The organism is Nitrosomonas sp., from assembly GCF_019635155.1.
Lineage (GTDB): Bacteria > Pseudomonadota > Gammaproteobacteria > Burkholderiales > Nitrosomonadaceae > Nitrosomonas.
The window spans coordinates 1-57671 of record NZ_JAHBZY010000016.1; the positions used below are offsets into that span (position 1 = coordinate 1).

General features: G+C 46.9%; 47 protein-coding genes, 1 tRNA gene and 1 pseudogene (1 of these 49 running past the window's edge). 25 read left to right on the plus strand and 24 right to left on the minus strand.

The genetic code is table 11. The annotated features are described in order from the left end of the window. Positions 1 to 455: pseudogene (locus tag KF839_RS11105) on the plus strand (methyltransferase); the annotation flags it as partial. 50 nt (positions 456 to 505) lie between these two features. Here KF839_RS11105 and pyrF read toward each other — a convergent pair. The 6 genes from pyrF to aroA form a co-directional block, all read right to left on the minus strand. Further along, positions 506 to 1204, minus strand: coding sequence for an orotidine-5'-phosphate decarboxylase (gene pyrF / locus KF839_RS11110; protein ID WP_292917912.1), 699 nt, complete (start codon positions 1202 to 1204; stop codon positions 506 to 508). Between the two features lie 22 nt (positions 1205 to 1226). Then, complete coding sequence (locus KF839_RS11115; RefSeq protein ID WP_323802066.1) at positions 1227 to 1433, minus strand: LapA family protein; 207 nt, start codon at positions 1431 to 1433, stop codon at positions 1227 to 1229. Positions 1434 to 1555: 122 nt separating this feature from the next. Beyond that, positions 1556 to 1846, minus strand: a complete 291-nt coding sequence (locus tag KF839_RS11120) for an integration host factor subunit beta (protein WP_292917914.1) — start codon at positions 1844 to 1846, stop codon at positions 1556 to 1558. Between the two features lie 9 nt (positions 1847 to 1855). Then, the gene (rpsA, locus tag KF839_RS11125; RefSeq protein ID WP_292917915.1) at positions 1856 to 3568 is read right to left on the minus strand and encodes a 30S ribosomal protein S1; all 1713 of its coding nucleotides are present in this window, start codon (positions 3566 to 3568) and stop codon (positions 1856 to 1858) included. A gap of 116 nt (positions 3569 to 3684) precedes the next feature. Further along, on the minus strand, positions 3685 to 4365 hold the full coding sequence (cmk, locus tag KF839_RS11130) for a (d)CMP kinase (protein ID WP_292917916.1): 681 nt from the start codon (positions 4363 to 4365) through the stop codon (positions 3685 to 3687). 37 nt (positions 4366 to 4402) lie between these two features. Beyond that, on the minus strand, positions 4403 to 5734 hold the full coding sequence (gene aroA, locus KF839_RS11135; protein WP_292917917.1) for a 3-phosphoshikimate 1-carboxyvinyltransferase: 1332 nt from the start codon (positions 5732 to 5734) through the stop codon (positions 4403 to 4405). A gap of 282 nt (positions 5735 to 6016) precedes the next feature. Here aroA and KF839_RS11140 point away from each other — a divergent pair, with 282 nt between their 5' ends. Next, the gene (locus KF839_RS11140) at positions 6017 to 6262 is read left to right on the plus strand and encodes a hypothetical protein (protein WP_292917918.1); all 246 of its coding nucleotides are present in this window, start codon (positions 6017 to 6019) and stop codon (positions 6260 to 6262) included. A gap of 149 nt (positions 6263 to 6411) precedes the next feature. On the opposite strand, the gene KF839_RS11145 is transcribed toward KF839_RS11140, so the two are convergent. From KF839_RS11145 to KF839_RS11160, 4 genes are all read right to left on the minus strand, one after another. After that, positions 6412 to 8931, minus strand: a complete 2520-nt coding sequence (locus KF839_RS11145; RefSeq protein ID WP_292917919.1) for a DNA topoisomerase III — start codon at positions 8929 to 8931, stop codon at positions 6412 to 6414. 153 nt (positions 8932 to 9084) lie between these two features. After that, the gene (locus tag KF839_RS11150; RefSeq protein ID WP_292917920.1) at positions 9085 to 9543 is read right to left on the minus strand and encodes a Smg family protein; all 459 of its coding nucleotides are present in this window, start codon (positions 9541 to 9543) and stop codon (positions 9085 to 9087) included. A 61-nt stretch (positions 9544 to 9604) separates the two neighbouring features. Continuing rightward, entirely contained in the window at positions 9605 to 10705 is a 1101-nt protein-coding gene (gene dprA, locus KF839_RS11155; RefSeq protein ID WP_292917921.1) for a DNA-processing protein DprA, read from the minus strand. An 11-nt stretch (positions 10706 to 10716) separates the two neighbouring features. Continuing rightward, a complete protein-coding gene (locus KF839_RS11160) occupies positions 10717 to 11751 on the minus strand; it encodes a LysM peptidoglycan-binding domain-containing protein (protein WP_292917922.1) in 1035 nt (344 codons plus the stop codon). Between the two features lie 95 nt (positions 11752 to 11846). On the opposite strand from KF839_RS11160, the gene def reads away from it, so the two are divergent. The 11 genes from def (at position 11847) to fba (ending at position 26085) form a co-directional block, all read left to right on the plus strand. Further along, on the plus strand, positions 11847 to 12350 hold the full coding sequence (gene def, locus KF839_RS11165) for a peptide deformylase (RefSeq protein WP_292917923.1): 504 nt from the start codon (positions 11847 to 11849) through the stop codon (positions 12348 to 12350). A 118-nt stretch (positions 12351 to 12468) separates the two neighbouring features. After that, entirely contained in the window at positions 12469 to 13425 is a 957-nt protein-coding gene (fmt, locus tag KF839_RS11170; RefSeq protein ID WP_292917924.1) for a methionyl-tRNA formyltransferase, read from the plus strand. After that, positions 13418 to 14695 carry a 16S rRNA (cytosine(967)-C(5))-methyltransferase RsmB gene (gene rsmB / locus KF839_RS11175; RefSeq protein WP_292917925.1) on the plus strand — a complete coding sequence of 426 codons (1278 nt, stop codon included), beginning with the start codon at positions 13418 to 13420 and terminating at the stop codon, positions 14693 to 14695. Before fmt ends, rsmB begins: the two co-directional genes overlap by 8 nt. 19 nt (positions 14696 to 14714) lie before the next feature. After that, the gene (locus KF839_RS11180) at positions 14715 to 15299 is read left to right on the plus strand and encodes a DUF4390 domain-containing protein (RefSeq protein WP_292917926.1); all 585 of its coding nucleotides are present in this window, start codon (positions 14715 to 14717) and stop codon (positions 15297 to 15299) included. Further along, the gene (locus tag KF839_RS11185) at positions 15299 to 17479 is read left to right on the plus strand and encodes a sensor histidine kinase (protein WP_292917927.1); all 2181 of its coding nucleotides are present in this window, start codon (positions 15299 to 15301) and stop codon (positions 17477 to 17479) included. The genes KF839_RS11180 and KF839_RS11185 overlap by 1 nt, the downstream gene beginning before the upstream one ends. A 148-nt stretch (positions 17480 to 17627) precedes the next feature. Further along, complete coding sequence (locus tag KF839_RS11190) at positions 17628 to 18890, plus strand: sigma-54-dependent transcriptional regulator (protein ID WP_292917928.1); 1263 nt, start codon at positions 17628 to 17630, stop codon at positions 18888 to 18890. 137 nt (positions 18891 to 19027) lie between these two features. Continuing rightward, positions 19028 to 21043: a transketolase gene (gene tkt / locus KF839_RS11195; RefSeq protein WP_292917929.1), complete on the plus strand. Its 2016-nt coding sequence runs from the start codon at positions 19028 to 19030 to the stop codon at positions 21041 to 21043. A 75-nt stretch (positions 21044 to 21118) separates the two neighbouring features. Then, complete coding sequence (gene gap / locus KF839_RS11200; RefSeq protein ID WP_292917930.1) at positions 21119 to 22117, plus strand: type I glyceraldehyde-3-phosphate dehydrogenase; 999 nt, start codon at positions 21119 to 21121, stop codon at positions 22115 to 22117. A 132-nt stretch (positions 22118 to 22249) separates the two neighbouring features. Continuing rightward, positions 22250 to 23428, plus strand: coding sequence for a phosphoglycerate kinase (locus KF839_RS11205; RefSeq protein WP_292917931.1), 1179 nt, complete (start codon positions 22250 to 22252; stop codon positions 23426 to 23428). A gap of 14 nt (positions 23429 to 23442) precedes the next feature. Then, positions 23443 to 24894 (plus strand): pyruvate kinase, encoded by a 1452-nt coding sequence (gene pyk / locus KF839_RS11210; protein ID WP_292917932.1) that lies wholly within the window; start codon positions 23443 to 23445, stop codon positions 24892 to 24894. A 126-nt stretch (positions 24895 to 25020) separates the two neighbouring features. Next, positions 25021 to 26085, plus strand: coding sequence for a class II fructose-bisphosphate aldolase (gene fba / locus KF839_RS11215; protein ID WP_292917933.1), 1065 nt, complete (start codon positions 25021 to 25023; stop codon positions 26083 to 26085). 150 nt (positions 26086 to 26235) lie between these two features. On the opposite strand, the gene KF839_RS11220 is transcribed toward fba, so the two are convergent. The 3 genes from KF839_RS11220 to KF839_RS11230 all read right to left on the minus strand — a co-directional run bounded on the left by KF839_RS11220 (position 26236) and on the right by KF839_RS11230 (position 28703). After that, positions 26236 to 26514 carry an oxidative damage protection protein gene (locus tag KF839_RS11220; RefSeq protein WP_292917934.1) on the minus strand — a complete coding sequence of 93 codons (279 nt, stop codon included), beginning with the start codon at positions 26512 to 26514 and terminating at the stop codon, positions 26236 to 26238. Between the two features lie 75 nt (positions 26515 to 26589). Continuing rightward, a complete protein-coding gene (argA, locus tag KF839_RS11225) occupies positions 26590 to 27957 on the minus strand; it encodes an amino-acid N-acetyltransferase (protein WP_292917935.1) in 1368 nt (455 codons plus the stop codon). Next, positions 27957 to 28703 carry a 16S rRNA (uracil(1498)-N(3))-methyltransferase gene (locus KF839_RS11230; RefSeq protein ID WP_292917936.1) on the minus strand — a complete coding sequence of 249 codons (747 nt, stop codon included), beginning with the start codon at positions 28701 to 28703 and terminating at the stop codon, positions 27957 to 27959. The genes argA and KF839_RS11230 overlap by 1 nt, the downstream gene beginning before the upstream one ends. A 157-nt stretch (positions 28704 to 28860) precedes the next feature. On the opposite strand from KF839_RS11230, the gene KF839_RS11235 reads away from it, so the two are divergent. The 10 genes from KF839_RS11235 (at position 28861) to KF839_RS11280 (ending at position 38447) form a co-directional block, all read left to right on the plus strand. Beyond that, complete coding sequence (locus tag KF839_RS11235) at positions 28861 to 29418, plus strand: thioredoxin family protein (protein WP_292917937.1); 558 nt, start codon at positions 28861 to 28863, stop codon at positions 29416 to 29418. Positions 29419 to 29420: 2 nt separating this feature from the next. Continuing rightward, positions 29421 to 30209, plus strand: coding sequence for an inositol monophosphatase family protein (locus KF839_RS11240; protein WP_292917981.1), 789 nt, complete (start codon positions 29421 to 29423; stop codon positions 30207 to 30209). A gap of 9 nt (positions 30210 to 30218) precedes the next feature. Then, positions 30219 to 31652 carry a Trk system potassium transporter TrkA gene (gene trkA, locus KF839_RS11245; protein ID WP_292917938.1) on the plus strand — a complete coding sequence of 478 codons (1434 nt, stop codon included), beginning with the start codon at positions 30219 to 30221 and terminating at the stop codon, positions 31650 to 31652. A gap of 11 nt (positions 31653 to 31663) precedes the next feature. Next, the gene (locus tag KF839_RS11250; protein WP_292917939.1) at positions 31664 to 33121 is read left to right on the plus strand and encodes a TrkH family potassium uptake protein; all 1458 of its coding nucleotides are present in this window, start codon (positions 31664 to 31666) and stop codon (positions 33119 to 33121) included. Between the two features lie 185 nt (positions 33122 to 33306). Then, on the plus strand, positions 33307 to 33666 hold the full coding sequence (locus KF839_RS11255) for a response regulator (RefSeq protein ID WP_416362365.1): 360 nt from the start codon (positions 33307 to 33309) through the stop codon (positions 33664 to 33666). 301 nt (positions 33667 to 33967) lie between these two features. Further along, positions 33968 to 34777: a methane monooxygenase/ammonia monooxygenase subunit C gene (locus KF839_RS11260; RefSeq protein ID WP_292916423.1), complete on the plus strand. Its 810-nt coding sequence runs from the start codon at positions 33968 to 33970 to the stop codon at positions 34775 to 34777. A gap of 167 nt (positions 34778 to 34944) precedes the next feature. Further along, positions 34945 to 35769: a methane monooxygenase/ammonia monooxygenase subunit A gene (locus KF839_RS11265; protein WP_292916424.1), complete on the plus strand. Its 825-nt coding sequence runs from the start codon at positions 34945 to 34947 to the stop codon at positions 35767 to 35769. Then, positions 35769 to 37031 (plus strand): methane monooxygenase/ammonia monooxygenase subunit B, encoded by a 1263-nt coding sequence (locus KF839_RS11270; protein ID WP_292916425.1) that lies wholly within the window; start codon positions 35769 to 35771, stop codon positions 37029 to 37031. Before KF839_RS11265 ends, KF839_RS11270 begins: the two co-directional genes overlap by 1 nt. A gap of 208 nt (positions 37032 to 37239) precedes the next feature. Further along, complete coding sequence (locus KF839_RS11275) at positions 37240 to 37860, plus strand: hypothetical protein (RefSeq protein ID WP_292917941.1); 621 nt, start codon at positions 37240 to 37242, stop codon at positions 37858 to 37860. A gap of 2 nt (positions 37861 to 37862) precedes the next feature. Continuing rightward, entirely contained in the window at positions 37863 to 38447 is a 585-nt protein-coding gene (locus KF839_RS11280) for a hypothetical protein (RefSeq protein WP_292917942.1), read from the plus strand. 227 nt (positions 38448 to 38674) lie between these two features. Here KF839_RS11280 and KF839_RS11285 read toward each other — a convergent pair whose 3' ends face one another. From KF839_RS11285 to queA, 6 genes are all read right to left on the minus strand, one after another. Then, a complete protein-coding gene (locus KF839_RS11285) occupies positions 38675 to 39208 on the minus strand; it encodes a DedA family protein (RefSeq protein ID WP_292917943.1) in 534 nt (177 codons plus the stop codon). A 160-nt stretch (positions 39209 to 39368) separates the two neighbouring features. Further along, positions 39369 to 40307: a protein translocase subunit SecF gene (gene secF, locus KF839_RS11290; RefSeq protein ID WP_292917944.1), complete on the minus strand. Its 939-nt coding sequence runs from the start codon at positions 40305 to 40307 to the stop codon at positions 39369 to 39371. 25 nt (positions 40308 to 40332) lie between these two features. Further along, complete coding sequence (gene secD / locus KF839_RS11295; protein WP_292917945.1) at positions 40333 to 42387, minus strand: protein translocase subunit SecD; 2055 nt, start codon at positions 42385 to 42387, stop codon at positions 40333 to 40335. A 79-nt stretch (positions 42388 to 42466) separates the two neighbouring features. After that, complete coding sequence (gene yajC / locus KF839_RS11300) at positions 42467 to 42898, minus strand: preprotein translocase subunit YajC (protein ID WP_292917946.1); 432 nt, start codon at positions 42896 to 42898, stop codon at positions 42467 to 42469. A gap of 46 nt (positions 42899 to 42944) precedes the next feature. Continuing rightward, entirely contained in the window at positions 42945 to 44030 is a 1086-nt protein-coding gene (gene tgt, locus KF839_RS11305) for a tRNA guanosine(34) transglycosylase Tgt (protein WP_292917947.1), read from the minus strand. Continuing rightward, positions 44027 to 45061, minus strand: coding sequence for a tRNA preQ1(34) S-adenosylmethionine ribosyltransferase-isomerase QueA (gene queA / locus KF839_RS11310; protein ID WP_292917948.1), 1035 nt, complete (start codon positions 45059 to 45061; stop codon positions 44027 to 44029). The genes tgt and queA overlap by 4 nt, the downstream gene beginning before the upstream one ends. A gap of 112 nt (positions 45062 to 45173) precedes the next feature. Here queA and KF839_RS11315 point away from each other — a divergent pair. Next, a tRNA-Leu gene (locus KF839_RS11315) sits at positions 45174 to 45260 on the plus strand. A gap of 1059 nt (positions 45261 to 46319) precedes the next feature. Here the strand turns inward: KF839_RS11315 and KF839_RS11320 are convergent. From KF839_RS11320 to sbcB, 5 genes are all read right to left on the minus strand, one after another. After that, positions 46320 to 46826, minus strand: a complete 507-nt coding sequence (locus KF839_RS11320) for a hypothetical protein (RefSeq protein WP_292917949.1) — start codon at positions 46824 to 46826, stop codon at positions 46320 to 46322. A gap of 218 nt (positions 46827 to 47044) precedes the next feature. Continuing rightward, positions 47045 to 51613 (minus strand): hybrid sensor histidine kinase/response regulator, encoded by a 4569-nt coding sequence (locus tag KF839_RS11325; protein ID WP_292917950.1) that lies wholly within the window; start codon positions 51611 to 51613, stop codon positions 47045 to 47047. 39 nt (positions 51614 to 51652) lie between these two features. Further along, positions 51653 to 53761 (minus strand): methyl-accepting chemotaxis protein, encoded by a 2109-nt coding sequence (locus tag KF839_RS11330; RefSeq protein WP_292917951.1) that lies wholly within the window; start codon positions 53759 to 53761, stop codon positions 51653 to 51655. Positions 53762 to 54084: 323 nt separating this feature from the next. Continuing rightward, positions 54085 to 55596 (minus strand): threonine ammonia-lyase, biosynthetic, encoded by a 1512-nt coding sequence (ilvA, locus tag KF839_RS11335; RefSeq protein WP_292917952.1) that lies wholly within the window; start codon positions 55594 to 55596, stop codon positions 54085 to 54087. Between the two features lie 145 nt (positions 55597 to 55741). Next, on the minus strand, positions 55742 to 57175 hold the full coding sequence (sbcB, locus tag KF839_RS11340; protein ID WP_292917953.1) for an exodeoxyribonuclease I: 1434 nt from the start codon (positions 57173 to 57175) through the stop codon (positions 55742 to 55744). 113 nt (positions 57176 to 57288) lie between these two features. On the opposite strand from sbcB, the gene KF839_RS11345 reads away from it, so the two are divergent. Then, positions 57289 to 57671, plus strand: partial view of a RidA family protein gene (locus KF839_RS11345; protein ID WP_292917954.1) — the 5' portion only. 10 nt of this gene lie beyond the right edge of the window; the window shows 383 of its 393 coding nt (coding positions 1-383); its start codon is at positions 57289 to 57291; its stop codon lies off the right edge, out of view.

Genomic DNA, 57671 nt, shown 5'->3' on the forward strand with positions numbered 1-57671 from the left:
GACAATTAGAACAAGCTTTACAGAGCCAAGGAATCACTCTGGCACAGATCATTCAGGCCGTCATGGTATTAACCGGATCCGGACAACTGTCACTAGTGCAGGAAGAAAATGAAATTAGTCGAGCTAAAAAGTATACCGATAAGTTGAATCAATTTCTTTTAAGAAAATCGGCAAGTTCTGGAGATGTTGCGTGTTTGGCGAGCCCAGTGACGGGTGGCGGCATCGCGGTAGGACGCTTTCAGCAGCTATTGTTGCTCGCAATGAGTAAGGGAAAGAAGAATATCGATGAGTGTGTGCAATTTGCTTGGCAGATACTGGCGGGGCAAGGCCAAAGAATAATTAAGCAAGGAAAAACGCTAGAGACGGATCAAGAGAATATTCAAGAATTAAAAGAACAAGCAGAAAAATTGTTTGCAAAACAACTATCCATACTTAAAGCATTACAGATAATCTGATCGGGTCGATTGCAGTGCGATTCATTACTAAAATTTGATGAGTGTCTTATTCACGAACACACTAAAGCGATTTCGGTATTTAATTGCTGGCATACAAGTAATGGATCTTGGGCTTGCGTGATCGGGCGGCCGATTACTAAGTAGCTTGCTCCATTCATAATGGCTTGTGTAGGAGTGGTAATGCGTTTCTGATCGTCGCCGCACGCATCAATTGGTCTGATTCCCGGAGTAACCAAACAAAAATTATTGCCTACTATTTGTCGAAGCTGTGCTACTTCGAGTGCGGAACACACAACGCCATCGAGTCCGCAATCACTTGCGAGTCGCGCCAGGCGTTCGACATTCTGTTGCGGAGTTCCTTGCAAGCCAATGTCATTTAAATCACTCTGATCCATGCTGGTTAGCAAAGTGACTGCAATCAACCGGGTATGCGAGTCTGGAATGGCTTCCCGTGCCGCCATCATCATTTTCCGCCCGCCTAATGCATGAATATTAACCATCCACACACCGAGGTTGGTTGCGGCTTTACATGCTTGTGCAACGGTATTGGGAATATCGTGAAATTTTAAATCAAGAAAAACGTCGTATTTTTTTGAAACGAGTTTTTCAATAAATCGAGGACCTGCTGTAGTGAAAAGTTCTTTTCCAACTTTCAAACGGCATAGCTGCGGTTCTAGTTTGTTAACCAACTGCCATGCAACAGATTCGCTCGAAAAATCCAGCGCAACAATGATGCGAGGCTCAGGCATTTACTCAGAAGGGATTGTGAGTTCAGTCAGAATGACAACGGCATCGAACAACGATCGCAGCGATTATTGAGCCTAATGCGAAGAAAATCAACAAAGCGACACTCAAAGGAAGTTCTATTGATTTGTCGAAATAATATTGCAACATGATAGGTTGCGAGTTATTGGAAGCAAAGATCGCAAGTACCACAAAGACAAAAATACGGGAAAGCCAGGTAATCAGTTTCATCATGATGAGAATAGTCCGTACAAATTATTAATGATGATACAAACAAGCGCTATAAATTATTGATCCAAAAAATTATCACGAGAAATTGCTTAATTCTATCTGCAATATCCCGTGATGAATAAAAATTATTTTTGGTTTTTAAAATCAACGCGTTCACGCATTTCTTTACCTGCCTTAAAATGCGGAACATATTTTTCAGGCACTTTGACTTTCTCGCCAGATTTAGGATTACGACCGATGCGCGGCGGCCGATAATTGAGATCAAAGCTTCCAAAACCACGAATTTCAATACGTTCGCCCTTAGCTAAGCTTTTGGCCATTGCATCAATAATCGTTTTAACGGAAAGTTCGGCATCCTTAGTTACTAGCTGCGGAAAACGTGCTGCAAGTCGAGAAATCAATTCAGATTTTGTCATGAAAATTCCTTATTGCTCAGTACTTTTACTGTCCATTTTAGCTTTTAAGAGTGCGCCCAAACTGGTTGTCCCAGCATTTGTCGGTGTTTTAATTTTTTGCATGGCGCTGGTTTCGTCTGACTTATCTTTTGCTTTGATTGATAAATTAATCGTTCGATTTTTGCGATCAACGTTAATAATCATGGTTTCGACTTTATCGCCTTCCTTCAAATGAGTCCGGATGTCTTCGACTCGATCTCGCGAAACCTCAGAAGCGCGTAAGTATCCTTCCACATCATCGGTTAATGCGATAACAGCTCCTTTGGCATCAATGGACTTAACCGTGCCTTCAATAATGCTGTTTTTATCGTGTTCCGCAACAAAGCTGGTAAATGGATCGCCTTCCATTTGCTTAATACCTAACGAAATGCGCTCTCTCTCAACGTCGATCGATAAAATCATTGCTTCAACTTCATCGCCTTTTTTGTAATTCAGAACCGCTTCTTCCCCAGGCTGATTCCAGGATAGATCGGATAAGTGCACCAGGCCATCAATATTTCCTGGAAGCCCTATGAATACACCGAAGTCGGTAATCGATTTGATCTGTCCGCGAACTTTGTCGCCTTTTTCATGTGCTGCGGCAAATTCTTCCCAAGGGTTCGGTTGACACTGTTTCATACCTAAGGAGATGCGGCGGCGTTCCTCGTCAATTTCCAGAATCATGACTTCAACTTCGTCTCCGAGCTGCACAATCTTGGACGGATAAACATTCTTGTTGGTCCAATCCATTTCGGATACGTGCACCAGACCTTCGATACCTTGTTCAATTTCGATGAATGCACCGTAGTCGGTTAAGTTGGTAACTTTTCCAAATAAGCGAGTACGCGCTGGGTAACGGCGTGATAATCCAACCCACGGATCCTCGGTGAGTTGTTTCATGCCCAATGATACGCGATTTTTTTCTTGATCAAATTTGAGGACTTTGGCAGTGACTTCGTCACCGATGGTGACAACTTCGGAAGGATGTTTTACGCGGCGCCATGCCAAATCGGTAATGTGTAATAGGCCATCGATACCGCCCAGATCCACAAACGCGCCATAATCAGTGATATTCTTAACGATTCCATGAACGACAGCGCCTTCTTGCAGATTGGATAGTAAGGTTTCTCGATCTGCACCCTGTGTCGCTTCCAAGACTGCCCGACGCGAAACGACCACGTTGTTACGCTTCCGGTCCAATTTAATAACTTTGAACTCCATTTCCTTATTTTCATAAGGAGTGGTATCTTTCACGGGCCGTATATCGACAAGCGAGCCTGGCAAAAACGCGCGGATACCATTGATCATGGCGGTTAAGCCGCCCTTCACCTTGCCATTGACCATTCCGGTTACAATTTTTCCGCTTTCCATGGCTTCTTCCAAATCATGCCACGCAGTGAGGCGTTTTGCTTTATCGCGGGACAGGCGCGTTTCTCCAAAGCCGTCTTCGAGCGACTCGATGGCGACACTGATAAAATCGCCGGGTTTTACTTCAATTTCGCCGCGATCATTTTTGAATTCTTCAACCGGAATAAAGCTTTCTGATTTAAGACCTGCATTGACCACAACGATATTGTAATCAACACGAACCACCTCGGCTGTAATGACTTCGCCGATGCGCATTTCTTGGCGTGATAGGCTTTCTTCAAAGAGTTCAGCAAAACTTTCGGGGGATTTCTGGGTAGCAAGGGAAGCATTAGTCATTCTTAAGATACCTAATAAAACAATCCTACTGGAAAAAATATCCAGCGGGCTGGGTTAGTTAATAAATGCTTAACACAAAAAATACTCATCTTTAGAAAGAATGAAGCATTTTGTATTCAAGCGCTGGTTTTTGCACAGATTTCATTATACCAGGTGAGAACGCTGTCTTGTGCCTGAGATATAGTTAGTGATGAAGTATCAAGCAATCGTGCATCAGTACATTGCTGTAAAGGCGCAATACTGCGATTGCTATCGCGTTCATCCCGTTCTATGATATCTTGCAAGAGGTCGGCAATATTAGCACTTATTCCTTTCTCTATCAACTGGTTATGACGCCTTTGTGCGCGAATTTCAGCGCTTGCGGTTAGAAAGATCTTAAGATTGGCATCGGGGAAGATAACCGATCCCATGTCCCGGCCATCCGTTACAAGCCCGGGAAGCTGCCGAAATGCTCTCTGGCGCTCAATCAATGCAGCCCGAACCTGTGAGTGAGCTGCCAATTTTGATGCCAAGTTCCCGCATTGTTCCGAGCGAATGTCATCGGTAACAATTTTTCCATCCAGATAAATTTGATTATCCTTAAAAACGGTATTCAATTTTCTGGCAATATCAGTAAGCTGAGCAATATTGTCAATATCGATGCAGGATTGTAGCGTTCTTAATGCGACTAAGCGATAAAGTGCGCCACTATCCAGATAGTGAAATCCCAGCTTCCGGGCTACCAACTGAGCGATGGTTCCTTTGCCGGATGCGGATGGGCCATCAATGGTAATGACGGGGATAGTATGAATGTTCATTCAGTAGTTTCGAGTATCAAACGGGTTGTCAGGGAAGTTAGTTTTCTATGTCACTTGGTGAGTGATGAACAAGTTGCGAGAATATCTCAAAATAGTCCGGGAAAGTTTTTGCAACACAATCGGGATCGTTGATGCGTACAGGCACTCCTAAGGAAGCAAGCGAGAAACACATCGCCATGCGATGATCGTCATAGGTATCGATGGAGGCATTCGGTGTTAATCCCTGAGCGGGCGGCGATATGCGTAGATAATCCGCTCCTTCTTCAACTTCGGCACCCAATTTACGGAGTTCGGTAGCCATAGCTGCCAGTCGATCCGTTTCTTTGAGGCGCCAGCTAGCGATATTGTATAATACCGTTGTGCCTTCGGCGAATAAAGCAGTAACTGCCAGCGTCATGGCAGCATCCGGTATGTGGTTACAATCGAGCTCGATGGCGTGTAGAGACTTTCCGCCACTCGTTTCGCCTCCACTTGCTTCAATCCAATGTTCGCCCATTGAAATTTTTGCTCCCATCATTTCAAGCGCTGCTGCAAATCGGATATCGCCTTGCACGCTATCGCGTCCCACTCCATGAACGCGAATCGGTCCGCGCCCAATTGCACCTGCTGCGAGGAAATAAGAGGCGGAAGAAGCATCTCCTTCGACGTTGATCTGGCCAGGACTACGATAAGTTTGATGCGGTGGAATGATGAATTGCTGCCAATCATGTTGCTTAACTTCAACACCGAACCGCCGCATCTGGGCCAGTGTTAATTCAATATAGGGTTTTGAAATTAAATTGCCCGATACATCAATGATGGATTGTTTTCCAGTTAGCGGTAAGGCCATCAGTAGGCCCGTTAGAAATTGACTGGAAACATTACCATTGACACTGACAGTGAGAATTTCATCCCGGTTTTGCGTGTTGGCCGGTTTGATTTCCAAGGGAGGATAACCGGGATTACCCAGGTAGGTGATATTTGCACCGATTTGCCGTAGCGCGTCGACCAGGTCTGCAATGGGCCGTTCATGCATACGTGATACACCGGATAACTGGTAGTGGCCTTGCATCAGGGATAGCACCGCGACCAATGGACGAAAAGCAGTGCCGGCGTTTCCAAGAAATAGATCAGCTTTGGTAACGGGAAATATGCCGCTTCTTCCAACCACACAATAGTCATTGTCGGGTGTTTGTGTAATGATGATTCCTAATTTGGAAAGCGCATCGAGCATGCGTGCAGTGTCATCAGAAGCCAATAAATCATGGATATGCGTGGTGCCTTTCGCTAATGCAGCAAGCAGTAGAATTCGATTGGAGATGCTTTTAGAGCCTGGCAGCTTGACGATGCCGCGTGCTTCTTTTGAAAATGGAAGATCTAGCCATTTCATAGTTTTTCGAGTATCAAAATTAGCAAATGATATCCCATAAAAAATATTTCTAGCGTAATTTTGTATTGATGTATCAGAAACGTAATTTTGTAGCGATCCCAGAGATGGGGAAAAAATCTTTATTAGACTATACAGTTTAGGGTAATCTATCTCTATCATGTTGCTATTTGATGGTCGATGAGCGAATGAGGTGGCTCAGTTTGAGGCTATCGCGTGTAGCTTATTACTTTGCTTATAATAAGTTTTTTAAAAGTGGTTATTTATTGTGAAAGAGGTTAGCGAATGGAAGATGCAGAAATTGCTTTAATGTTTTCTTTGCTGGTTATTCCGGTTGCCATCTGGTTGCAGCTGTGGGTAAAACGGCGTAGAGAGGATCGGAGAAACTCCCTGGGGGAAGAGGAATTTGAAAATACAGCACGTGCGTTTTTTTCTATCATCCTGGAAGGTGCTGCAATTATAGGCGGACTTATCATGATTATCATGGGTTCGAGTGGTGTAATCAAATACATCCTTAATTTTTACAGTTAGATGTTTAAACGAATGGCAATTATCGGGGAGAGTTTTTGATCCCCCTTGATAGTTGCCATGAATTTAAAAAGACGCCGATAATCCAGAAATTAATAGCTTCATGTCCTTCGCGTCATTGCTTTTTTGCATCTTACTTAATGAATTCTAAGCTAAGAAGTGGTTTGACGTACTGTTTTGGTTTTTGATGTCTTGGTTTTGGGTTTTGCATCCGTGGTTTTTTTAGGGGTTCTTTGCTCAAATTCAAACCCAATTTTTCCATCAGCAGCTCTGATCAAATATGCAGAAAAAGGTCTGCCTTTTTTGGAAATAAATCGCGTCAATAAATCGGTTTTCCCCGTTTCCAGTAATTTCGAAATTTGTTCGCGCTCAATCGGGCGTTCCAGAATAATTTTTCCGGTTTTAAAGCTACAAGTCTTGTTTGCGCCAACCGCTTTTTCACAAACATAATGCAACCCGTGTTCATAAACCGCATGGCCGCATTTGGGGCATTTCCCTAGAGAGGTTTGATTGCTAAAGTCGATCTCTTCTTGACTGTCATCATTGTTGCCGAAATCAAATTTCATTTCAAAATTTTCAGTCAATCGGATGATTGCGTTAAACGGTTGCCCCATTTTGCTCCGGAAGCCCTGAAGCGGTCCTACTGCGTGCTGGGTGATCAGGGTTTCCATTTCATCGACCTCAAATTGACGGCCCGCGAGTATTTTCCAGAGCGCAAAATCACAGGACTGGCACTGGAATTTTTTGTAAGTTTCATGCACATGGCCGCCACATTTGGGGCAAGGTGTCTTCAATATCGAGAAATCTCCCGATATGGTTTCGCCGCGATGGCTTTTGGCCTGTTCTACAATATGCTTCGTCATCTCGGCAATTTTTTCCATGAATGAGCTACGCTTCAGATGGCCTTGCTCAATCTGGCGCAACTGGAATTCCCAGTTTCCTGTCAATTCCGGAGAAATCAATTCAGGGATCTTCAGGCCTCGTAATAACGTGATCAGGGAAAAAGCCTTAGCAGTGGGGTGAAGCTCCCGGCCTTCACGTTGAATGTAGTTTTCCAGGACAAGTCCCTCAATAATGGCGGCCCGAGTAGCCGGAGTTCCCAGTCCTTTTGCACTCATAGCTGCGCGTAATTCCTCGTCTTCAACGAATTTTCCGGCACCTTCCATAGCTGAAAGCAATGTGGCTTCAGTAAACCGCGCGGGGGGGCGGGTTTGATGATCGACAATCTTGATGTCTTCGGTAACTACCGTTGTTTCGCCCGGTTTTATCGCAACCAGCGAGACATTTTCTTCCTGATTATCTGATTGAGCCAATTTTCCATAAACCGATTGCCAACCGGGATTGACCAATACTTTTCCCTCGGTTTTAAATGGTTCCATTTCAACTCGCGTAATTCGAGTGGTTAGCAGATATTCGGCGGCAGGGAAGAAAATAGCCAGAAAGCGCTTCATCACTAAATCATACAGCTTCGCTTCCGCTTCGTTCAATTTTGTGGAAGTAAGAGCGGTTGGAATAATGGCGAAGTGATCGGAGATCTTGCTGTTGTTGAAGATCCGTTTATTAGGAACGACCCAATTGGATGCGAGAATTTGTTGGGAAAACTTTCCATATTCGGTATTGCTAAGATGTTGCAAAGTATCTTTAACAGTAGCGATATAATCTTCCGGCAGCGCGCGCGAATCTGTACGCGGATATGTCAATACTTTATGCTTTTCGTATAAAGCTTGTGCTAGTCCAAGCGTTGTTTTGGCGGAAAAACCGAAGCGGCCATTGGCTTCCCGCTGTAAGCTCGTTAAGTCATAGAGTAAAGGGCATATTTCTTTGCTTGGTTTGCTTTCCTCGCTAACCGTTCCTGGCTTTCCCATGCATTTGTCGCGGATGGCTTCTGCTTTCGGCTGTTCCCACAATCGCTCGGGCTTCAGCTCTTGATTGGCAGCGTTTTTGTTGAATTTCTCGTCAAACCACCTGCCTGTGTAACTACCGGTGGTTGTTGCAAAAGTGGCATGAACTTCCCAGTATTTTTGCGAGTGGAATTTCTTGATTTTCTCTTCACGTTCAACGAGGATAGCCAGTGTCGGAGTTTGTACACGCCCGACCGTGGTTTTATGAAATCCACCTTCTTGAGAGTTAAAAGCCGTCATGGCACGTGTGCCATTTATTCCGACTAACCAGTCTGACTCTGAACGGCTAACAGCTGCTTCTGCTAAAGACTGCACCGCAGTGTTATCTAATAATTTGGTAAATCCTCCACGTATTGCATCCGGTGTCATTGATTGCAACCACAATCGCTTGATAGGTTTATTGGATTCTGCATGACGTAGGATATAGTAAAAAATCAGTTCACCTTCACGTCCTGCATCGCATGCGTTGATAAGCATATCCACATCTTTACGTTTGATCAGTTTATTTAATAATGTCAAACGAGAAGATGTTTTTTCGATCGGACTTAAGGCGAAATGAGGGGGAATAACCGGAAGGTTTGCAAAACTCCATTTTCCGCGTTTGACTTCGTATTCCTTAGGAATGACCAGTTCGAGCAAATGGCCGATCGCCGAAGATATGACATATTGATCATTTTCGAAGTAGTCCGTGTGCTTGGTAAAGCCGCCTAGCGCTTTTGCAATATCTGCTGCAACAGAAGGTTTTTCGGCAATAATTAATGACTTACCCATGAATGATCTGGAAGGAAATGTTGATTGATCCCAATCTTTGGTATCGATAGGATAATGCAGGTAGATATCTGTTTCTATTTAAGGTCGCAAGCATGTTCAAAACGTAAATAAACTTTCGTTAGCCCGGTATGGGAAGGATTATTACCTGAGATCTTAGTGCCGGTAATGAGAGTCGCTCACAATCAATAATTTTTCCAAAATAGTATCGTCGGTGAGCTGATTTTGAATCCACAATTCAGTCAAAACTATCAGCTTAATTTTTTCTAAACTGGAGGAATCCTCATCCATCGCCAACACTCGATCAATCAGCAACTCACGCTGCAATGGATTGATAATGCCGGTTTGCTCGAGGAAAAAGATAAATCCACGTCCTTCGGTGTCGATTCGTTCTATTTCGTGTTCCGTGTAACAACGAAAAGAATCGTTTTCAGCGAAACTTGCGGGATAATTGCCAATATCATGGCGCTCCAATTCTGAAAGCCAGTTCAGCGTTTCGCTAATATCCTCATCTGCGAATCCGGCCATGGCGAGTTTTCGCGTCAGTGTGGCAGAGTCAGGATAACTTCCTGAATCAAAATAATTTTCAAATAAATAAACAAGTATGTCGAACATAATAGTACGTTGTAGATTGCAGGAATTTTTCAAATCAATGCAGCGAGTTGTCAACAAAATATTATTGAATCCGTTGATAACATCCTCCCGGTAAACTGCTAACCCGGCCATCAAGCTCAAGCGTCAATAGCATGGCTGATACAACTTCAGCCGTCAAGCCGCTGCGTGCGCACAAGGTGTCAATGTCAACGGTATCATAACCAAGGTGTTCAAGTAATACCGTATCTCCGGACGATTCTACTGGATCGGGTGTTTTTCTTCCGATGTTATTTCCATCGCGAACCACTGCAAGAAAATTTAATTCGTCCAGAATGTCCTGGGTATTCTCGACCAGCTTCGCGCCTTGCTTAATTAATGCGTGACATCCTTTGGAGAGCGGCGAATGGATGGAGCCAGGGATGGCCATTATTTCCCGGCCTTGTTCCAGTGCTTGACGTGCCGTAATCAGAGAGCCGCTTTGCAAAGCCGCTTCAACGACAAGACAACCCTGGCTCATGCCGCTGATGATACGGTTTCTCCGCGGAAAATTTCTGCCTATCGCAGGCGTGCCCAATGGAAATTCTGAGATCAATGCGCCTTCCTTTGCCAATCTGTGAGCGAGCGGGTGGTTTTTTGCCGGATAAACAATATCCAATCCGGTGCCGACGACTGCGATACTGGCCGCTGTACCGCGTAAACCGCCTTGATGGGCGGCTGTGTCAATGCCTAAAGCCATGCCGCTGATAATGCAAAGTCCGGCGTTGCTGCTTGCTTCAGAAAACGCTTCTGCATTCGATAAACCTTGTGGTGTTGCGTTACGGCTACCCACCACCGCTAAGGCCGGGAACTGCAATAATTCTCGCCTGCCTTTAAAGTACAGCAACGGGGGCGGATCCGTGATATTCAGTAACTGTGATGGATAATCCGTATCGGCCAGGGTGATGATTGCATTAGTCGGATCTTCCAGCCATTTCAGGACATCGGTTATCTTATTGCGATCAGCGCCTTGCTTAATGCGTGCTGCAATGGTTTTTTTTACAAGACGTTCTAACGCAATAATAGGCGCTGAAAGTATTGCGGCAGGATTGCCAAAAGCAACCAGAAGTCTCCGAATGGATTCTCCACCGACCCCATCAATCAGAGTCAAGCTTAACCATGATTCGATATCTGCTGCCTGTTTCATGATGGGTAACTTCAGGGAGTTCTAACGGCATCCAATATTCTGATGGGCTGTGTGCTTTGTACGACTAAAGCATAAGCGACTTTATCGAAGACACGGAAAACAAATACCAATCCAGCTCTTTCATCCGGTAATTGAAGTGTTTCTCCTCTAAGAGATTTAGCTTGATTTTTTTGATAAATAGCAAGTACATGTCCCATTTCCAGGCCGTGCGATTCGCCTTTATTTAAGGTAACGATGTCGCCTCGCCCGATTTCGGTAACACCACCATACACCGAGATAATTCTTCCTTTAATCATGAAGTCCGGTGCATGTGGTACATAGTTGTTGTATATCGTGTCGGGTGCAGGAACCAAGCGATCGCCTTTCAGGATTTCTTCCGCGGCACGAGTGATTGTCATCGTGCTGATAGTGTCGAAAACCTCGACTTTGGCATTTCCCAGATAAATCGCTTCATATCCGAGAATCAACCCTTTCTGATCGGGGTCTTTTAATGCTTTTCCGGGGCGGAAAACTTGCCATGTCATACCTTTATCTTTAGGAAGTCCATGGATGTAGGCTTTACTGCCAGTCGTTAAAGCGAGATGGCCTTCACTTGCACTCAACACATAGGGTGCATTGGTAAGACTGTCTTTTTCTATGACGAGAGGTTGGCTCAAAAAAGGCTCAATGGCGGTTGCCGGGATACTGGAAATCGCGGCTGTACTCGACTGTTCGTTACGTATTCTTGGAGAAAGTTTTACGGTTCTGATACCTTCGGCATCTTCTGCAAGGCGTAATCGAGCTCCCGAAAGTGTTGTTTCTAAGAGAATGATGTCGCCGGGGTAGATTTTGTGCGGATTTTTTACTTGTTCACGATTAAAACCCCAGACCTCGGGCCAGCGCCAAGGGTCTTTAAGAAATTTCGAGGCGATACTCCACAGAGTATCGCCGGGCACAACAACATATCGACTGGGTGAATCGTTGCGCAGAATGATATCGTTCGCGTTTGCAGTAGCGATATTAAGCAAGTTTAGAAGAAAAATCGTAGCTATAATAAGCTTTTGCATGGATGATCCCGGTGGCTGGTTTAAAGGGTGCAGAATAACCCGCAAATGATACGGTCTAAATGTATAACTGAGTTTACTGAACTATACAATTTTTTATGGCTATTCTTAAAATATTACAATATCCCGACGACAGGCTGCATAAAAAAGCAGTTCCCGTTACACGAGTTACTGACAAGACCCGTTTGCTTATCAACGATATGACGGAAACGATGTATGCTGCACCCGGTATAGGATTGGCGGCTACACAAGTAGACGTGCATGAACAAGTCATTGTGATAGACGTCTCAGAAAATAGAGATCAATTATTAGTGTTGATTAATCCTGAAATTATTGCAAGCAGCGGTTTTTCGGATTATGAGGAAGGCTGCCTGTCGGTTCCGGGGATTTATGGCAAAGTAAATCGCGCTGAATCGGTGACTGTCAGGGCTCTAAATACGCAAAACGAATCGTTCGTTTTGGAAGCGGATGGCTTGCTGGCGGTATGTATTCAGCATGAGATGGATCATTTGGCGGGAAAAGTGTTTGTTGAGTACTGGTCAAGACTTAAGCAGACACGGACATTGGCGAAATTGAAGAAAAAACAGCGTAGCACGATGTAACAGCATATTCACAGAAAACGAGCCAAAATTTCTCGTTAACGTTTAATGTGATCGATCACGTTCTCTACTGTAACAACGCAACTCCGGCTATCTCGCTATCAAGTTATTTTTTGTGAATATGAAAATCATCTTTGCTGGAACCCCTATATTTGCTGCTGCAGCATTGGATGCACTGATTCATGCGGGCCATGAAATTGTGATGGTATTAACGCAACCGGATCGGCCCGCGGGCAGAGGCATGCAAATGACCGCAAGTGCTGTTAAGCAGCTTGCGCAGCAACATCATCTTCCGGTGTTGCAACCTCCATCGCTTAAAAGCGACGAGATACAAATGCAATTGCAATCCATGAACGCGGATGTCATGGTAGTGGCGGCCTATGGATTGATTTTGCCACAAGCGGTTCTTGATATTCCTCGATTGGGTTGCTTGAATATTCATGCATCCCTATTGCCGCGCTGGAGAGGTGCTGCACCGATTCAGCGAGCTATTTTGGCGGGTGATCATGAAACCGGTATTACCATTATGCAAATGGATGCAGGGCTCGATACCGGCGACATGTTATTGAAACACGCAATTGCAATTGCGCCGGACGATACCACGCAGTCTCTCCACGATAAATTAAGCTTGGCGGGCGGGCGGAGCATCGTCGAAACTTTGCAATTGCTGCAGCAATGCAAACTGACACCTATTCCTCAAGATGAGAGCCAAGCGAGCTATGCAGCTAAGATTGTCAAATCCGAAGCGGAAATCGATTGGTGCCAAACAGCGCAACAAGCCGGTCGAATGGTACGCGCGTTTAATCCAAGTCCCGGTGCGTATACTTTTTTTCGAAACAATCTTTTGAAAATTTGGCAAGCTTCAGTAATCCTTGAAGGAACAGGCAGACCGGGTGAGATTGTCGCATTAGGTGCGGACGGCATCGTGGTGGCTTGCGGCTCGGGTTTGCTGCGAATAGAAATAGTGCAGAAATCCGGTGGCAAAAGGATCGCCGCCGCAGACTTTCTTGCGGGCAACCAGGTGATACCGGGTGAGTATCTGATTACCACCGGTTGCTCCGTATCCGCGCATGATTAAAACGCAACTGGCTGCAGCATCCGTCGTTGGCAAGGTATTGTCCGGGGCGAGTCTGACGGATAGCTTGCTGAATCTCTGGCGTGCTGACCCAACATTATCAAGACAACAAAAAGGTGCCATTCAGGATTTCAGTTATGGTGTGCTGCGTTTTTACGGGCAGTTGCAGGCTATCCTAAATCGTTTGCTAAAAAAACCACTTCATGATAAATGTTTAATCCATCTTTTATTGGTCAGTTTATATCAGTTGCATTACAGCAAGGCGCAACCTTATGTCATCGTTGACCAAGCGGTTTCGGCTTCACGGCATCTAGCTGCGGGAAAAGGGATGCAAGGATTGGTGAATGCGGTGCTGCGTAATTTTATCCGGCAACGGGAGTACTTGGTGGCACAAGCGGCGGCAGGCGATATCGGACGTTATTCGCACCCGCAATGGTGGATCGACAAATTACGCCAGCAGTATCCCCATAACTTTCAGGCTATTTTGGAGGCTAGTAATCAACGTCCGCCCATGACTCTGAGGGTCAATCAGCGCAAAATTCCGGCAACGGAGTATTGTCAGCTGTTGGTGGAAAATGCGATACCGGCGCAATGGCTTGGATCCAATACTTTACTATTGGAGCGGCCATTAGTGGTGGAGCAATTACCTGGTTTTGCGGAAGGTTGGGTGAGTATTCAGGACGCCGGCGCTCAGTTAGCGGCATCGTTCCTGGATATAAAAGATGGAATGCGAGTGCTGGATGCTTGCGCCGCTCCCGGAGGAAAGAGCATGCATCTGCTTGAATCGGCGAATATATTACTAACGATTCTGGACAATGATTCCTCAAGGCTTGAACAGGTTCGGCAGAATCTTGACCGTTTGCAGTTGACAGCTGAGCATTTAGTCTGTGGAGACGCTGCAAATCCGAATGCCTGGTGGGATGGGCGGCGATACGACCGGATATTGGCGGATGTGCCATGTTCCGCATCGGGTGTTGTGCGTCGTCATCCGGATATCAAATGGTTGCGCCGGGAAAATGATCTGGCCAAGTTTGCAAGAATGCAACAATCGATTTTGAATGCGTTGTGGAAAATTTTAAATAAGGATGGTAAGTTGCTTTATGTAACCTGCTCAATTTTTACTGAAGAAAATGCCATGCAGATCGAGAGGTTTCTTGAGTCTCATTCTGATGCGCGGCGGCTACCGTTAAATGATGAAACTCTAGTCAATGGCCAATTGTTACCTAATATTCGACATGATGGTTTTTTTTATGCGTTGCTGCAAAAAAACTGATGCTTGCCTAAAGAGGAGGATGTCACATATTGTTTGGCTGTTAATGCCATTGTTGCTGATACTTCCGATGACCGTGGTTCAAGCGGAAGGCATCCAAATCAAATCCTTCAGCTTGGTGGCGACTGACAAGGGTTATGAAATGGGTTTTGACTCTGAAATTATGTTGAATGCGACTTTGGAACAAGCGCTCGAGAAAGGCATTGTGCTTTATTTTGTGACGAAATTCAGTTTGATTGACTCCCGCTGGTATTGGTTGAATGATGAAGTTGCGCGCAGTAAGTATCGAGTGGGACTGCGTTATTACGCACTGACACGGCAATATCATCTAAATACCCCTTTACTTTCGCATAGTTATAACTCATTGAGAGAAGCTTTACAGGCATTGGGACAATTGCGGGCTTATCCGGTCGATGTTAAATCAGAATTGAAATGGGATGCGGATTATTTTGCATCGTTACGAATATGGCTTGACTTGACGCGCATGCCTAAACCATTCCAGGTTGAAGCGCTTGGATCCAATCAATGGAATTTGAGTTCTGAAAAATTGGAATGGCGTATGAAGCTACCGGCCCCGGAGCAGCCTTTTTACTTAAAGGTTCAGTAATGAAATACGTGCTGATTGTGGGAGCAGGACTCGGAGCCGTAATGCTTTTCCTGTTAGCCACAGCCGGCGCCAATACCGAGTTTTTTGAGCGGAAATACCGCTTATTGCTGGGCATAAATATCGCATTTGTATTATTTCTCATGGTGATCGTGGGATTTTTGTTATGGCGGTTTAGGCGAAGGCTTAAGTCGGGGGTTTTCGGTTCCAGATTGGCGCTTCGTTTAATGCTGATTTTCTCACTGATGGCGATACTTCCCGGTGCTTTGGTTTATACCGTATCAGTTCAATTTCTCGAGAAGAGCATCGAGTCCTGGTTCGATGTTAAAGTTGATCGTGCATTGGAAGGCGGTTTGAATCTTGGACATACCATGCTCGAGAACTTACTGGCCGAGCTAAAAAAGAAAGCGCAAGCAACGGCATTGGCTTTGACCGAATCTTCCAATTCATCGCTGTTGGTGCTGAACGAGCTATTATTGCAATCGCAGGTGGAGGAAGCTACGTTGTTCAATCAGGACGGCAAGGTAATCGCTTTTTCCAGTGACAGCAATTCGGCATTGTTTCCGGATGTGCCCAGTGCAGCGGTTATGCGCCATATCAGAATTCAGAAAGCTTATAGTGCAATTGAATCAGTACCCGATAAGGGTTTGTATCTTCGTGTTGTTTCTCCGGTGAATGTATTGAGTCTGGAAGAAGATATCCGGATGCTGCAGTTGTTACAGCCAGTGCCGCGGCAATTAGCCAAGGATGCTGAACGTGTGCAAGCAGGTTATCAGGACTATCAAGAGCTTTCTTTATCCCGGCAAGGGTTAACCCGATTGTATAGTGTTACGTTGACGCTGGCGTTGTTGCTATCTTTGTTCTCGGCATTAGCGTCAGCATCGCTGTTAAGTGAGAAGTTAAGTTCACCGCTTGGCATGCTGGCGGAAGGTACGCGCGCGATCGCGCAAGGCGATTATAGTCGCCGTCATCTGGTTCAAAGTAGCGATGAACTGGGTGTGCTGACGGAATCGTTTAACCTGATGACGCAACAACTCGAGGAAGCGCGAGCAGCGGCGCAGCATAACCAGCACGCGGTTGAAAGCGCGCGTGCGCATTTGGAAAGCATTCTGGCAAATCTCTCTTCCGGGGTATTGGTGTTTGATGAGCAATTGATTTTGTCAAAAGCGAATCGAAGCGCGGAAAAAATATTGCAAGTGCCTTTAATCAGTCTGGATGGTTCGATTATCGAAGGATGTGTTGGTAAAGAACCGCGGCTTGATGCGCTGGTTGCGGAAATCAGGGAAGGATTTAATTCCGAAGAACTAGGTGTTTGGCAGCGACAGCTAACGCGCTCAGACGATGGCAACAATCAGGTTTTGCTTCTAAGAGGTACTCGATTACCCAAGATATCGGGCGGCGGCGGTGTGGTGGTTTTTGATGACATTACCAATCTGCTGCAAGTGCAGCGTGCTGTCGCTTGGGGAGAAGTGGCCCGCCGGCTCGCTCACGAAATTAAGAATCCTTTAACGCCGATTCAGCTTTCCGCCGAGCGGGTACAGCATAAATTGATTCATAAACTCAGCGAGGAAGATGCGAAAATACTGAGCCGTTCTACTGAGACGATCGTCAATCAAGTAGAAGCACTCAAAAGGATGGTCAATGAGTTTAGCCAGTATGCACGTGTTCCTGAACTGGAGTTGCGTCAGCTTGATTTCAATCGGCTTGTGCGGGAAGTGTTATCGCTCTATGAAACCGCGAGTATGGCCTCGGAAAATAGTAGGCATATACAGATTAAGCAAGAGCTGACCGAAGACTTGCCGGCGGTTAAAGGGGATTCGGCGCAGTTGCGGCAAGTGCTGCATAATTTATTGCAGAACGCGCAAGATGCATTGCTTGATGCGCCGGAGCCATTGATAACAGTGAGAACTGAAATGGTGCACGGCGGGGTGCAATTAAGCGTGCGGGATAACGGCTGTGGTTTTTCCGATGAAATCAAAGCCCGGGTATTTGAGCCCTATGTAACCACTAAGCCTAAGGGAACCGGCTTGGGGTTACCGATCATTAAGAAAATCGTTGAGGAGCATGAGGGATTGATTCATATTGAAAACATCAAACCGCACGGTGCGCAGATTTCAATTATTCTACCAACGGTAGAAAAAAACCAAGTAATTGGAAACAATAATAAATTGGCGCATGGTTAGAAAGAGAATAACTTGCTAGAAGTAGAAACGATCAATGAGATCATTGCATTCGGGAATTTTCGATACTGAGAATGTGAATTTACGGGTGATCGTGAAATTTGACAGTTAAAGATAAGCTGGTTAGATTCCGGGTGCGGAGAAATTGTAAATGATAACTAACAATACAATACTGATTGTTGATGACGAAATAGGCATACGCGAACTGTTGTCCGAAATTTTGCGTGATGAAGGTTACCGGGTGGCATTGGCGGAAAATGCAGAGCAAGCACGGATATGGAGGAGCCAAGCGCGTCCGGATCTGGTGTTATTAGATATATGGATGCCCGATACCGATGGTATTACCTTGCTTAAAGAATGGGCGAGTAACGGGTTGCTGACGATGCCGGTGATCATGATGTCGGGACACGGAACCATAGATACCGCGGTTGAAGCAACGCGGATTGGTGCGTTTGGTTATTTGGAAAAACCGATTCCGCTGCAGAAATTGCTTAGCACCGTCAGTAAAGCATTGCGAGGCGGGCAAAACAAACAGCAATCGGCGCTTTCCCTTGCCAGTTTGGGTAAAGGGCCTTTGATTGCCGATCTCAGAAAAAGGCTGGAACAAGTTGCCAATTTAAAATCGCCCGTACTGCTTATGGGAGAACCGGGAGTGGGAGCTGAAATATGCGCCCGGTTTCTACACCGGTCGAATACTCCGTGGGTGGAGCCCGAAACCCTGGCATCGCTAGCTGAATCGCCCTTGGATTTATTGGAGCTGGCACGAGGCGGTTTGCTTTTTCTAAAAGACGTCGGTGAAATTAGCAAGCTGGCGCAAAAAGGTCTGCTGTTAGTGCTGAGCAAACTGGATAAATACAATGTACGGTTAATTTGCGCGACATCTCAGCCGTTGGCGGAGTTGACTGCGCAAGGCGCTTATCATCCTAAGTTATACGAAGTTTTGAGTAGTTTAAGTATTGGTATTCCTGCGCTGAGAACGCATCGGGAGGATATTCCCGAATTGGCCAGCCAAATTTTATCGCGTTTCGTGGAATCGGGTGAAGCACCCTCAGCATTGCAGTTTAGTACCGCGGCGCTTAATTGTCTGCGGAATTATGATTGGCCTGGCAATCTGACGCAGCTGACGGGTGTGGTGCACTCTTTAGCATTGACATGTTCTGGAGATGAAATTTCGGCGGAAGCTGTGCAACAAGCGATGGTTTTTCCAGAATCATCTTCCACATCGGTCGCACCTGAAATTCCCTTGGATTTATCACTGCGAGAAGCCCGGGATTTGTTTGAGAAAACATATTTTGAAAGGCTGATTGATCAAGAAAATGGCAACATGACACGTGTTGCTGAGCGTGCCGGACTCGAAAGGACCCATCTGTACCGGAAAATTAAATTGCTGGGCATCAAATTGCGCGGTAATTGATTCCATCAAGGAATTAGCCTGTTACACGAATTGCTTTTACGTGTAATTTGCTTGTCGATAGTTGTGATCTCCCCTCTCTTAAGCGATAATACGCGTTTTTTAGATTGTTTTTTGAAAATATTAGGGAGTTAGCATTGATGGGGACATTTAAGGATTTTGACGCGCCGGTATTTAAGGACTTGACCAGTGCGATACGCGCATTGGCGATGGATGCCGTGCAAAAAGCCAATTCCGGTCACCCCGGAATGCCAATGGGAATGGCTGAAATTGCAGAGGTGCTGTGGATTCATCACCTGCGTCATAATCCTGGCAATCCGCAATGGGTTGATCGCGATCGTTTTATTTTATCAAACGGCCATGGATCCATGCTGATCTATGCACTGCTGCATCTTACGGGTTACGATCTGCCGATGGAAGAAATCAAGAAGTTCCGGCAGTTTCATTCTAAAACACCAGGACATCCGGAATATGGGTATACCCCAGGTGTAGAGACCACGACGGGACCTCTCGGACAAGGTATTACCAATGCGGTGGGAATGGCGCTCGCGGAAAAAGTGCTGGCCGCCGAGTTTAATCGGCCTGGATACAATATTGTAGACCACAATACTTATGTTTTTCTTGGCGACGGTTGCTTAATGGAAGGTATTTCTCATGAAGCATGCTCGTTGGCGGGAACACTGGGTTTGGGTAAATTGATTTGTTTTTACGATGACAATGGCATTTCCATTGATGGTCATGTTGAAGGCTGGTTTACCGATGATACGCCGAAGCGTTTTGAATCTTACGGATGGCATGTGGTGCCTGACGTTAAGGGTCACGATCCCGTAGCGATCGAAGCGGCGATTGAAGCCGCTAAGCGAGTCAATGATAAACCGACAATGATTTGCTGCAAGACGATCATTGGTATGGGATCGCCGAATATGGCCAATACCCATTCTGTTCACGGCGCGGCTCTGGGCGATGCGGAAATCGCTGCGACACGTCCGCATATTGGCTGGCATCATCCGCCATTTGAAATTCCTCAAGAAGTCTACAATGCTTGGGATGCGAAAGCGAAAGGGCAAAAGCTGGAGGCCGAATGGAATGAGAAATTTGCGGAGTATGCTGGGAAATATCCGGCAGAAGCAGCGGAATTCAAGCGCCGCATGGCTGGAGAGCTGCCAGCTGACTGGCAAGGTTATGTCGAAAATATTATCAATCAAATCAACGCTAAGGCGGAGACCATCGCTAGCCGCAAAGCTTCACAAAATGCGATTGAAGCGCTTGCACCGGTATTGCCGGAATTGATCGGCGGTTCTGCCGATCTTGCAGGTTCTAACTTGACGTTATGGTCGGGTTCCAAAGGAGTCGCCAGTGATAATGGCGGCAATTATGTGTACTACGGCGTGCGCGAATTCGGTATGAGCGCCATGATGAACGGGTTGTCATTGCATGGTGGTTTGATTCCTTACGGCGCGACCTTCCTGATGTTCTCGGAATATGCTCGCAACGCATTACGCATGGCCGCATTGATGAAGATCCGCAATATTTTTGTTTTTACGCACGATTCCATCGGTTTGGGCGAAGATGGTCCGACGCACCAACCGGTCGAACAAACGGCGACGTTGCGTTACATTCCGAACATGGATGTGTGGCGTCCCTGTGACACGGTGGAATCCGCTGTTTCGTGGGCGCGTGCGATTGAACGTAAGAACGGTCCTTCAACATTGATTTTCAGCCGCCAGAACTTGCCGTTCCAGAAACGCGATGCGGCAACCATCAAGCTGATCGATAAAGGCGGCTATGTATTGTCGGAAGCAAGTAATGGCAAACCGCAGGCCATATTGATCGCAACCGGTTCCGAAGTCGGATTGGCGATGAATGCTCAGAAAGCATTGGCTGATGAAGGTATTTTTGTGCGCGTGGTATCGATGCCATGTACCAATGTATTTGACCGTCAGGAACCATCGTATAAAGCCGGTGTCTTGCCGAAGGGCGTTAAATGTGTCGCCATCGAAGCGGGTGTTACCGACTTCTGGCGTAAATATGTCGGCCTGGACGGTGCAGTGGTTGGTATTGATACCTTTGGTGAATCGGCGCCGGCGGATGTGCTGTTCAAACATTTCGGTTTCACTGTCGAGAATGTCGTCAAAACAGTTAAGAACATTCTCTGAATCAAATAACGTTTAAAGCACAAGAGGTTATATTTTTGCTCAAGTGCATAGGTTTTTTTATTTAAGGAGCATAGAATGACAATAAAAGTGGGTATCAATGGGTTTGGTCGTATCGGGCGTATGGTTTTCCGCTCGGCCGTGCAGAATTTTAAGGATATTGAAATCGTTGCGATCAACGATTTGCTGGAGCCGGATTATCTGGCGTATATGTTAAAACATGATTCCGTGCATGGCCGTTTCCAAGGTGATGTTGCAATTGATGGTGATACTTTGGTGGTGAATGGCAAAAGAATCCGCCTGACGGCCATTAAAGACCCGGCTGAACTGAAATGGAATGAAGTGGGCGCAGAGGTTGTCATTGAATCAACCGGTTTGTTCCTGACAAAAGAAACTTGTGAAAAACATCTGGCTGCCGGCGCCAGAAAAGTCATTATGTCGGCGCCATCTAAAGACGATACACCGATGTTTGTATATGGCGTGAACGATAAATCGTATAAAGGCGAAGCGATTATTTCGAATGCTTCCTGTACTACCAATTGCTTGGCGCCGATCGCCAAAGTGTTGAACGATAAATGGGGTATCAAACGCGGTTTGATGACCACTGTTCATGCTGCAACCGCAACGCAGAAGACTGTAGACGGCCCATCCAATAAAGATTGGCGCGGTGGCCGCGGTATTCTGGAAAATATCATTCCATCCTCAACCGGAGCGGCTAAAGCAGTGGGCGTGGTAATTCCTGAACTGAACAAGAAACTGACCGGTATGGCATTCCGTGTTCCGACATCGGATGTTTCGGTTGTTGATTTGACCTGTGAATTGGAAAAAGAAGCGACCTACGACGAAATCTGCAAAGCGATGAAAGAAGCTTCTGAGAGTTCCATGAAGGGCGTACTGGGTTATACCGATCAGAAGGTGGTATCGACTGACTTTCGTGGCGAGAGCTGCACGTCGATTTTTGACGCCGAAGCAGGTATGGCATTGGACAAAAGCTTTGTCAAAGTTGTCGCATGGTACGATAACGAATGGGGTTATTCCACCAAAGTACTGGAGATGGTTCGTACCGTTGCCAAGTAATTTCGTACTTGCAGTGATGCCATCGTGATTTGTATTCTGATTGCACACTGCCTTGAATTTTAATTCATTAAGACATAAAGGGTAGCGTTTGCTATCCTTTATACTTTCTTAAAGACAAATCTGGAGTTTGCCGTGTCTGTTATTAAACTAGTTGATCTTGACCTGAAAGGTAAGCGCGTATTCATACGTGCGGATTTGAACGTGCCTGTAAAGGATGGCAAAGTAACCTCGGATGCACGTATTACCGCTTCCATGGCAACGATTAATCACTGTCTCAAGCAAGGCGCCAAAGTGATGGTGACTTCTCATTTGGGACGTCCCGAAGAAGGCGTGTGGACTGAGGAAAATTCCCTGAAACCGGTTGCTGACAATATTGCGGAGCGCCTCGGAAAACCCGTGCGTTTGATTAAGGATTGGGTGGAAGGTGGTTTCGATGTTGCAGCCGGTGAATTGGTTGTACTTGAGAATTGCCGTTTCAATAAAGGCGAGAAGAAAAACGTTGAAGAAACCGCGCAGAAATACGCAAAATTATGCGATGTTTTTGTGATGGATGCTTTTGGCACCGCGCATCGGGCGGAAGCTTCGACGCATGGTATCGCCAAATATGCGCCGACGGCTTGTGCGGGAATACTATTGACAGAAGAGCTGGATGCATTGACCAAGGCATTATTGAATCCGGCTCGCCCGATGGTGGCGATTGTTGGTGGTTCGAAAGTTTCGACCAAATTGACGGTACTCGAATCATTATCAGAAAAAGTCGATCAGTTAGTCGTGGGGGGAGGCATTGCCAATACTTTCCTGAAGGCGACGGGTAAAAATGTAGGTAAATCGCTGTGTGAAGATGATCTGGTTCCGACGGCTAAAACGCTCATGGAAAAAATGGCGAAACGTAATGCATCGATTCCGATCGCGGTTGATGTGGTGGTAGGCAAGAAATTCGATGCAAATGAGCCTGCGGTATTGAAAGACGCCGGTAATGTCGCCGACGACGACATGATTTTCGATATCGGTCCGAAAAGTGCGCAGGAGCTGGTGGATATCATCATGAGAGCGGGAACGGTGGTGTGGAATGGTCCTGTGGGCGTATTTGAATTTGACCAATTTGGCGCCGGTACTGAGAAAATTGCTCGGGCTATCGCTGAAACGAAGGCTTTTACGTTGGCTGGCGGTGGTGATACCATTGCGGCAATTCAGAAGTACGATATCTATGACAAAGTTTCTTATATCTCAACAGCGGGTGGTGCATTCCTCGAATTCCTGGAAGGCAAGAAGCTGCCTGCGGTAGAAATTTTGGAAATGCGCGCTAAATAATTCTCAAGAAGACAATGATTCGAAGAACGAAAATCGTAGCGACACTGGGGCCTGCCTGCAGCAATCCCAAAATACTGGAACGCATGATCCGCGCCGGAGTCGATGTTGTTCGGATCAACTTCTCCCATGGCACTCGGGAACAGCATATAGAATTTGCAGAAATGACACGTTCGATTGCACGAGCAGCCGGTGTTACGGTGGGCGTATTGGCCGATTTGCAAGGACCGAAGATTCGAGTCGGCAAATTTGAGCACGGTAAAATCCGGCTGGAAGTGGGGGATCAATTTATTCTGGATGCCACTTGTGAACTTGGAAATCAGGAAAGAGTCGGTCTCGATTATAAGGAATTACCGAACGATTTGGAGACCGGCGCCACGTTGATGCTGGATGACGGCCGTATCGTGCTGGGTGTGTCGCACGTGAAAGGACATCAAGTATTTTGCGTGGTCGAGCAAGGCGGAATACTGTCGAACAATAAAGGTATTAACCGCAAGGGCGGTGGATTGGGCGCTCCGGCGTTGACCAGTAAAGATTTGGAAGATATCAAAACCGCCGCGGAGTTTGGTGCAGACTACTTGGCCGTATCGTTCGTCCGTTCCGGTGACGATATCCGGCAAGCGCGCTCATTGCTGCAAGAAGCGGGTGGAAATGGCATGGTTATGGCGAAGATCGAACGCTCGGAAGCGATCTTGGCATTGGACGATATCCTCGATGCTTCCGACGCGATCATGGTCGCTCGTGGCGATTTGGCGGTGGAGGTCGGCGATGCCGCAGTTCCTGCGTTGCAGAAGCGAATGATCCGCTCGGCGCGGGCTAATAACAAAACCGTCATAACGGCAACGCAAATGATGGAATCCATGATTACCAATCCGATTCCCACACGCGCCGAGGTGTCGGACGTAGCCAATGCGGTGCTGGATGGCACCGATGCGGTCATGCTTTCGGCAGAATCCGCCGCCGGAGAATATCCGGTTGAAGCGGTTGAAGCGATGGCCAGGGTGTGTCTGGAGGCGGAGAAAGAATACCTGGTCAGCGTCGACCGGCGCATGCAAAATGTCAATCCGGCTTCCATTGAGGAAGCAATTGCCAGGGCGACCATGTATACCGCAGGTGGTCTGCATGTTCGCGCGATCGCTGCGCTGACACAAAGTGGCGTAACGGCGTTGCTGATGTCGCGCAGAAGTTCCAAAGTACCCATTTTTGCACTGAGTCCGAATGAGGTGACTCGCCGTCGCGTTACCTTGTTTCGTGGCGTTTATCCGGTGGAATTCGGCGAAGGATTGAATGATCCGGAAGAGATTCTGAATCTGGCCGAGCAAGAGTTACTTAACCGCGGGGTGGTGCGCAATGGCGATATCATGGTAATGACCATTGGTGAACCGGTCGGTAAAACCGGCGGTACCAATACCATGAAGATTATCAAAGTCGGTGAATGGAAAACAAGGCAAGGCCTTGATCCGGCGTGAGTTATCGGATGCACTGGAGTCTGGATTGATGCGTACGAGAAAAAGAATCAAGCAGCAATCATCCAGAATAATCGCTTATACTAATACAACACAGAATTTTATTAAGATACTTTAAAGGAGATCTAAATGGCACTCGTATCACTCAGACAACTACTCGATCATGCGGCTGAAAACGGCTACGGCTTGCCGGCATTCAACGTCAATAATCTGGAACAAATCCAAGCGATCATGCAAGCAGCGGATGAATGCAACAGCCCGGTCATCATGCAAGGTTCCGCCGGTGCGAGAAAATACGCCGGTGAAGCTTTTCTGCGTCATTTGATTGCAGCGGCAGTTGAAGCGTATCCGCATATCCCGATCGTCATGCACCAAGATCATGGTGCATCGCCTTCGGTATGCGTTAACGCGATTCGCAGTGGTTTCTCGAGTGTCATGATGGACGGTTCCTTGCAAGCCGATGCTAAAACACCATCCACCTACGAATATAATGTTGATGTAACAGCAGACGTTGTGAATACTGCACATTCCGTCGGCGTATCCGTGGAAGGCGAACTGGGTTGCTTGGGTTCTTTGGAGTCGGGCATGGGCGAAGCTGAAGACGGTCACGGTGCGGAAGGTGTGTTATCGCATGACCAACTGTTGACTGATCCGGAAGAGGCGGCTGACTTTGTGCGTAAAACCGGTGTCGACGCCTTGGCGATTGCAATCGGCACCTCGCATGGCGCGTATAAATTTACCCGTAAACCTACCGGCGATATTCTGGCGATCCAACGTATTAAAGAAATCCATGCGCGCATTCCTAATACACACCTGGTGATGCACGGCTCCAGCTCGGTTCCGCAAGAATGGCTGGAAATCATCCGCAAATTCGGCGGCGACATCAAGGAAACCTATGGCGTGCCGGTTGAAGAAATTCAGGAAGGCATCAAATACGGTGTACGTAAAGTCAATATCGATACCGATATCCGCCTGGCGATGACCGGTGCGATTCGCCGCAGCCTGGAAACCGACAAAAGCAACTTCGATCCACGTAAATTCCTGAAAGAAGCGACCGCTGCCGCCAAAGAGATTTGTAAAGCACGCTTCGAAGCCTTCGGCTGCGCCGGACAAGCCAGCAAAATCAAAGCCATTTCGCTGGAAGACATGGCGAACCGCTATGCCAAAGGTGAATTGAACGCGGTTATTAAGTAATTAAATCTCAGTAGCATTCAAAATAACCCTATGGTTGATTGTGCAGCTTGCATTATCAATCGTAGGGTTACTCATAATATCTTCGCGCTATATTTCAAAATATTCGGAAGAATGGTGGCAAGTTTTGTAATAATGATCATATCTCAGCGACTATGATTCATTTTTAGGTGGAACATATCCCACCGCCTGTTCTGCGCCTTCCCCAAAGAAATGTGCTTCCATTTGTTCCGCCAGGTATTTGCGGGCTTTCGGATCGGATAGATTTAAGCGGTTTTCGTTGACCAGCATGGTTTGGTGTTTGATCCATTGATTCCAGGCTTCTTTGGAAACATTTTCAAAAATCCGTTTGCCGAGCTCACCAGGATAAGTTTGGAAATCCAGACCTTCGGCCTCGCGGCCTAATTTAATGCATTTAATCATTCGTGCCATTGTGAGTATGTCCTAGAGAAAGCGGCATTATGAAACGTTCGTTTCGTTACGTAAACTGTTCGTTTAATTTTCCGGTTAATCACTGAGGTGCTTGATCAGTACTTTCGAACGGCGCTGATAATTATATAAATTTTGTTTGGTTCTCGGTAATTCGTCAGGTGTGGCCACGTTGAACCCGTGTTCAATAAACCAGTGTGTGGCATGGGTAGTGAGCACGAATAATTTGTGGATGCCTTGTGCATCTGTTTTATTCTCGATGTATTTGAGCAAGCGTTCGCCATGTCCCCGGTTGCGGTAATCCGGGTGAATCGCCAGGCATGCGAGTTCGCTGGCCTGTTCTTCCGGGAATGGATAAAGCGCGGCGCAACCAAGGATGATGCCATCGTGTTCGAAGACGGTAAACCGGTCGATTTCAATTTCCAGCAATTCGCGGCTGCGTCTGACCAGAATGCCTTCGGTTTCGAGCGGTTCGATCAACTGTAAGATACCGCCAACGTCCTCGATTTTTGCTTTTCTGAGGGTTTGTAACGATTCTTGTGTGATCATGGTGCCGATGCCATGGTGTGTGAAGAGCTCGTGCAAAATGGCGCCATCGCAATGACGGCTGATCAAATGCGCGCGAGTGACGCCCATGTCGCAAGCTTTAGTTGCCGATTGTAATGCGGGCAGGATGGTATCCGGTATTAAGGATGCCTGAGTCGGAATTTTATGTTCCAGCAATAATTTGCTTTCGGCAACCGTCAATTCGCGTGGTAACGGAGCGATCTTGTTTTCAGCAGAAGCTGTGCAGTCGGCAGTATCCAGTAGGAAAATCAGTTTTTCGGCATGGAGTGCGATGGCGGTTTCGGTGGCGACATTTTCCATCGTCAAGTTAGAAATCTCACCTGTGGGTGAATAACCGAGTGGTGAAATCAGCACCACGTCACCTTGTTCCAGCCGTGAATGAATGGCTTGCGCATTAATCTTGCGCACTTTGCCGGTATGCATCAGATCAACGCCTTGAATGACGCCGCAGGGACAAGCGGTGACAAAGTTGCCGCTGGTAACGCGAATCGAGGCATTGGCCATCGGCGAATTTGGCAGCCCCATTGATAACAACGCAGCGATTTCGTGATGAATGCGCCCGACCGACTCCTTGACGCATTGCAGCGCGGCGGCATCGGTAACGCGCATGCCCATGACTGTTTGCGTGTCCAATTGTAATTCATCCAAGCGCAATTGAATTTGCGGTCGGGCGCCATGAACCAGAACCAACCGGACGCCGAGGCTGGCGAGTAAGTTGATATCGTGAATGAAATTGACGAATTGTGCATCGGTGATCATTTCACCGCTAAAACCGATGACAAAGACCTTACCGCGAAAGGTATGAATGTAGGGCGTTACTGAACGAAACCATGCGACAAATTCAGCGGTTGTATCCGGTTTATTATTTTCGACTGTCATCAGTAATCCCCCCAGAGCGCTTGCATCGCGGCAATTGCCGCTAAAGCGGCGCTTTCCGTACGCAAAATGCGATTGCCCAGATGCAGCGGTACAAAGCCCGAATGCGTCATCGCTAATTCTTCGTCCGCGGTGAATCCACCTTCCGGCCCTATAATAAGGGCCACTTTAGCATCGGTGACCGGCTCAGGTATATCTTTCAAGCTTTTTGTCGCCGTGGTGGATAACATGATTAGGATATCTTGCACGGTGCGGTTCATTTTTTTCTGACTCAACCATTCTGACAGAGTGATCATCGGATCTATTGGCGGGACTTGATTTCTGCCGCATTGTTCACAGGTTGAAATGGCGATCTTTTGCCAGTGTTGCAGACGCTTCCCGGAACGTTCGTTCGACAGATGCACAATGCTGCGGGCGGTGGATACCGGTTGGATGCGAGACACGCCGAGTTCGATTGATTTTTGTATGATCCAGTCCATTTTCTCATTCACGCAGATGGCTTGGGCGAGTTCGATTTGTAATGGGGATTCCCGGTTTGTGTCTTGGAAACTGTCGACAAATACCACGATGCGGTCTTTGCTGATGATATCGATTCGCGCGCGAAACTCACCGCCGTGACCATTGAATAGCGTGATCGGATCGCCATTTCTAAGACGTAATACACGTGCGGCATGATGTTTATTATCAGCCGATAATTCAATCATCTGTCCAACGGTGATTGCTTCAGGATGGTAGAAACGAGCGTGCATGATTAATGCCGTTGCCTGGATGCGGCAATTTCAACAAATAGAGTCATGATAATATAACATGTTATGCACCCGGTATTGATGAGGCAATACGATTGATTCCGATACGTGTTAAACCGGGAACAGTTTCTATAATATTTTTAATCATTGGAGTAAGTATATGGCAAGTTTGGAAACACCAGTTTGTGATTTTGGTTGGAGAGCGATCGATTTTGATTTGTTGGGCGTCGATGGCAAACGTTATAGCCTGGCTTCGGCAAAAGGGGAAAGCGGACTCTTGGTCATGTTTATTTGCAATCATTGTCCGTATGTCAAGGCGGTGCAGGATCGCATTATCCGTGATGTTAATGAGTTGAAACAGCACGGTATCAATGCCATTGCCATTATGTCCAACGACCCGGCGGATTATCCGGAAGATTCTTTTGAGAACATGAAACTCGTGGCTCAACAATTGAATTATCCGTTCCCGTATGTTTGGGATGAAACGCAAGAAATTGCGAAGAAATATGGCGCGGTATGCACCCCGGATTTTTTTGGATTCAATAACAATCTGGAATTGCAATATCGCGGACGCCTCGATGCATCGCGTAAAGAAGCGGCGCCTGCGGATGTGCGCCGGGATTTATTCGAAGCAATGCTGCAAGTTGCAAAGACCGGTCACGGTCCGGCCGAGCAAATTCCCAGTATCGGATGTTCGATTAAATGGCGTACGGAGTAGATGTGCTAGAAAAAGTGATTGCGGCAGTCAGAGAAGTCGCTCAGGAAGTTATTATGCCGCGCTATTTGCGTGTAGGCCGGCAAACCAAAGCGGATGGAAGTTTTTTTACCGAGGCGGATGTGGCTGCGCAAAATGCGTTATTGGATCGGTTGCAGAAAATCCATCCAGCGGCGGCGATGGGTGAGGAAATGACCGAAGCGGAGCAGCAAGCTGAATGGATTAAAGGGAAATCGGGGTTATGGAGCGTCGATCCGATCGATGGGACATCCAATTTTTATAACGGTTTGCCTTACTTCGCCACATCCGTGGCATACATGGAACAAGGACAGAGCGTTCTCGGCGTGATTTATAATCCCGTAACGGATGAGATGTTTTATGCGACCAAAGGTAATGGCGCATTTTTAAATGGTGTCGCATTACCTCTCAAGAAACATGCACCACCAATGTCGAGTGCGATGGCGAATGTGGATCTGAAGCGGCTGGATCGGGCATTTGCTGCCAGAGTGGCCGCGTATCCGCCGTTTGCGTCGCAGCGGAATTTCGGTGCTTGCGCATTGGAGTGGTGTTATACCGCTGCCGGTTATTTTGATTTGTACTTGCATGGTGGGCAGAAACCATGGGATTACGCTGCGGGTTCTCTAATCCTGGCGGAAGCGGGCGGCAATCTATGTGGCTTTGAACACGATGATTATTGGACGAGTCCGCCATGGCATCGCTCGGTGATAGCCGCATTGGACCCGGTATTATTTGTACAATGGCGTGATTGGGTGCGGGAAAATCGCAAAAAATAGGTACTTGAATTGAAAATTATTATTCTGGGCGCCGGCCAGGTGGGCACGTCCGTTGCGGAGAATCTGGTTAGTGAAGCGAACGATATTACGATGGTCGATATTGACCCGAAACGTCTGGCGCTATTGCAAGATCGATTGGATTTGCGCACGGTTGTGGGCGATGCTTCGCATCCTTCGGTGCTGGTCAGCGCTGGCGCGCATGATGCGGATATGATATTGGCCGTCACCGAGCACGATGAAACTAACTTGGTCGCTTGTAAACTCGCCGCCTCATTATTTAATACGCCCACGAAGATCGCCCGCATTCGGTCCACTGAATATCTGGAGCACCCGGAAATTTTCTCGGCTGAGAATTTTTGTGTTGATTTTGCGATTTGTCCTGAGCAAATTCTTACGGAATATATCGAGAAGCTGATCGAATTTCCGGAAGCGCTGCAGGTGCTTGATTTTGCCGCAGGGGAAGTGAGCTTGGTAGCGGTGAGAGCGTTGCAGGGCGGATTGCTGGTCGGTCAACAGTTACAGGAATTGCGAAAACATGTACCGAATGTTGATACGCGGGTCGCGGCTATTTTCCGCAAAGATCGCCCCATTATTCCCGAGGGGGATACTGTCATCGAAGCGGAGGACGAAGTATTTTTCATCGCGGCGACTGAAGATATTCGCACGGTCATGAGGGAGTTGCGAAGAATGGACGAACCGGTCAAGCATGTGATGATTGCCGGCGGTGGAAAAATTGGCAGACGTCTTGGCGGTACATTGGAGAAAGACTATCAGGTCAGAATTATCGAACGTAATTACCAAGCTTGCGAGCGATTGGCCGGGGAACTTAGCGATGCATTGGTGCTGCATGGGGATGCGACGGATGAAACCTTGCTGGAAGACGAGAACATTGCTGAGATGGATATGTTTTGCGCGCTGACCAATGACGATGAAAATAACATTATGTCAGCCCTGCTGGCAAAACGTATGGGGGCGCATAAGGTTATTGCATTAATTAATCGCAGCGCCTATGTTGATTTGGTGCAGAGTAGCGGGATTGATATTGCGATTTCACCGGCGCAAGTAACGATCGGTTCGTTACTGGCTTATGTCCGTCACGGTGATGTGGCTGCCGTGCATAGTCTGCGACGCGGCGCGGCGGAAGCTTTGGAGCTGGTAGCGCATGGCGATGCGAAATCGTCCAATGTCGTCGGACGCAGGATCGATGAAATTAAATTGCCAAAGGGTGCAACGATAGGGGCTATTGCTCGTGGATTGCCAAAAACAGAAGGATTGTTCGGTGAGCATTTCGCCAATGAGCCAGATGTAGGCGCGATCAAAGTTGTTATTGCACACCACGATACGGTGATTGAGTCGGAAGATCATGTGATTTTGTTTGTGATCAATCGCAAGATGATCCGGGAAGTGGAAAAGCTGTTTCAGGTTAATGTTGGCTTTCTGTAGAAAAAGTATCCATGTTTCGACTGTTTGTTGTTGTTAACGTACTCGGCAAAATGGTGTTGGTGTTCGGATTGACGATGTTAATTCCACTTTGTCTGGCGCTATGGGGAGATGATGGCGCAGCGTTTGTTTTCGAACAATCGATTTTAATTACGCTTGGTTGCGGTTTGATGATGTGGCTGCTTACACGTCGATTCAAACGCGAATTGCAGACCCGTGACGGTTTCTTGCTGGTTGTGCTGGTGTGGTCGGTGCTGCCGGCCTTTGCGATGCTGCCATTCCTGTTTTATTTACCGGACCTGAATCTCAGTATGGCCTATTTTGAGGCGGTTTCAGGCTTAACTGCGACAGGCGGTACTGTTTTGTCCGGATTGGACAAATTACCACCATCTGTCAATTTATGGCGTGGAGAAATCGTTTGGCTTGGGGGAATGGGATTAATCGTTTTGGCAGTCGCAATCTTGCCGCTACTGGGAGTGGGGGGACGTCAGCTGTTAAATGCCGAGATTCCTGGGCCAATGAAGGAAAATAAGCTGACTCCGCGTATTGCCGAAACGGCTAAGGGATTGTGGTCTATTTATGCCTGTTTGACACTGACTTGCATCGTTGCTTATAAATGGGCTGGTATGGAATGGTTTGATGCTGTGATGCATGCTTTTACAACATTAGGATTGGGAGGTTTCTCGTCGCACGATGCAAGCTACGGTTACTGGAATTCTCCAGTGATTGAAGCGGTTGCAATTTTTTTTATGCTGATTGCCGGGATTAATTTTGCAACACATTTTCTTGCTTGGCGAGCAAAAAGCCTAATTCCCTATCGCTATGATTCCGAAGTAGGCTGGTACCTGATGATTATTTTGATCAGTTGCTTGGGGCTGGCTTTCTATTTGTGGTTTACCGGGGTTTATCCAGAACCATTATCCGCATTCCGCTATGCTGCTTTCAATATCGTTTCGGTAGCGACAACGACCGGTTATAGCAATACCGACTATAGTCTTTGGCCTATATTTATTCCGTTATGGATGTTGTTTTTATCGGGCTTCTGTACTTCTTCCGGTTCAACGGGGGGGGGTATCAAGATGATACGGGCACGGATTTTGTACCAGCAAGTGTATCGCGAAATTATTACGATCATGCACCCCAATGCGGTGATTCCGGCAAAATTAGGTCGGAGCCTGTTAGCGAATCGAGTGATTCTCGCAGTGTTGGTGTTTTTGTTCGTGTATGCCACTAGCGTAGTTGTAATGACACTGATACTGACGCTGAGTGGATTGGATGTAATTACTTCCTTTTCCGCAGCGGTTGCTTGCCTTAATAATCTAGGTCCCGGCCTTGGAAGCATTGGACCAGCATCAACTTATGCATCGCTGTCCGATTTTCAGATTTGGATTTGTAGTTTTGCCATGTTATTGGGTCGATTGGAGTTTTTTACCGTGTTGGCAATATTCATTCCTGCATTCTGGAGAAAATAGCGTTTGTTTTTTGTAATCGAAACATTTTGCTTGCAGAATTGTAGGTCCGCTGACTCATTTTCATGAGAGAAATGCTCCAAAAATTAGTTAGGGCGCGTAAGAAAAGCTATCTTTTAAATATTTCATTAGATTAGTAATAGGGAGTTTGAGTGGACAATACCGATGTCTTAAAAGGCATTAAGGTCATGGTAATCGACGACAGTAATACAATTCGGAAAAGCACTGAGCTTTTTTTGCGGCCTTTGGGGTGTGATGTCATTTTGGCCGAGGATGGTTTCGTGGCAATGTCGAAAATTGTAGATAATCAACCCGATATTATTTTTGTTGATATAACAATGCCGCGATTAGACGGGTATCAGGCATGCATGTTAATTAAGAAAAATCCAATCTACCAATCGATTCCTGTAATCATGCTTTCCAGTAAAGATGGTTTATTTGATAAGGCTCGGGGCAGGCTGGCAGGTTCGGATGGATATTTGACTAAACCATTTACTGCAGAGGGTTTATTGAGCATAATACGTACCCATACTTTACGGCAGAGTTAGTTTGCATGTTCTTAGGTTCATCCAAATTATTAGAACCGACGTTGGAAATATGCGATTAATTTATGTTTTAAAAGTATAAACAGGCTACTTTCAACATAAGTCCATTTTTTGGGGAAGGTGATTTTATGACAAATGACTTGACTTTGGACCCCAAGGTCGACTAGCCTGAGAGGCGTAGCGAAATTAGGGACGGAAGAGATTCTAATGTAGCTGCCGAATTATAAGCAGTACTAATTAATTAGTATTAGAAGTAGTAGAAGAAAAGAGAAGTAGTTTTGATTAACAGATAGGAGGTATAGAGATGGCAACAACGTATGGCACAACGAGTGGCGCGTCGAGCGCGAGCTATGACATGTCGCTGTGGTACGATTCCAAGTACTACAAACTGGGCATGGCGACCATGCTTCTGGTAGCGATATTTTGGATTTGGTACCAAAGGACCTTTGCGTATTCGCACGGGATGGACTCAATGGAACCGGAATTTGACAAAGTGTGGATGGGACTGTGGCGAGTGCACATGACCCTGATGCCGTTGTTTGCGTTGGTAACCTGGGGTTGGATATTGAAGACCCGTGACACCAAAGAACAATTGGACAACCTGGACACCAAACTGGAAATGAAACGTTATTTCTACTGGATGATGTGGCTGGGTGTGTATTTGTTTGGTGTTTACTGGGGCGGCAGCTTCTTCACCGAGCAAGATGCAAGCTGGCACCAAGTGATTATTCGTGACACGAGCTTCACGCCAAGTCACGTAGTGGTGTTTTACGGCTCATTCCCGATGTACATTGTATGCGGCGTTGCTTCATACCTGTACGCGATGACCCGTCTGCCACTGTACAGCCGCGGCACATCGTTCCCGTTGGTAATGGCGATTGCTGGCCCATTGATGATTCTGCCGAACGTAGGTTTGAACGAATGGGGTCATGCATTCTGGTTCATGGAAGAGCTGTTTAGCGCGCCATTGCACTGGGGATTTGTGATTCTGGGCTGGGCAGGTTTATTCTCGGGCGGTATTGCAGCGCAAATCATCACCCGTTACTCTAACCTGACCGACGTAACCTGGAATGGTTCAAGCAGAGAGATTCTGAACAATCGCATTGTTCCTTAATTTCTGAGCGGGATAGCCATGCCTGTATAGGATACGGGCATGGTAGAAGAAGTTAAGGCACTAAAAGTTATGGAAACGTACTGAAGGTTGACGATAAAAGAGGAAGTAAAGGGATCGTCGAAGGTTTTCATATTTAATATCACACGAAATGAAGAAGGGAGGGTCTAGTGAGTAGAACAGACGAAATTTTAGCAGCGGCAAAGATGCCGCCGGAAGCGATCAGGATGTCCAGATATATCGACGCGATATATTTTCCGATTCTGTGTATTTTGTTGGTAGGTACATTCCACATGCACTTCATGCTGTTGGCAGGTGACTGGGACTTCTGGCTTGATTGGAAAGACCGTCAATGGTGGCCGGTAGTAACACCGATTGTAGGTGTTATGTATTGTGCGGCACTGCAATACTATTTGTGGGTAAACTATCGTTTATCGTACGGTGCGACACTGTGTATCGTATGTTTATTGGTAGGCGAATGGCTGACCCGTTACTGGGGTTTCTACTGGTGGTCACACTACCCGTTGAACTTCGTACTGCCATCAACGATGATACCTGGCGCATTGATGCTGGATACCGTTCTGTTATTGACAGGTAACTGGCTGATCACGGCACTGGTGGGTGGTGGATTCTGGGGATTATTCTTCTATCCTGGCAACTGGCCGATTTTTGGACCGACCCACTTACCGCTGGTAGTAGAAGGCGTACTGTTATCAGTAGCTGACTACACAGGCTTCTTATATGTACGTACCGGAACACCGGAATATGTACGCCTGATTGAACAAGGCTCACTGCGTACCTTTGGTGGTCACACGACGGTAATTGCGGCATTCTTCTCAGCGTTTGTATCGATGTTGATGTACTGCGTATGGTGGTACTTTGGCAAGATCTACTGCACCGCTTTCTTCTATGTTAAAGGAGAAAGAGGACGTATTTCTATGAAGAATGACGTAACAGCGTTTGGTGAAAAAGGCTTTGCACAGGGGATTAGATAATGAATATAAGAAGCATATTTAAGCTGGGCGTATTGGGCCTGTATGGAGCGGCGATTGGAGCGGCCTCACTGGCGCTGACGCTGACGATAGATGTTAAGACAGCGGCGGCACATGGTGAACGTTCGCAAGAACCGTTTCTTCGTATGCGTACGATTCAATGGTACGATCTGAAATGGCAACCGAAAGTCACCAAAGTGAACGACATTGCGACGATCACCGGTAAATTTCACTTGGCGGAAGATTGGCCACGTGCGGTAGGTAAACCGGAACGCGCATTCTTCAACATTGGTAGTCCGAGCCCGGTGTTTGTACGTTTGAGCACCAAGCTGAACGGTGAACCGACGTTTATTTCTGGACCGTTGCAAATTGGTCGCGACTATGAATTTGAAGTCAGACTGAAAGCGAGGATTCCAGGACGCCATCATATGCACGCGATGGTAAACGTAAAAGAAGCGGGCCCGATTGCAGGACCGGCATCTTGGATGAACATTTCAGGCAACTGGGATGACTTCACCAATCCGGTAACCACTCTGACAGGCAAAACCATTGATCTGGAGACATTCAACTTCAGCAATGGCGTGTTCTGGCACTTGGTATGGTTAGGCTTAGGCTGTTTCTGGATTGGCTACTATGTAGCACGTCCGATGTTCCTGCCACGTAGCCGGGTACTGTTAGCATACGGTGACGAACTGCTGTTGGATCCAATGGATCGTAAAGTAGGTATGGCAGTCGCGATTCTGACCTGTGCGCTGGTATGGGGCGGTTATCGTTATACCGAGAGCGTTCATCCATACACAGTTCCGATCCAAGCGGGTGAATCGAAGGTAGAACCGATGCCAATCGCACCGAATCCGGTAGCGATCAAGGTAACGCATGCTAACTACGACGTACCTGGACGCGCACTGCGTGTGACGATGGAAATCACCAACAATGGTGACTCGACCGTTAACATTGGAGAGTTCACGACAGCGGGTGTTCGTTTTGTAAACGACTTGGGACGTAAATATCTGGATCCTGACTATCCACGCGAACTGGTAGCGACCGGTTTGACGATGGATGATGACAGAGGGATTGAACCAGGAGAAACCCGTGAAGTTAAAATGGAAGCCAAAGACGCGTTGTGGGAAGTACAACGTTTGATGGCGCTGTTGGGTGACCCGGAAAGCCGCTTTGGTGGTTTGTTAATGACATGGGATGACGAAGGCAATCGTTATATTAACAGTATTGCTGGCGCAGTAATTCCAGTCTTTACCAAGCTATAAGATAGAGCGAGTCTAAACACCGGTACACCACTGTCGCAAGACAGCCGGTGTACCGGTTTTTTTATATGGGTAGAGAATAAAGAAAACTTAAGGTGCAACAAAGAATGCAGACAAAAGAACTGGCAAAAATAGAGGCACTAACTCGAAGGGAGGATTTGTCGTGGTCAGGCAAATAGTATGCGCAGGGACTGCGGCCTTTATGCTTGTTATGACACTTTATACAAGCACAGCTGGCGCACATGGCAAGGTTGCTATGGAAGATGATAATTGTATGCGCCGGATAGGCGAAAACATGATTCATTTGAGCGCTTATCAACCCCAGGAAGATGAAGAAGGGCATTACTGCACGGATATACCTAAAGCGGGTAACACAATCTTGGTTATAGACTTGGTAGACCCGGCACTGAGAGAAATGCCGATCGGAATAAAGATGATCAAGGGCGACAAAGTAGAGGGGGGCGAAACCGTCACAGATCTGCGCCCGGCGGTATATCAGGATGGAGTTATCAGCATGCAGAAGGCGCTGGAACAAGGTAAATACCTCATACAAGTAACTGCTGAAGGTGTGCCGCCACTGCACTATGAATATCATCTACGCGTTGAAATGATCAATTATGCGGATGTATTTAGAGCGACGATAGGACCGCTGATTGGCCTATTGCTGACTGCCATACTTGGGTATAAACTCATCCGGTCAAGACGATTCAGGGATTGGATGGCATCACGAGGCTCGAAGAGAACTGAAAAAGGCGATGAAGGAGAAAAGTCATCGGCAGTCGACGCAGAAAAAACATCAATCAACAAACAAACTAAAGACGGGGAATCCTAGCGATGTTAGTAGAAAGAATTGCGACAATAAAGCAAATAGTAATAATGGCCATAGTGGCGGTAACTGTCATGTTTACATCCCAAGTACAAGCGCATGGTGGATTGGCGTTAGCGGATGACATGTGCATATTGACAATAGGTCCTTACCGGATGCACTTTACGGGCTACCAGCCATTATCGCAAGAAGAAGAGTTTTGCGAAGACATACCGGAGATTGGCAAAACAGTAATAGCGCTGGATTATATACAAGAAGAACTGAGACCGTTAACGACCGAAGTCCGGATAATTCGTGACACGGGCTCGGAAGCGAATCTGGATGAGATCACGGTATTTCATATACCGCCCAAGGTATATCCGACGGCTTCCATCACGATAGACCATACGTTTCCGGAGAAAGGAAAGTTTGTAGGGTTGGTGACGGTGACAGGCGGACCGCAAGAGTATGTATCGCGATTTCCGTTCTCGGTGGGGGAAGGACGGCCGACATCTAAAATAGTAATCATTGCACCGATAGTGCTGGTGCTTGCCGGTGTTGCTTTCTTCTTTATGAGACGCAAAAATAATCCCGATGGAGCCAGTCCTGCTTAGGTAAATCGCATTCCTCTAGCTGAAGCACAGTATGCGTGGTGATTAACGTACCGAAACCTTTGCACGGTTATTACTATGCGGCACGGTAATTGCGTTAAAAATTTGCGAAAAATGCTCATTTACCCCGTGTAAACTCCGCTTTTTCGCAAATTTTTGCCTTATTCTTGTACCGCTCATGACACCGTGCAAAGGTTTCGTACCGTGCTTCCGACGTTGTCATCTGAGAATTAGATATTATTGCGTCGTCGTTGAAAAACAATATAAATTGTAATGCCAATTACACAACAGACGATTAATCCTATAATTATGTCCCGCAGATATTCCTTTATCAGCGCTTCATTTTCACCGATGAAATAACCTAATAATGCAAGAATGGTTACCCAAATACCGGCACCCAGGCTGGTATAAAAACTAAAAATAGGCAATTTCATTCTGGCCAAACCGGCTGGAATAGAAATATACTGCCGAATCATAGGTATCAGCCGCCCTGTAAATGTCGATATATGCCCGTGCCGTGCAAAGAAGCTTTCCATTTGCAGCAAATGATGTTCTTTGAACATGACGTATTTACCATATTGCAAGAGCAAAGGTCGGCCTAAGCGAATCGCTAAATAGTAATTAATGAGTGCGCCAAACAAGCTACCTGAAATTCCGCAGAAGATAACGGCAACCATGTTCATCTCACCTTTCGAAGCAAGATAACCAGCCGGAATCATGATAATTTCACTTGGAAAAGGAATGAAGCTGGATTCAATCAACATCAGAATAAAAATTCCTGCATATCCTAAACTGCTGACAGTACTGACAATCCATGTAATGATGTCGGTTATCAAGCCTCTCAAAACTCCTTGGAATAATAAGCTCTAATTAGGATACGAACGGTTGAAGCTATCAGCAATTCTAGAAACATGACAGGGATCTCTAAACAACAGCCCCATCATTCTCAAGCGGTTTCTTTTCCAATTTGACTAAGTCTTCGCGTTTCACACCCAGAAGCATCAGAATGGAACTACCTACCATGATTGAGGAATAAATACCAAACAGAATACCGATTGTAAGGGCTAGTGCAAAATAATACAGAACTTCGCCGCCAAATAATAACATCGCAATCACCACCATTTGTGTACTGCCATGCGTAATGATTGTTCGAGACATTGTTAGTGTGATAGCGTTATCAATTACTTGCGAAATTGATGCTCTACGCAATTTTCTAAAATTTTCACGAATACGATCAAAAATAACGACCGATTCATTTACTGAATAACCTAGGATCGCAAGGACTGCGGCTAGTACTGTAAGGGAAAATTCCCACTGAAAGTATGCAAAGAATCCGATAATGATAACGACATCATGCAAGTTGGCGATGATGCCTGCTACACCAAATTTCCACTCAAATCGCATAGCCAGGTAGGCAACAATTCCGAGCGAAACGAATAAAAGTGCAAGTGCGCCATTTTCAAGCAACTCCTGTCCAACTTGAGGACCGACAAACTCAACACGGCGCATTTCAACAGTGCTATCCGCTTGTTTAAGTGCGGCAAGCACTGTTTCAGATAATTGCGCACTGGAAATTTCAGATCGAATCGGTAAGCGTATCAACACATCGCGCGAGGTGCCGAAGTTTTGTACACTGGCATCAGGCATTTCTAGATCCGTCAGTACATTTCTAATTTGCTGGAGATCGGCTGTTTCGGTATAGCCAACTTCAAGCACAGTGCCACCCGTAAAATCGACACCGAGATTCAGTCCCTTTGTGGAAATAAAGAAAACGGAAAGAATAAATGTTGTGATTGAAATAACAGCCCCCGCTTTCCTCCAACGCATGAAGGGGATATCGCGATTAAATCTAAATATTTCCATTGTAACTTCCTTAAATGCCGATTAACTACGATTGGGTTTGTTTACTTTCCGCAGGTTTTCGTTTGTTTTTTGTTCTAGTGGTGGATTTACCGCCGGATTGGACAGCTGACCTGTTGGTATCACTTGCGTCGCTTGGGATTTCAGACGGTACATTAACATCAGATTTTCCAGACTCTTCGGTTGATTTCGGAATCTTTGGTCTTTTCTCATTCCTTTCATCCGGTGAAATCACTTCATGATTCGTTTGTCCTTTAGGTATCCAGATTTTTCCGATTGGCACATAGTCCAGCTTGCGCTTACTTCCATACATCAGATTGACCATGCCGCGTGATACAAAAATTGCTGTGAATACAGAAGTTAAGATACCTAAACAAAGCACCACTGCAAATCCTTTGACCGGACCTGAGCCGAAAGCAAACAGAGCGATACCCGCAATCAACGTGGTGATGTTGGAATCTAGAATCGTACCGAAAGCACGTTCATAGCCGGCATGAATTGCAAGTTGCGGAGATAATCCTGCCCGCAATTCATCGCGAATTCTTTCATTGATCAGCACGTTTGCATCAATCGCCATGCCGACTGTTAATGCAAGTGCAGCCATGCCGGGAAGCGTCAACGTAGCTTGCATAATGGATAATAAACCGACCAGAAGCAATAGATTAAGACCAAGAGCAAGCACGGAGATTACGCCAAAAGCCGTGTAGTAAACGGCTATAAAAATCGCAACAGCGATGAAACCATAGAGTGTTGAATTAAAACCACGGGCGATATTATCAGCACCCAGGCTTGGTCCAACCGTGCGTTCTTCGATGATATCCATCGGCGCGGCTAGTGCTCCGGCACGCAATAACAATGCGACATCTCGAGCTTCCATACTGGTCATGCGGCCGCTGATTTGAACGCGCCCGCCGCCGATTTCTTCCCGAATGACAGGTGCTGTGACAACTTCGGCTTGATTTTTTTCGATCAGAAGTATCGCCATTCTTCTGCCGACATTATCCCGTGTCAACTGTTTGAAAATTCGCGAACCGTTGTTATCCAGGTTAATATGCACGGCGGGTTGGTTATCTTTATCGAAACCAGGCTGTGCATCCGTGATACGTTCACCGGTCAATAGGACTTGCTTTTTAACAAGTATCGGTATACCACCGCGCTCTTCGTATAATTCGGTACCAAATGGCGCTTTTCCGCGTATTGCAGCATCCAGATCGTGCTCGTCATCAACCATACGAACTTCCAATGTAGCGGTTCGTCCGAGAATCTCCTTTGCCTTAGCGGTATCTTGTACGCCCGGTAATTGAACAATAACCCGATCCGAACCGGCTTTCTGGATAATAGGCTCCGCGACCCCCAGTTCATTGACACGATTACGTAGCGTCGTGATGTTTTGTAAAACCGCGGCATCTTGCATACGCAACTGTGCTTCCGGACTAATAGTCGCTACCAAATGATTGCGGTTGCCGATATCTTCATAACTAAACCCGAGATCGGAGAAAGTGTTTTTGAGTTCGGCTTCCGCTTGAGCGCGTGTTTCGGCATCGCGGAATTTAATAATCAGTTTTTTAGCTTGTTTTTCTAAACCGGCGTAGGCAATTTTCTTTTCGCGCAATGTGCTGCGAATATCGGCGCTGTATCGATCGAGAGATTTCTCGAGTGCGCCGTCCATGTCCACTGCCAGCATGAAATGAACACCGCCACGGAGATCCAGTCCCAAGTACATGGGGAGTGCTCCCAAACTTGTCAGCCACTGTGGAGAATTCGGCAACAGATTCAATGCGATAATGTAATCGTTGCCAAGTGTTGACTCCAATAAATCTTTTGCTTTGATTTGAACGTCGGTATCGGCAAAGCGTACTTTGACGCTGCCTTCTTCAAGATAGATTCCATCCGTCTCAAGATTGGCTTGTTTAAGAGTATCTTCTACACGCTGCATCAGAGTCGTGTCGGTGCTGACGCTAATGCGTAACGGCGAAATCTGTACAGCCGGTGATTCACCATAAAAATTCGGCAGTGTGTAGAGTAAGCCTAGTAGTAGTGAAACCGCAATAATCAGATATTGCCAAAGTGCGTAGCGGTTCATGGGTATCAGTCGAAAATTAGAAAAGTAAAATGGTTATAAAGCGAAAACTAAAGGATTGCGTAGCCTTTTTCAAAGCTCATTATTTGTTTTCGGTGTTGGATTTGCTGTCCTGGATTTCTGCAACCGGCTCAGCTTTATTATTATCTGCTTTGATTGCTTTGGCTTTGGGTGTTTTACCTTTCGGTTCAACGCTTCTTAGCGTTCCTTTGGGTAAAAGGGTTTGTACCGAAGATTTTAAAACTGTGATTTCAATGGCCGGTGCTATTTCGATGATGACATAGGATTCGCTGACATTGAGAATTTGCCCTAGAATTCCGCCATTCGTGATGACTTCATCACCTCTTTGCAGTGCTTCGACCATTTGTTTATGTTCTTTTGCCCGTTTTGCTTGAGGGCGAATTAACAGGAAATAGAACAGAACCAGTATACCGACCATCGGTAATAACGTTATCCAACCGGCTTCATTCTGTGTTGTTGCAGCAGCTTGGGCAAATGCGTCACTAATCAGCATCATAATCTCCTTATACCAAAAGCGCACATATTAGCATGATGACCGCTTATGCCAGAAATTCTTGTGCATATTCTTCAAATTGTTTGTTCTCAATTGCAGTTCGGATTTCTGCCATGAGCTGTTGATAATAAAATAAATTGTGGATGGTATTTAGATGAGCACCGAGCATTTCGTTGATGCGTTGCAGATGATGCAGATAGGCACGGCTAAAATGCCGGCAAGTATAACAACCGCATTGCTCGTCAGGCGGTGAGGTATCCAATCGATATTGACTATTGCGTAATTTGAGGATGCCTTGGCGCGTGTATAACCAACCATTACGGGCATTGCGAGTCGGTAACACGCAATCAAACATGTCGATGCCTTGTGCGACTGCATGCACGATGTCTTGCGGCGTGCCAACGCCCATTAAATAACGCGGTTTATTAGCGGGCAACAGCGGTGCAGTATGATTTAAAATGCGCTGCATATCGGTTTTGGGTTCACCGACCGATAATCCGCCGATGGCATAGCCGTCAAAGTCGATGTTGATTAGACCGGCGAGCGATTGCTCACGTAGCGGTTCGTACATGCCGCCTTGCACAATACCGAATAGCGCATTGGAATTGTCACTATGTGCTTGCTTGGAGCGTTCCGCCCAGCGCAGACTGAGCTCCATCGATAGGCGTGCGGCTATTTCGTCCGCCGGATAAGGTGTACATTCGTCAAAGATCATCACGATATCGGAATTGAGTGTGCGCTGGATCCGCATCGATTCTTCCGGGGATAAGAAGCAACGGTCGCCATTCACTGGCGACTGGAAATGCACGCCTTCTTCGGTGATTTTTCGCAGATCGCCCAGGCTGAAGACTTGAAATCCGCCGGAATCGGTCAGAATCGGTTGCTGCCACCCCATGAAACCGTGCAATCCCAGGTGCGCCTCGATAACCTCGAGACCCGGACGCAACCATAAATGAAAGGTGTTACCCAGAATGATCTGCGCGTGAATAGCTTGTAGTGCGGCGGGCGACATGCCTTTAACCGCGCCATAGGTTCCTACCGGCATGAAAACGGGGGTTTCAATAGTACCGTGAGCCAATGTCAGGGTACCGCGACGGGCACCATGATCCGTGCTATGTAACTGAAAAATCATAACTCTTTCTCGATCAGCATTGCGTCTCCATAACTGAAAAAACGATAGCGTTGATTAATAGCGTGTTGATAAGCGTTTCGGATATTTTCCATGCCGGCAAAAGCGGATATCAGCATAAGCAAGGTTGATCGCGGTAAGTGAAAATTGGTGAGCAACCGTTCAACCACTTGAAAACGGTAACCAGGGGTAATGAAAATTTGTGTTTCATCCAAACCTGCGGCTAATTGCCCCTGATGCGCCGATGCGCAAGCTTCCAAAGCACGTAGTGAAGTTGTGCCGACCGCCAGCACCCGGCCACCCATTGATTTGGCATTCCGAATCGCATCCACCGTGGATTGCGGGATATGGTAAATTTCACTGTGCATGGTGTGTTCGGCGATATGCTCAACACGCACCGGTTGAAATGTACCCGCGCCTACATGCAATGTGACATAGGCAATCGTTACTCCGAGCGATTGCAGCTGATTCATCATGCCCTGATCAAAATGTAATCCGGCAGTCGGAGCCGCCACGGCTCCGGCATGTTTGGCATAAACGGTTTGATAGCGCATCTCATCCGAGTTGAATGCTGACCGGGTAATGTACGGAGGTAGCGGCAACTGGCCGTAACGTTGCAATAATTCTGGCACTGGCAGCTCGTGATCGAACCGCAGTTTGTAAAATTCCTGCGTACGCTCGATCACGGTGGCCGGTATCACATCCGCCAGCAACAACCGGGAATCTGGTTTGGGTGCATGACTGGCGCGAATCGCAGCCAGCACGTGGCGTTCGTTTAGTATCCGCTCCACCAGCACTTCCACTTTACCGCCGCTATCTTTCTTTCCAAACAAGCGTGCTTTGATCACCCGGGTATCGTTGAACACCATCACGTCCCCGGAACGCACAAGCTGCGGTAAGCTTGAAAAAAACGTATCCTGACATTGTTGAGCGATACTATCCAGATACAGCAAACGGCTGCTGGTACGATGCTCGGCGGGGAATTGTGCAATCAGCTCGGCGGGCAGGTAAAAATCGAAATCCTGTGTCTTCATGCGGCCTATTATACCGGTTGCACCGGGTTTTCCGTTTGCGCAACTTGCTGTAGTTCGGGTTTTCAGTGATAATTGCGCCTTCTGTTGATTCAATCAGACAGTTCAACCGCAGGCCGAGATGGCGGAATTGGTAGACGCACGGGACTCAAAATCCCGCGATGGTGACATCATGGGGGTTCGATTCCCCCTCTCGGCACCAGTAGCAGCAACTCAAGAATATCGTATCCTCCTTTAATCAGTCAGCATATCCGCCATGCTCGGTGGTGCTGCCTTATGATTTCAGTTGAAAATCTATCAGGCAGAAATTTTCCTTCAGCACCGGTTATCATACTATTTCATCTAAGATTTTTTAATTTTTTACAAATTCTGCGGGGAATTTTTTGAATAAAGGTCAAGGAAAAATTGAAACGATTATCGAGCAAAGGAAGGTGGGTAATCGACCGTCTATAAGAATCTTCCTGTTCTGCAGTCGTGCTTTTCCTATATTTTCTGAATTTTCAATTAATAAAATCCTGTAACAAGTGGATTTATATCGTAAAAACATCAAATATTGATTGATGATAGAAACCTTTAATGCAGCGGTGGTTTGGATAAAGCGAAAAAGTTACGCCTAGTGAATAGCAGGTGCTTCTATAGATTTTTTGGCATGAGATACATCTAAATCTCAGCAGGATTCTAGTGTATCGAAAAATAAAATTGACTAACACATCATGCTAACAAGTCAATTGAAGAAACAAAATTAGAGTTTGATGACGGCTTAACTCGATGACATTACGCTATTCAGGGGAAAATGGTGCTCGTGTAAAAGTTTCCATTAAGAATCCGGTTATCGCATTATTTTACATAAGATTTTTTTCATTATCCACAAAATCTGTGGATAACTTTGTGAATAGTTACCGGTTTTGATCGATTATGTACCGATATTCTAAGGGTTTTTCTTAGATTGATTAATTATTTAACATCATAATTATATGTTATTTATCAAATGGTTGAATATTTTTTCCGATTTTTGTTTGAAAATTCGGAAATGATATTTGTCACTTTCTCTAACTGTGGATTACTTTATTTGTCAAGTGGAAATTTTTTGCTTCGATGATCAATAAGATTAAGCGGGGGATCGGATTGTGATTCGGTGATAAAGGGGATGGAGGTAGCTGGATGAAAGCGGTTACAAACAATCATTGGACTACCTCATGACTGAGAATGTCGAAAAAATCATATTCCAGTTATTGAGAATTAATTCTGGTATTTCATGTAATTAATCGTCGTATTTACGGTCTTTTTTGGGTGTGTAGGAGTCAAACTCGTAATTCATTGAATGACCGCGTTGTTTCATGATAACGGAAATCACGCTAGCGCCATATTTGAGACAGGGTATGGTTAGTCTGTCATCCTCAACAACGGCATAGCATTCACTGAGGTCAATGGTATTGACAATCGGGCAATTCGTGACATCGACTAATTTAACGTCGGTCACCAAACTGGTATCGTTATAGGTCGTAATGATAGCGGTGCCATTTTTGATAAGAATATCAGTTGCGATGGTATGGTCGCTTAATGCGAGCTGATTCAGGCCGGCATTCGCTAAGCAGGCATCTAATTTGCCATCGATGAGATTTCTGACGATTATTTGAGAACCAGCGATGCTGTTATCGACGATAAAAATGCTACTGCCTTGCACAGCAACCGGTTCCGCCAGTACCGGTTGCATGCCTGATAAGACTAAAGAAGCGGCAGATACGATTGATACTAGATATTTTTTCATAAAATAAATTCCTTGGATTAATATGAATCGGCTTATGAGTCGCTACGCATGCTTCAATTATCTGAATGATCATAGCCAGCGCATGGGATTTTAAAGATTTTTGAATAGTCAGTGTGGACCAATTTTTCGGTAGACGCAGCGTAATTGCCATGTGCTGCAAAGAAAATTGCCAGGGCCCCAGCAATCCTGAATATCATACTTTCAAGCCAAGTTTAAAATCAGTGTGATACAAATTCTGATAAGTGATTGAGCAATTCCTCTTCCTTGTAGGGCTTACCAAGGAATACGTTAACCCCTAAATCTTTAGCGATTTTCTGGTGTTTCTCCGCAGTACGGGATGAAATGATGACGACCGGAATAGCGGCTGTTTTGGGATTGCCACGGACATTTTTGATGAGCTCAAAGCCGTTCATTTTAGGCATTTCCAGATCGACCAACATAACATCCGGGGTGTTTTCTTGCAAAATGCTGACAGCTTCCGCACCGTTCTTGGCAATCAAAACATCGCATCCTTCGCGTTCCAGTAGGCGGCATGTCACTTTTCTTACGGTTAATGAATCGTCTACCACCAATACTGTGGGTGTTTTGACCGGCTTTTTATGAGAGGCATTAAGAAGCTCGGCAACGGGTGTATTGAAAACCTGCTGCACATCGTTTCGTTGCAGCAATTTGACCGGATTCAGAACCAGGATGACTTCGCCGTCCGCGGTAATGGTAGCGCCTTCCACGCCGGGTGCTTGTGCAAGCTGATCACCGATGTTTTTGGCGATGATTTCACTGTTGCCGGTCAGTTCATCAACTTGTATGGCCAGGTGTTGCGTGCCGCTATGCAGGAACAATATTTGCCCTGATTGATCGAGGGCGGGAGGGGCGCTGGGTTCTCCCAGCAGATGCGACAGATGCGCGAATCGATATTTCTTTTCATTCAATTCGATGGCGTGATGCTGGTAAATCCTGCGCAAGATTTCCGGATCGAATTCGCGATGATGTTCGACGATGAAAGCTGGAATTGCATAGTTTTGTTTACCGGCTCTTACCATGAAAGTTTGCGTAACGGACAAAGTGAGCGGCAAGTGTATGGTAAAAGTTGTTCCTTGACCGGGAACGGAGTTGACGCTGATTCTTCCGCCCAGCAGTGAAATTTCATTTTTGACAACGTCCAGACCGATGCCGCGACCGGCGATGTCGTTTACCGTATCGGTAGTTGAAAGTCCCTGCTTAAAGATTAATGCAATGATTTTATCCTCGTCCAGAGCTTCATTTTCCTGAACCAATCCAAGCCGTTGCGCTTCGGCGCGGATGCGCGATAAGTCAAGGCCGCGGCCATCGTCGCTGACAGTGATGATGACTTCGTTACTTTCTTGCCGCAATTGAATCGACACCTGTCCTGCTTCCGGTTTTCCGGCTTTTATCCGTTCCGCCGGTGCTTCGATACCATGTGCGATGGCGTTGCGCAGCATGTGCTCCAGTGGCGGGTTGATTTTTTCCAGGATATTACGGTCAATCTCAACATCCATGCCCTGGATATCCAATTGCGCTTTTTTATCCATATCGTCCGCAACTTGCCGGGCAATACGATAATATCGTTCAGCGTAATTATTGAACGGAATTGTGCGAATCTGCAGCAGTGACTGCTGCAACTGGTGATTGACCGATGCTTGCTGAGCGACCGCTTCTTCGGCGATGGTATGGGTTGTCCGCAGACTTTTTTGCGCGGCGATAATGTCGTCGACGCTTTCCGCCATCATACGCGTCAATTCCTGGAAACGGGTAAAACGATCGAATTCGAGCGGGTCAAACGATGGTTCGTTGTCCTGTTGTTGCGCAAGATGCGTTTGCATTTGTGTTTCCGCCTGAATCTCAACCTCGCGCAACTGATCGTGTAGACGATGGGTGCTTTCAGCCAGATCTTGCAACGATTGTTTGAAGCTGCTCAATTGCGCTTCTACTTTGGAGCGCAAAATGCTGGCTTCGCCCGAGTCATTTACCAGCCGGTCGATGAGTTCGGAATTGATGCGGACAATTGTTTTCGATTGCAGCGATTCAATTTTATCGATAGGCGATGGTACAGACTCGGAAATGATAACCGGTGCTACCTGCTGATTTGTAGCAATCGTGTCCATTCCACGATTTTGAAGTTGCTCGATCCGATCACTGATTGCGTCAAATTCATTTTCCAATTGATCTAACACAACATCCGAAATATTGTGTTCACGGAAAGCCGATTCGACATGGCTTTCCATGGCATGGATCAATTCTCCAAGATGCAGAGCACCCGCCATGCGGGCGCTGCCTTTCAGGGTATGCAGCAATCGCAGCATTGCCCGATGAATATCCTCGTCTTGCGGTAACATGCGCCAAGCACGCAGTTTGCCGCCGATTAGAGGGATGGATTCATGCGTTTCTTCAAGGAAAACCTGAATTAATTCCGGATTGATCGATTCGAAAGATTCGGTAACCGGAGTTTCGGGAATAACCAATTCCGGCGCTGCTGGCGGCTCTGCCGATGAGACTTCAATCTTGTCTTGAACGCGATCCTCAACGGCAGCGGTGCGGACAGCCGGTGCTTGTGTTTCCGTTTCCGTAAGTGATGGTTGCGTTGCGGTCAATTCAGCGAGGAGCGCTTGTGCCTCGAGTAATAAAGCATCGGCGTCAACCTCGGCGGTTCCTCGTTGGCGCAAGTCATGACACCAGTCGGAATAAGCTTGGTGCGCATGGTTAATGAAATCAATGAGCGGCTGAGAAGCGAGTTTTTTTGCCTGTAACCAATCATTTAATACTTGCTCCACTTTCCAGGCGATCTCGCTCATTTCTTCGAGTCCGACCATGCGGCCGCTGCCCTTGAGCGTATGGAACCCTCGCCGTAAATCGCGCAAGGTATCATGATCGGTTACGTTGACATGGCACTTTTGCAAGTCATGAGCGATGTTAACCAACACCTCATCCGCTTCTTCGAGGAAGATTGCGAGTAACTCCGAATCTCTTTGCACATCCTGCTGTTGGACGGTTGCAATGGCCGTTTCTGCTGCAATGACGGGGACGGTTGCGATATTTTCCGGTGGCAACGGCGAGTTGATGGACGCCGGTTTGAGGCGGAATAATGCCAACGCTTCTTCGATAATATGATAGCTATCGGGTTGTCCGCTTTTGCTCGCTTCGATAAAAAAGCTCAAGCTGCTTAAACCATCGACCAGCAAGATTTGCTCGGCTTCGATGATTTGATATTCCGGGTCGAGTAATTTATTGATCAAATTCTGACAATGGTTCAATAAGATATTGGCACGTTCCAGATTGAGCATGATGAGCGCGCCGGATATCTGCTTGAAAAATTCCGGAAGCAGAGACAATTCCGAGCGTTTGGACGGTTCGAAAAAGAACTTGTCCAGAATGCTTTCGATTTGATTCAGATTCGCCAGAATTTCCTGCGCGACGTGCGTTTGTATGTCAATTTCCTGGGTTTTGCTGGCGATTGCATTGAATGTCGGTGCTGACGGCAATTCGTTGGTCGTGACATCGCCCGCAGTGATTCCGATCAAGCGTGAAGTAAGAATATCTACCTGGTGCGGCAAGTCAGGCGATAGCTTGTCAAAATCGTCGATGATGGTTTCGATCAACAACAACGCAGTGGCCATTTCCATTGCCAGCTCTTCGTTCATATCTTGCGGTTGCGCGTGCAGATAAGCTACGGTATTGCCAATGGCATCGATTAATTTGATCAATGGCGCACAGTTTGTTTGCTCGGCTTGATGTCCCAGCCAATCGATATATTCAAGCAGTGGCGGCAAACTGTTCTCATGTCCGGCACAAAATTCACGCCAGATATCGTTGGTTTGCATCAGCGTGTCACGCAATCTTTCGAGGATCGGATTTAAAGCTTCAGATTCTTCAAAAGTCCGTGCGTGATCACTGGCGTTTTGGCCGGGCCAGGTATAGCACTGCTTGATGTCGTTGGTGCGTTGTCCCGTCGATTCGCTTTGGGAGATGTGATACAGCAATTCACGCAATAACACGGAGGTTTCGCTGCGTGTATCTGCGGCCAAATGGCGGATCGTTTGTTCGATTTTGCCGCATAGGCGGCGGACCGGCAGATCGATCTGACCGGCTTCGAGTGACATCAGACTTTCCAGAAAGCCGCCGGTAACCCACCAAAATGATCGCTGTTCGGCTGTGCCTGGAAATTCCTCGATTGCGGCAACCGCAGCGGTCATTTGTTGCAAGCCGCTCTGATTGGAAGGATCACGTAGCCATTTCAACAAGCCTGCTTGAAAGTCGGCAGCCAATTTCTTGACGGATAGCTTGGCAGTTGCAGCATCAATATGCGCTGCTTCGGCTTTTAGAGCCGGATTTCCGGCGAGTTTTGGAAAAAATAGATCGCTCTCGGGTGCATTTTGATAACCGTAAACTTGCATTAATTCGCGATATGCCGGAAATAGCCGCAATGGGTTCTCTTCAGCGCCGTCAATCAGCTCGTTCAAATAGAATAACAATGCTTTGGTGGATTGTTTCAATGCATCGAAAATTGCCGGATTGGGCTCGATTTTCTTAAAAATAAGCGCATCGACCAATTGTTCCATTTTTTCGGTGACGACGGTCGTGCTTGTTAAATTCAGCATCTCCAGTAGTCCGTCCAATTGATGGATATAATTGCGGCAATCCTTGATGAGATTGTCGTTGTCAAGGTGCTTGCTATATACCTCCAGATTCTGATCCATCAAAGAGAAAACTTGATAAATTCCATCTTTGATGCCGATGATTGAAGCAATATTTAGTTTCGGTTGAGCACTCATTGTTCAGTACCATCAATTCCTGTTGAAATCAGCATCGCATTACACCTTAAAATTAGATACCGACGCTTTCAATTCGGATGCAAAGCCGGTTATTTGCTTGATTGATCCGGTGGTTTTCAAGGTTCCTTCAGTGTTTTGCCTGGTAATATGAAGAATTTCTTCCATGTTGGCAACTACCTTGTGTGCGGCTCGCGTTTGCGTGCTGGTGACTTCAAAAATATGGGTAACAAGCTGCGCGAGCTGCGTTGAAACTTTCTCGATTTCTTCCAAAGCCCGCCCGGCGGCATCGGAGCGTTTCGTTCCTTTAGCCACGCCCAGCGTACTTCTTTCCATCGCGGTAATGGCATCTTGAGTGTCGCCTTGGATGGTGGTGATCAATTCGCCGATTTGCTTGCTGGCTTCCGCGGATCGTTCGGCTAAGCGTTGTACTTCTTGTGCGATCACGGTGAAGCCTTGTCCGGCTTCGCCGGCGGCGGTTGCCTGAAGTGCGGCGTTTAAAGCTAACACGTTGGTTTGATCGGTGATATCGGTGATTAATGCGACGATTTCGCCGATTTCCTGCGAACTTTCGCCTAAGCGTTTAATCCGTTTTGAAGTATCCTGGATATAAGTGCGTATTTCATTCATCCCGGCGATCGATTCGCGCACTGCCAATGTGCCTTTTTCTGCGGCGGCCAAGGATTGCTTGGCAACTTTGGCGGATTCAGTAGCCATGTCTGAAATCCCGCCGATTGATTCGGTCATGCCCAGAACCGCGATGGTCGTTTGCTCGATTTTAGCCGTTTGTTGTTGAGCGGCAGCCAATAACCCCGAAGAAACTTGCTGTGCTTGGTTCGATGATTTCACGACCAGCATGCCGGCTTGATTCACTTGTTCCACCAGCGTATGCAGTTCTTCGATCGTGCAATTGATCGCGTCCGCGATAGCCCCCGTTGTTTGGTTGGTGATATCGGTGCGAACGGTCAGATCGCCATCCGCTATTTTTTTCATGTCGTCGAGAAGTTTGACCATGGCTTTTTGCGTTTTTGCCATTTCATTTCTGCTGGAGAGATCTTGATATTGGGCGTTGCGGCGGATGGCGCGGATAAAAAAGATTAATGCCAATCCGGTACATGCGGCTAAGAATACTGTCAACCAGTTAAACAGTGAAGCCGAGTGTGTCACTTGCGCGCGAATGTCATTATCAAGCGCATCTGTTTTGTCCAGCATGGTATTGCTATGATCGGCGATCTCGTCGATTGCGGACTGAACGGTTACCGCTATCGGTATGTCTTGTTGAATGATGCGCAGATGATCGTCAAGTTTACGCAGTGATGCATAAAGATGCGATAGCAAATCCTGAATGGTTTCATCCTTACCGGAAACTGTTCCCAGTCCGTTACTACCTTGGCTTAGCACTTGCATGAGCGCTGAGATCTGTGCTTGATCCCGTGCCAATTGTCTCGATATTTCCGTCAACGTCAACTCAACCGGCATGATCGCTTTTACATTCGTAGCCACGTCGCGCACATGCATTTTGATAGCTTCTATCGCACGTACTTCTTGCGGCAGATTGCCGATTTGCAACATGCGACTGGTGATTTCTTCGCTGCGCCGGCGCAATTGTCTGTAAGTGATATGTACCGCTCTGATGCTGTTATGGAGTCTCAGCAGAGATTCTTGTTGTTTTAGAATCAATTGAATTCTTTGATCATCTTGCTGCCAGCTTTTCTGGAATGCTTCCAAGCTATGCGATAAGGGATCATTCGCAGCGGGAATGTCTGTGCCGTTCCGGTCTACGCCACCGGCTATTAACAAAGTGACGGATTGGTTGAGTTGTTGTTGATGGTTTTGCAGTTGCGAAAAAGCGGTAGCACTGCCTGTTTGCACCTGATGTACCGCTTTTACCAGTTGCAAATGCTGTATTTTTAATTGTGAAACGAGCTCCGGTTGAGCGGCGGCATGTCTGGCTTGCTGCAAGCCGATGATTAACAGGATGAGCAGCGATACGGTGAGGATGACGACAATACCGCCCAGCAGCCAATAATGATTGAGCGATAAGAGACTTTTTGGAGCGTTTTTCTTCGTGGGAAGCGTAATCGCCGGTAGTTTTTTACCGATCGCAACTAATCCGGTTGCTAGCCCAAATTTAGAAAAATTGTTTTCCATCGTTCTCTCCACAGCACAGCCTGGCTTGCTCAGTTAAGTATGCTAATCAATGACATTCGATGCCCGTTTTTACCGGAAGCGACGATAGCTTAACGGTTGGAGGGGATGATTAAAGACAAGATAAGACCGGTAAAATGAGGTCTTTTTGGAGTCAGGCGCGTGGTTCGGTGCGATGCGACGCGGATGGAGAGTGACGAAGGATAATACCGGCGTATTGCTGTTTTGTTATCCGTTCCATAACGGGAGTATTTGAAGAAACACGGATTCATTCACGTAGCATTTCATCTTACTCAGCGAATTAATCAGTGTTTCTCTAACCGTTGTTACCCGAGAAATAATTTATACGCGGGATTCTTGGTTTCATCCCAATAGCGGTAACCGAGTTGATCGAGAAACATCCGGAAGTCGTTTTTTTCTTCGGGTGGTACTTGGATACCGATTAGAACCCGGCCGTAATCAGCGCCGTGGTTACGGTAATGGAATAAGCTGATATTCCAGTTGTGGCTCATATTGTTGAGGAAATTCATCAGCGCACCAGGACGATCGGGAAACTCGAAGCGATACAGAATTTCATTTTTCACGGCTTGCGCCCGTCCGCCGACCAAGTGACGAATATGCAGTTTGGCCATTTCGTTGTTGCTCATGTCTTCGGTGGCTAAGCCGCTTTGTTTAAGTTCCTTGATCAATTGCTGCGTTTCTTCTTGATTCCGTACCGATACACCGACGAAGACATGTGCCACGCTCGGATCGGAGAAGCGGTAATTGAATTCGGTAATGCTTTTGGCGCCGAGTAAGTTGCAGAATTTTTTGAAACTGCCCGGTTGTTCCGGGATTGTGACCGACATTACCGCTTCACGTTGCTCGCCGATTTCCGCGCGCTCGGATATATGGCGCAGCCGGTCGAAATTCATATTGGCGCCGGAGGCGATCGCGATCAGCGTTTTGTGTTGGATTTTTTCGCGCGCGACATACGCCTTGATACCGGCGATCGACAAGGCACCGGACGGTTCCAGAATGGTGCGGGTATCTTCGAATACATCCTTGATCGCCGCGCAAATCGCGTCGGTATCGACTAGCAATACTTCGTCGACCAGTTCGCGGCATAAGCGGAAGGTTTCCTTGCCGACATGCCGTACCGCCACACCATCGGCAAACAGCCCCACTTGTGCCAGTTTGACGCGTCGCCCGCTTTGCAGCGAGCGGTACATGGCGTCAGCATCAACCGGCTCGACGCCGATAATTTTGATTTTTGGATACAACCGTTTTACATACGCCGCGATTCCGGCAATCAACCCGCCACCACCGATCGGCACGAAAATCGCATGAATCGCACCGGTATGCTGGCGCAAAATTTCCATGCCGATGGTTCCCTGACCGGCAATGACATCCGGGTCATCGTATGGATGAACAAACGTCGCTTGTTCTTCTGCGGCCAGTTGGATGGCATGCTCATAGGCATCGTTATATGAATCGCCATGCAACGCGACCGTGGCGCCATGACCCATTACCGCTTGCACCTTGATTTGCGGCGTAGTGACCGGCATTACGATGGTGGCGGAGCAATCCAATTTTTTGGCGGCCAGCGCGACGCCTTGTGCGTGATTGCCCGCGGAAGCGGCGATCACGCCGCGGTTACGTATGGCGGGGGGTAACTTGATCATTTTGTTATATGCGCCGCGCAACTTGAACGAGAACACTCGCTGCAAGTCTTCCCGTTTCAACAATACCTGGTTGTGGATACGCCCTGACAAATTGGCGACATGTTCCAATGGACTTTCGATCGCGACATCGTAAACCTGTGCGGTTAATATTCTCTCAAGGTAATTGTTTTTCATGACGGAAGCGGATAAAGCCGGGGAAGAGTTGGTTTGGATATAAAAAACAAAATTTTATCATGATCGGGGATGGCATGAGTTTCGTTATGGATATCGGATTTTTAACATTCTTGGAAACCGGGTGCGAGCTTCTTCCGGGAAATTCTTATGTATTGAGTAAGTTGTGACTCCATGCTTCCAATTCATTCAGTATTGCTGTCGCGTTCACATCGTTTTTGTGACCGTCACGCAATTGCGAAACATGCGTTATGAATGCATCCATTATCAGATTTCCATCAGTGTTTTCTTGCGTTAAACGCTGCAAGCGCAAGCGCTCCCATCGCTCCATTTCCGCTGGTGTCAATGTTTCCGGCCAATTGCGGGCGCGGTAGCGGAACAATAGCTCGGGTAGCCGTTGGTCGTGAAAGTCGAGTCGCATGCTTGTGAGTTGCTGTGGTGTCGCGCGCCGTATCTGCGCGAGCAGATAGGCATCGGCATTATCCAGAAAACCGTCATACAGCGCCACATCGACGTCAGCGGAAGGCTCGAATATGTGACGGGTATACGCTGCGGCCACGCGTTGGAAGAAATCGGGATAAGCATTGAGTTTTTGCCAGTGGCGGTAGCATGTATCCAGATCGAGCGCGATACGTTCGGCGGTGTCAGGGTCGAGTGTATTGCGCGGTGCCAATGCCGGACATTTATTAATTTTTACCGATTTTACCGGTAACCGTTGCATGCCCTCGGGCAATTCGCCGCTGCGGGTGAATAGCAATTGCGTCAATTCGTCGGTATTCAACGGCAGGAATATTTCCGGATCATGGCGCAAGTCATATACCAGCACGCTGTTGTTGTTGCCCGGTTCGCTAATGAGGGGCATCACCAGCGAAGTACAACCGGTTTTGGCCGGATACATGCGCGTCGTATGCAATACCGGATTGCGGGTGATGAGATCGAGTTGCGCCGACGCCTTGCGTTTATCGCGCAACTGCAAAAGCCAACCGTAGAGGCGCGGTTGCCGGGTGTGCAACAGGCGCGCCAAGGCAATAGTGGCGCGTACATCGGACAATGCATCGTGCGCGGATTCGTGCGCAATACCGTTCGCCGCGACCAGATCTTCCAGTTTGAAACTCGGCTGTCCGTCTTCATGCTGCGGCCAGGTGATTCCATTCGGACGCAACGCATACGTCATGCGCACCAGATCGATAATATCCCAGCGCGAGTTGCCTTGTTGCCATTCGCGTGCGTAGGGGTCGTAGAAATTGCGATAGAGCGTGAAGCGTGTCACTTCATCGTCGAAACGCAGCGAGTTATAGCCGACACCGCAGGTATTCGGTTGTGAGAATTCCGCATGGATGCGCGCGATGAATTCCGGTTCCAGCAATCCTTGCGCATCGGCAATCTGCGGCGTGATGCCGGTCAATAAACAAGCTTCCGGGTGCGGCAGATAATCGCGCGGCGGCTTGCAATACATTACCAGTGGTTCACCGATTTCATTCAATGCTTCATCGGTTCGTACTCCGGCAAATTGCGACGGGCGGTCGTGCCGGGGGTTGGCGCCGAAAGTTTCATAGTCATGCCAATAGAAGGTGAAAGTCATGGTTGCCGATTCATTAAGGAAGATCGTGAAAAACTTGCTTTGCTACCGGTTCGTTGCATCATTAGTGTAGTATCTTACGCAATAATTTTTAACCCGAATAAGGAAAATACAGCATGGCACGAAAACTCATCAGTTCAGGTTCGACTTTTGAAAAGGAAATCGGTTATTCGCGTGCGGTGGTCGTGGATAACTGGGTGTTGGTTTCCGGGACGACCGGTTTTGATTATAGCAAAATGACCATTTCCGAAGATTTATTGGAACAGGCGGAACAATGTTTCAAGAATATTGAATCAGCATTGCAGCAAGCAGGCTCGAGCATGAAGGATGTGGTGCGCGTGACGTATGTGTTTCCTAAGACTGAAGATTTCGAAAAATGCTGGCCGGTGATGCGTAAGTACTTAGGCGATGTCAGGCCTTCGGCGATGATGTTGACAGCCGGGTTATCCGATCCGCGTATGAAGATCGAGATTCAAGTAACGGCGTATCGAAACGCTGG

Excerpts from the sequence above, each read along its gene's own strand:
- pyrF (WP_292917912.1), bottom strand. The coding sequence starts at position 1,204 with ATGCCTGAGCCTCGCATCATTGTTGCGCTGGATTTTTCGAGCGAATCT.
- KF839_RS11115 (WP_323802066.1), bottom strand. The coding sequence starts at position 1,433 with ATGATGAAACTGATTACCTGGCTTTCCCGTATTTTTGTCTTTGTGGTA.
- KF839_RS11120 (WP_292917914.1), bottom strand. The coding sequence starts at position 1,846 with ATGACAAAATCTGAATTGATTTCTCGACTTGCAGCACGTTTTCCGCAG.
- rpsA (WP_292917915.1), bottom strand. The coding sequence starts at position 3,568 with ATGACTAATGCTTCCCTTGCTACCCAGAAATCCCCCGAAAGTTTTGCT.
- cmk (WP_292917916.1), bottom strand. The coding sequence starts at position 4,365 with ATGAACATTCATACTATCCCCGTCATTACCATTGATGGCCCATCCGCA.
- aroA (WP_292917917.1), bottom strand. The coding sequence starts at position 5,734 with ATGAAATGGCTAGATCTTCCATTTTCAAAAGAAGCACGCGGCATCGTC.
- KF839_RS11140 (WP_292917918.1), top strand. The coding sequence starts at position 6,017 with ATGGAAGATGCAGAAATTGCTTTAATGTTTTCTTTGCTGGTTATTCCG.
- KF839_RS11145 (WP_292917919.1), bottom strand. The coding sequence starts at position 8,931 with ATGGGTAAGTCATTAATTATTGCCGAAAAACCTTCTGTTGCAGCAGAT.
- KF839_RS11150 (WP_292917920.1), bottom strand. The coding sequence starts at position 9,543 with ATGTTCGACATACTTGTTTATTTATTTGAAAATTATTTTGATTCAGGA.
- dprA (WP_292917921.1), bottom strand. The coding sequence starts at position 10,705 with ATGAAACAGGCAGCAGATATCGAATCATGGTTAAGCTTGACTCTGATT.
- KF839_RS11160 (WP_292917922.1), bottom strand. The coding sequence starts at position 11,751 with ATGCAAAAGCTTATTATAGCTACGATTTTTCTTCTAAACTTGCTTAAT.
- def (WP_292917923.1), top strand. The coding sequence starts at position 11,847 with ATGGCTATTCTTAAAATATTACAATATCCCGACGACAGGCTGCATAAA.
- fmt (WP_292917924.1), top strand. The coding sequence starts at position 12,469 with ATGAAAATCATCTTTGCTGGAACCCCTATATTTGCTGCTGCAGCATTG.
- rsmB (WP_292917925.1), top strand. The coding sequence starts at position 13,418 with ATGATTAAAACGCAACTGGCTGCAGCATCCGTCGTTGGCAAGGTATTG.
- KF839_RS11180 (WP_292917926.1), top strand. The coding sequence starts at position 14,715 with ATGTCACATATTGTTTGGCTGTTAATGCCATTGTTGCTGATACTTCCG.
- KF839_RS11185 (WP_292917927.1), top strand. The coding sequence starts at position 15,299 with ATGAAATACGTGCTGATTGTGGGAGCAGGACTCGGAGCCGTAATGCTT.
- KF839_RS11190 (WP_292917928.1), top strand. The coding sequence starts at position 17,628 with ATGATAACTAACAATACAATACTGATTGTTGATGACGAAATAGGCATA.
- tkt (WP_292917929.1), top strand. The coding sequence starts at position 19,028 with ATGGGGACATTTAAGGATTTTGACGCGCCGGTATTTAAGGACTTGACC.
- gap (WP_292917930.1), top strand. The coding sequence starts at position 21,119 with ATGACAATAAAAGTGGGTATCAATGGGTTTGGTCGTATCGGGCGTATG.
- pyk (WP_292917932.1), top strand. The coding sequence starts at position 23,443 with ATGATTCGAAGAACGAAAATCGTAGCGACACTGGGGCCTGCCTGCAGC.
- fba (WP_292917933.1), top strand. The coding sequence starts at position 25,021 with ATGGCACTCGTATCACTCAGACAACTACTCGATCATGCGGCTGAAAAC.
- KF839_RS11220 (WP_292917934.1), bottom strand. The coding sequence starts at position 26,514 with ATGGCACGAATGATTAAATGCATTAAATTAGGCCGCGAGGCCGAAGGT.
- argA (WP_292917935.1), bottom strand. The coding sequence starts at position 27,957 with ATGACAGTCGAAAATAATAAACCGGATACAACCGCTGAATTTGTCGCA.
- KF839_RS11230 (WP_292917936.1), bottom strand. The coding sequence starts at position 28,703 with ATGCACGCTCGTTTCTACCATCCTGAAGCAATCACCGTTGGACAGATG.
- KF839_RS11235 (WP_292917937.1), top strand. The coding sequence starts at position 28,861 with ATGGCAAGTTTGGAAACACCAGTTTGTGATTTTGGTTGGAGAGCGATC.
- KF839_RS11250 (WP_292917939.1), top strand. The coding sequence starts at position 31,664 with ATGTTTCGACTGTTTGTTGTTGTTAACGTACTCGGCAAAATGGTGTTG.
- KF839_RS11255 (WP_416362365.1), top strand. The coding sequence starts at position 33,307 with ATGGTAATCGACGACAGTAATACAATTCGGAAAAGCACTGAGCTTTTT.
- KF839_RS11260 (WP_292916423.1), top strand. The coding sequence starts at position 33,968 with ATGGCAACAACGTATGGCACAACGAGTGGCGCGTCGAGCGCGAGCTAT.
- KF839_RS11270 (WP_292916425.1), top strand. The coding sequence starts at position 35,769 with ATGAATATAAGAAGCATATTTAAGCTGGGCGTATTGGGCCTGTATGGA.
- KF839_RS11275 (WP_292917941.1), top strand. The coding sequence starts at position 37,240 with ATGACACTTTATACAAGCACAGCTGGCGCACATGGCAAGGTTGCTATG.
- KF839_RS11280 (WP_292917942.1), top strand. The coding sequence starts at position 37,863 with ATGTTAGTAGAAAGAATTGCGACAATAAAGCAAATAGTAATAATGGCC.
- KF839_RS11285 (WP_292917943.1), bottom strand. The coding sequence starts at position 39,208 with ATGTTGATTGAATCCAGCTTCATTCCTTTTCCAAGTGAAATTATCATG.
- secF (WP_292917944.1), bottom strand. The coding sequence starts at position 40,307 with ATGGAAATATTTAGATTTAATCGCGATATCCCCTTCATGCGTTGGAGG.
- secD (WP_292917945.1), bottom strand. The coding sequence starts at position 42,387 with ATGAACCGCTACGCACTTTGGCAATATCTGATTATTGCGGTTTCACTA.
- yajC (WP_292917946.1), bottom strand. The coding sequence starts at position 42,898 with ATGCTGATTAGTGACGCATTTGCCCAAGCTGCTGCAACAACACAGAAT.
- tgt (WP_292917947.1), bottom strand. The coding sequence starts at position 44,030 with ATGATTTTTCAGTTACATAGCACGGATCATGGTGCCCGTCGCGGTACC.
- queA (WP_292917948.1), bottom strand. The coding sequence starts at position 45,061 with ATGAAGACACAGGATTTCGATTTTTACCTGCCCGCCGAGCTGATTGCA.
- KF839_RS11320 (WP_292917949.1), bottom strand. The coding sequence starts at position 46,826 with ATGAAAAAATATCTAGTATCAATCGTATCTGCCGCTTCTTTAGTCTTA.
- KF839_RS11325 (WP_292917950.1), bottom strand. The coding sequence starts at position 51,613 with ATGAGTGCTCAACCGAAACTAAATATTGCTTCAATCATCGGCATCAAA.
- KF839_RS11330 (WP_292917951.1), bottom strand. The coding sequence starts at position 53,761 with ATGGAAAACAATTTTTCTAAATTTGGGCTAGCAACCGGATTAGTTGCG.
- ilvA (WP_292917952.1), bottom strand. The coding sequence starts at position 55,596 with ATGAAAAACAATTACCTTGAGAGAATATTAACCGCACAGGTTTACGAT.
- sbcB (WP_292917953.1), bottom strand. The coding sequence starts at position 57,175 with ATGACTTTCACCTTCTATTGGCATGACTATGAAACTTTCGGCGCCAAC.